Annotated in this window: 52 protein-coding genes and 1 pseudogene (1 of these 53 only partly in view); 18 read left to right on the forward strand and 35 right to left on the reverse strand. The window is 58.2% G+C overall.

What is annotated here, in order from left to right; all coding sequences use genetic code 11:
* Positions 1-22 precede the first annotated feature (22 nt).
* Together DJ564_RS15315 and chrA are read left to right on the forward strand one after the other, a co-directional pair.
* Complete coding sequence (locus DJ564_RS15315) at positions 23-514, forward strand: GNAT family N-acetyltransferase (protein WP_109636038.1); 492 nt, start codon at positions 23-25, stop codon at positions 512-514.
* Positions 515-520: 6 nt separating this feature from the next.
* Positions 521-1,729 (forward strand): chromate efflux transporter, encoded by a 1,209-nt coding sequence (gene chrA, locus DJ564_RS15320; protein WP_109630866.1) that lies wholly within the window; start codon positions 521-523, stop codon positions 1,727-1,729.
* Between the two features lie 56 nt (positions 1,730-1,785).
* Here chrA and DJ564_RS15325 read toward each other — a convergent pair whose 3' ends face one another.
* The 4 genes from DJ564_RS15325 to DJ564_RS15340 all read right to left on the reverse strand — a co-directional run bounded on the left by DJ564_RS15325 (position 1,786) and on the right by DJ564_RS15340 (position 6,667).
* Entirely contained in the window at positions 1,786-1,995 is a 210-nt protein-coding gene (locus tag DJ564_RS15325) for a hypothetical protein (RefSeq protein ID WP_109630869.1), read from the reverse strand.
* A gap of 97 nt (positions 1,996-2,092) precedes the next feature.
* Positions 2,093-4,330 (reverse strand): TonB-dependent siderophore receptor, encoded by a 2,238-nt coding sequence (locus tag DJ564_RS15330; RefSeq protein WP_109630872.1) that lies wholly within the window; start codon positions 4,328-4,330, stop codon positions 2,093-2,095.
* Between the two features lie 204 nt (positions 4,331-4,534).
* Complete coding sequence (locus DJ564_RS15335; RefSeq protein ID WP_109630875.1) at positions 4,535-6,280, reverse strand: phosphoethanolamine transferase CptA; 1,746 nt, start codon at positions 6,278-6,280, stop codon at positions 4,535-4,537.
* Between the two features lie 204 nt (positions 6,281-6,484).
* Positions 6,485-6,667 carry a DUF6026 family protein gene (locus tag DJ564_RS15340; RefSeq protein WP_109630878.1) on the reverse strand — a complete coding sequence of 61 codons (183 nt, stop codon included), beginning with the start codon at positions 6,665-6,667 and terminating at the stop codon, positions 6,485-6,487.
* Between the two features lie 270 nt (positions 6,668-6,937).
* Between DJ564_RS15340 and gnd the strand changes: the two genes are divergently transcribed.
* From gnd to DJ564_RS15355, 3 genes are read left to right on the forward strand one after another with little or no spacing between them, the layout of a single operon-like run.
* Positions 6,938-7,918, forward strand: coding sequence for a phosphogluconate dehydrogenase (NAD(+)-dependent, decarboxylating) (gene gnd, locus DJ564_RS15345; RefSeq protein WP_109630881.1), 981 nt, complete (start codon positions 6,938-6,940; stop codon positions 7,916-7,918).
* Positions 7,915-9,438 carry a glucose-6-phosphate dehydrogenase gene (gene zwf, locus DJ564_RS15350; protein WP_109630883.1) on the forward strand — a complete coding sequence of 508 codons (1,524 nt, stop codon included), beginning with the start codon at positions 7,915-7,917 and terminating at the stop codon, positions 9,436-9,438. The genes gnd and zwf overlap by 4 nt, the downstream gene beginning before the upstream one ends.
* A complete protein-coding gene (locus DJ564_RS15355; protein ID WP_109630886.1) occupies positions 9,435-10,256 on the forward strand; it encodes an HAD family hydrolase in 822 nt (273 codons plus the stop codon). Before zwf ends, DJ564_RS15355 begins: the two co-directional genes overlap by 4 nt.
* A 149-nt stretch (positions 10,257-10,405) precedes the next feature.
* Here the strand turns inward: DJ564_RS15355 and nhaB are convergent, their stop codons facing one another.
* The 3 genes from nhaB to DJ564_RS15370 all read right to left on the reverse strand — a co-directional run bounded on the left by nhaB (position 10,406) and on the right by DJ564_RS15370 (position 13,817).
* Positions 10,406-11,908: a sodium/proton antiporter NhaB gene (gene nhaB / locus DJ564_RS15360; protein ID WP_109630889.1), complete on the reverse strand. Its 1,503-nt coding sequence runs from the start codon at positions 11,906-11,908 to the stop codon at positions 10,406-10,408.
* 77 nt (positions 11,909-11,985) lie between these two features.
* Positions 11,986-13,275, reverse strand: coding sequence for a hypothetical protein (locus DJ564_RS15365; RefSeq protein WP_109630891.1), 1,290 nt, complete (start codon positions 13,273-13,275; stop codon positions 11,986-11,988).
* Between the two features lie 275 nt (positions 13,276-13,550).
* On the reverse strand, positions 13,551-13,817 hold the full coding sequence (locus DJ564_RS15370) for a hypothetical protein (protein WP_109630893.1): 267 nt from the start codon (positions 13,815-13,817) through the stop codon (positions 13,551-13,553).
* A gap of 343 nt (positions 13,818-14,160) precedes the next feature.
* Between DJ564_RS15370 and DJ564_RS15375 the strand changes: the two genes are divergently transcribed.
* Positions 14,161-15,486 carry a sigma-54 dependent transcriptional regulator gene (locus DJ564_RS15375; RefSeq protein ID WP_109630897.1) on the forward strand — a complete coding sequence of 442 codons (1,326 nt, stop codon included), beginning with the start codon at positions 14,161-14,163 and terminating at the stop codon, positions 15,484-15,486.
* A 75-nt stretch (positions 15,487-15,561) separates the two neighbouring features.
* Here DJ564_RS15375 and DJ564_RS15380 read toward each other — a convergent pair whose 3' ends face one another.
* The 9 genes from DJ564_RS15380 to DJ564_RS15420 form a co-directional block, all read right to left on the reverse strand.
* Positions 15,562-16,842 carry a hypothetical protein gene (locus DJ564_RS15380; RefSeq protein ID WP_109630899.1) on the reverse strand — a complete coding sequence of 427 codons (1,281 nt, stop codon included), beginning with the start codon at positions 16,840-16,842 and terminating at the stop codon, positions 15,562-15,564.
* Positions 16,843-16,888: 46 nt separating this feature from the next.
* Positions 16,889-17,635 carry a hypothetical protein gene (locus DJ564_RS15385; RefSeq protein WP_109630902.1) on the reverse strand — a complete coding sequence of 249 codons (747 nt, stop codon included), beginning with the start codon at positions 17,633-17,635 and terminating at the stop codon, positions 16,889-16,891.
* Positions 17,636-17,668: 33 nt separating this feature from the next.
* Positions 17,669-18,349 (reverse strand): C39 family peptidase, encoded by a 681-nt coding sequence (locus DJ564_RS15390; protein ID WP_109630905.1) that lies wholly within the window; start codon positions 18,347-18,349, stop codon positions 17,669-17,671.
* Positions 18,350-18,411: 62 nt separating this feature from the next.
* On the reverse strand, positions 18,412-19,842 hold the full coding sequence (locus DJ564_RS15395) for a heme utilization protein (RefSeq protein WP_109630907.1): 1,431 nt from the start codon (positions 19,840-19,842) through the stop codon (positions 18,412-18,414).
* Positions 19,843-19,893: 51 nt separating this feature from the next.
* Entirely contained in the window at positions 19,894-20,466 is a 573-nt protein-coding gene (locus DJ564_RS15400) for an adhesin (RefSeq protein ID WP_109630910.1), read from the reverse strand.
* A 1-nt stretch (position 20,467) separates the two neighbouring features.
* Positions 20,468-20,905 carry a hypothetical protein gene (locus DJ564_RS15405; protein WP_109630913.1) on the reverse strand — a complete coding sequence of 146 codons (438 nt, stop codon included), beginning with the start codon at positions 20,903-20,905 and terminating at the stop codon, positions 20,468-20,470.
* 331 nt (positions 20,906-21,236) lie between these two features.
* A complete protein-coding gene (locus DJ564_RS15410) occupies positions 21,237-21,761 on the reverse strand; it encodes an AAA family ATPase (protein WP_109630916.1) in 525 nt (174 codons plus the stop codon).
* The gene (gene pnuC / locus DJ564_RS15415; protein WP_109630919.1) at positions 21,758-22,321 is read right to left on the reverse strand and encodes a nicotinamide riboside transporter PnuC; all 564 of its coding nucleotides are present in this window, start codon (positions 22,319-22,321) and stop codon (positions 21,758-21,760) included. Before pnuC ends, DJ564_RS15410 begins: the two co-directional genes overlap by 4 nt.
* Before the next feature lie 249 nt (positions 22,322-22,570).
* The gene (locus DJ564_RS15420) at positions 22,571-24,205 is read right to left on the reverse strand and encodes a methyl-accepting chemotaxis protein (RefSeq protein WP_109630922.1); all 1,635 of its coding nucleotides are present in this window, start codon (positions 24,203-24,205) and stop codon (positions 22,571-22,573) included.
* 289 nt (positions 24,206-24,494) lie between these two features.
* On the opposite strand from DJ564_RS15420, the gene DJ564_RS15425 reads away from it, so the two are divergent.
* A complete protein-coding gene (locus DJ564_RS15425) occupies positions 24,495-25,325 on the forward strand; it encodes an undecaprenyl-diphosphate phosphatase (protein ID WP_109636040.1) in 831 nt (276 codons plus the stop codon).
* A complete protein-coding gene (locus tag DJ564_RS15430) occupies positions 25,322-25,753 on the forward strand; it encodes a DUF1294 domain-containing protein (RefSeq protein WP_109630925.1) in 432 nt (143 codons plus the stop codon). The genes DJ564_RS15425 and DJ564_RS15430 overlap by 4 nt, the downstream gene beginning before the upstream one ends.
* Before the next feature lie 11 nt (positions 25,754-25,764).
* On the opposite strand, the gene DJ564_RS15435 is transcribed toward DJ564_RS15430, so the two are convergent.
* Positions 25,765-26,124 carry an MmcQ/YjbR family DNA-binding protein gene (locus tag DJ564_RS15435; protein WP_109630928.1) on the reverse strand — a complete coding sequence of 120 codons (360 nt, stop codon included), beginning with the start codon at positions 26,122-26,124 and terminating at the stop codon, positions 25,765-25,767.
* On the reverse strand, positions 26,121-27,029 hold the full coding sequence (locus tag DJ564_RS15440) for a LysR substrate-binding domain-containing protein (protein ID WP_109630931.1): 909 nt from the start codon (positions 27,027-27,029) through the stop codon (positions 26,121-26,123). Before DJ564_RS15440 ends, DJ564_RS15435 begins: the two co-directional genes overlap by 4 nt.
* 130 nt (positions 27,030-27,159) lie before the next feature.
* On the opposite strand from DJ564_RS15440, the gene DJ564_RS15445 reads away from it, so the two are divergent.
* Both DJ564_RS15445 and DJ564_RS15450 read left to right on the forward strand, forming a co-directional pair.
* Positions 27,160-27,771: an FMN-dependent NADH-azoreductase gene (locus DJ564_RS15445; RefSeq protein ID WP_109630934.1), complete on the forward strand. Its 612-nt coding sequence runs from the start codon at positions 27,160-27,162 to the stop codon at positions 27,769-27,771.
* Between the two features lie 168 nt (positions 27,772-27,939).
* On the forward strand, positions 27,940-28,977 hold the full coding sequence (locus DJ564_RS15450; RefSeq protein ID WP_010460523.1) for a dienelactone hydrolase: 1,038 nt from the start codon (positions 27,940-27,942) through the stop codon (positions 28,975-28,977).
* Between the two features lie 119 nt (positions 28,978-29,096).
* Here the strand turns inward: DJ564_RS15450 and DJ564_RS15460 are convergent, their stop codons facing one another.
* Positions 29,097-30,284, reverse strand: coding sequence for an MFS transporter (locus tag DJ564_RS15460; RefSeq protein WP_109630937.1), 1,188 nt, complete (start codon positions 30,282-30,284; stop codon positions 29,097-29,099).
* 263 nt (positions 30,285-30,547) lie between these two features.
* The gene (locus DJ564_RS15465) at positions 30,548-32,137 is read right to left on the reverse strand and encodes an ABC-F family ATPase (protein ID WP_109630940.1); all 1,590 of its coding nucleotides are present in this window, start codon (positions 32,135-32,137) and stop codon (positions 30,548-30,550) included.
* A 495-nt stretch (positions 32,138-32,632) separates the two neighbouring features.
* On the opposite strand from DJ564_RS15465, the gene lpxO reads away from it, so the two are divergent.
* On the forward strand, positions 32,633-33,532 hold the full coding sequence (gene lpxO / locus DJ564_RS15470) for a lipid A hydroxylase LpxO (protein WP_109630942.1): 900 nt from the start codon (positions 32,633-32,635) through the stop codon (positions 33,530-33,532).
* 128 nt (positions 33,533-33,660) lie between these two features.
* On the opposite strand, the gene DJ564_RS15475 is transcribed toward lpxO, so the two are convergent.
* Positions 33,661-34,533, reverse strand: a complete 873-nt coding sequence (locus tag DJ564_RS15475; protein WP_109630945.1) for a Ku protein — start codon at positions 34,531-34,533, stop codon at positions 33,661-33,663.
* A gap of 193 nt (positions 34,534-34,726) precedes the next feature.
* Here DJ564_RS15475 and DJ564_RS15480 point away from each other — a divergent pair, with 193 nt between their 5' ends.
* Both DJ564_RS15480 and DJ564_RS15485 read left to right on the forward strand, forming a co-directional pair.
* Positions 34,727-35,074, forward strand: a complete 348-nt coding sequence (locus DJ564_RS15480) for a hypothetical protein (protein WP_109630949.1) — start codon at positions 34,727-34,729, stop codon at positions 35,072-35,074.
* A 51-nt stretch (positions 35,075-35,125) separates the two neighbouring features.
* A complete protein-coding gene (locus tag DJ564_RS15485) occupies positions 35,126-36,277 on the forward strand; it encodes a PQQ-dependent sugar dehydrogenase (RefSeq protein WP_109630951.1) in 1,152 nt (383 codons plus the stop codon).
* Between the two features lie 130 nt (positions 36,278-36,407).
* Here the strand turns inward: DJ564_RS15485 and DJ564_RS15495 are convergent, their stop codons facing one another.
* Positions 36,408-37,502, reverse strand: a complete 1,095-nt coding sequence (locus DJ564_RS15495; RefSeq protein WP_109630957.1) for a peptidase C39 family protein — start codon at positions 37,500-37,502, stop codon at positions 36,408-36,410.
* Between the two features lie 92 nt (positions 37,503-37,594).
* On the opposite strand from DJ564_RS15495, the gene DJ564_RS15500 reads away from it, so the two are divergent.
* A complete protein-coding gene (locus tag DJ564_RS15500) occupies positions 37,595-39,169 on the forward strand; it encodes a RimK family protein (protein ID WP_109630960.1) in 1,575 nt (524 codons plus the stop codon).
* A 7-nt stretch (positions 39,170-39,176) separates the two neighbouring features.
* Positions 39,177-40,100, forward strand: coding sequence for a magnesium transporter CorA family protein (locus tag DJ564_RS15505; protein ID WP_109630962.1), 924 nt, complete (start codon positions 39,177-39,179; stop codon positions 40,098-40,100).
* Between the two features lie 133 nt (positions 40,101-40,233).
* Here the strand turns inward: DJ564_RS15505 and DJ564_RS15510 are convergent, their stop codons facing one another.
* Complete coding sequence (locus DJ564_RS15510) at positions 40,234-40,569, reverse strand: DUF2834 domain-containing protein (protein WP_109630965.1); 336 nt, start codon at positions 40,567-40,569, stop codon at positions 40,234-40,236.
* Positions 40,570-40,817: 248 nt separating this feature from the next.
* Between DJ564_RS15510 and ilvA the strand changes: the two are divergent.
* Positions 40,818-41,813: pseudogene (gene ilvA, locus DJ564_RS15515) on the forward strand (threonine ammonia-lyase, biosynthetic); the annotation flags it as partial.
* Positions 41,814-41,846: 33 nt separating this feature from the next.
* On the opposite strand, the gene eco reads toward ilvA, so the two are convergent.
* Entirely contained in the window at positions 41,847-42,329 is a 483-nt protein-coding gene (eco, locus tag DJ564_RS15520) for a serine protease inhibitor ecotin (protein ID WP_109630970.1), read from the reverse strand.
* 383 nt (positions 42,330-42,712) lie between these two features.
* Between eco and DJ564_RS15525 the strand changes: the two genes are divergently transcribed.
* Complete coding sequence (locus DJ564_RS15525) at positions 42,713-42,982, forward strand: DUF1652 domain-containing protein (RefSeq protein WP_109630973.1); 270 nt, start codon at positions 42,713-42,715, stop codon at positions 42,980-42,982.
* Here the strand turns inward: DJ564_RS15525 and DJ564_RS15530 are convergent.
* Both DJ564_RS15530 and DJ564_RS15535 read right to left on the reverse strand, forming a co-directional pair.
* Entirely contained in the window at positions 42,979-43,374 is a 396-nt protein-coding gene (locus DJ564_RS15530) for a hypothetical protein (RefSeq protein WP_109630975.1), read from the reverse strand. The genes DJ564_RS15525 and DJ564_RS15530 overlap by 4 nt on opposite strands.
* A gap of 91 nt (positions 43,375-43,465) precedes the next feature.
* Positions 43,466-43,732, reverse strand: a complete 267-nt coding sequence (locus DJ564_RS15535) for a DUF2790 domain-containing protein (RefSeq protein ID WP_109630978.1) — start codon at positions 43,730-43,732, stop codon at positions 43,466-43,468.
* A gap of 511 nt (positions 43,733-44,243) precedes the next feature.
* Between DJ564_RS15535 and DJ564_RS15545 the strand changes: the two genes are divergently transcribed.
* Complete coding sequence (locus tag DJ564_RS15545; RefSeq protein ID WP_109630981.1) at positions 44,244-44,540, forward strand: hypothetical protein; 297 nt, start codon at positions 44,244-44,246, stop codon at positions 44,538-44,540.
* A gap of 82 nt (positions 44,541-44,622) precedes the next feature.
* On the opposite strand, the gene DJ564_RS15550 is transcribed toward DJ564_RS15545, so the two are convergent.
* The 9 genes from DJ564_RS15550 to DJ564_RS15590 form a co-directional block, all read right to left on the reverse strand.
* Positions 44,623-46,752 carry a lipase family protein gene (locus DJ564_RS15550; protein ID WP_178082302.1) on the reverse strand — a complete coding sequence of 710 codons (2,130 nt, stop codon included), beginning with the start codon at positions 46,750-46,752 and terminating at the stop codon, positions 44,623-44,625.
* Positions 46,753-46,763: 11 nt separating this feature from the next.
* Positions 46,764-47,591: a hypothetical protein gene (locus DJ564_RS15555; protein WP_256597508.1), complete on the reverse strand. Its 828-nt coding sequence runs from the start codon at positions 47,589-47,591 to the stop codon at positions 46,764-46,766.
* Positions 47,542-48,378, reverse strand: a complete 837-nt coding sequence (locus tag DJ564_RS15560) for a hypothetical protein (protein ID WP_256597509.1) — start codon at positions 48,376-48,378, stop codon at positions 47,542-47,544. Before DJ564_RS15560 ends, DJ564_RS15555 begins: the two co-directional genes overlap by 50 nt.
* Positions 48,371-49,222 (reverse strand): DUF4123 domain-containing protein, encoded by an 852-nt coding sequence (locus DJ564_RS15565; protein WP_109630986.1) that lies wholly within the window; start codon positions 49,220-49,222, stop codon positions 48,371-48,373. The genes DJ564_RS15560 and DJ564_RS15565 overlap by 8 nt, the downstream gene beginning before the upstream one ends.
* Entirely contained in the window at positions 49,219-51,291 is a 2,073-nt protein-coding gene (locus DJ564_RS15570; protein WP_109630990.1) for a type VI secretion system tip protein VgrG, read from the reverse strand. Before DJ564_RS15570 ends, DJ564_RS15565 begins: the two co-directional genes overlap by 4 nt.
* Before the next feature lie 371 nt (positions 51,292-51,662).
* Complete coding sequence (locus DJ564_RS15575) at positions 51,663-52,607, reverse strand: carbohydrate kinase (protein ID WP_109630993.1); 945 nt, start codon at positions 52,605-52,607, stop codon at positions 51,663-51,665.
* A 13-nt stretch (positions 52,608-52,620) separates the two neighbouring features.
* Positions 52,621-54,117, reverse strand: coding sequence for a xylulokinase (gene xylB, locus DJ564_RS15580; RefSeq protein ID WP_109636045.1), 1,497 nt, complete (start codon positions 54,115-54,117; stop codon positions 52,621-52,623).
* A gap of 168 nt (positions 54,118-54,285) precedes the next feature.
* Positions 54,286-55,758, reverse strand: coding sequence for a mannitol dehydrogenase family protein (locus DJ564_RS15585; RefSeq protein ID WP_109630996.1), 1,473 nt, complete (start codon positions 55,756-55,758; stop codon positions 54,286-54,288).
* A gap of 15 nt (positions 55,759-55,773) precedes the next feature.
* Positions 55,774-56,871, reverse strand: partial view of an ABC transporter ATP-binding protein gene (locus tag DJ564_RS15590; RefSeq protein WP_109630999.1) — the 3' portion only. Its footprint extends 6 nt past the window's final position; the window shows 1,098 of its 1,104 coding nt (coding positions 7-1,104); its start codon lies off the right edge, out of view; it ends in the stop codon at positions 55,774-55,776.

Below are 56,871 nucleotides of genomic sequence, written 5' to 3' on the forward strand. Positions count from 1 at the left end.
TGACGGGACGTTGACGATGGAAATGGAATCCGCAGAAATTCTGGTACTTCAAGCCAGCTACACCAATCCGCTGCATGCCGAGGCTATCGGTGTGGTGCTCAATGCGTACGCCGAAGACCCGATGGGCGGCGGTCAGCCACTGTCCGAAGACATTCTGCAACAACTGCCGGGAGAGCTGGCGAAGCGTCCCCATGCGTTCAGCGTACTGGCGTTTGTCCGTGGCGAACCGGCCGGGCTGGTCAATTGCTTCGAAGGTTTCTCGACGTTTGCCTGTCGGCCGCTGGTCAACGTGCACGATGTGTCGGTAGCGCCGAAGTTTCGCGGTCTGGGGCTGAGCCAAAGAATGCTGCAAAAGGTTGAAGACATCGCCCGCCAACGGGGTTGCTGCAAAATCACCCTGGAAGTGCTCGAAGGCAATGCCGTCGCGCAGGCGTCCTATGGCAAGTTCGGCTTTGCGCCCGGCATGTTCGACCCGGCCCATGGCCGCATGCTGTTCTGGACCAAGGAGCTTTAACGCCAAATGAACAGCCTCGATGGTGCGCAGGGCAGGGCTCCCGTGACAACAGACAAACCGTGGGCGATTTTCCTGATCTTTCTGCGTCTGGGGCTGACCTCGTTTGGCGGCCCTGTCGCGCATCTGGGCTATTTTCGCAGTGAGTTCGTGGCGCGTCGGCGCTGGCTGAGCGAAGCCGCGTACGCCGAATTGATCGCCCTGTGCCAGTTTCTGCCGGGCCCGGCGAGCAGTCAGGTGGGCATGGCGCTGGGTTTGTCCCGTGCCGGGTTTTCGGGGGCATTGGCGGCGTGGGCGGGTTTCACCTTGCCTTCGGCGTTGATACTTACGCTGTTGGCAGTCGGCATCACCCACGGTGGCTGGGCGTTGCCAGCGGGTTTGATTCACGGGCTGAAAATCGTCGCCGTCGCCGTGGTGGCCCAGGCCGTGTGGGGAATGGCTCGTACGTTATGCCGAGGTCCGGTGCGCGTGGGCATCATGCTGGTGGCGACGGTCGGGGTGCTGCTCTGGCCAACGACTGGCGGGCAGTTGACGGTGATGGCCGTGGCGGCGGTGATCGGCCTGGTCTTGCTGCACAACGCCAATGCGACGCCACGGGAGGGCTTGTCTATTCGGGTCAGTCGCGTGGCCAGCTGGCTGGCGATTGCTGTGTTCGTGACCTTGCTGCTGGGGTTGCCGCTGATCGCGCATCACTGGCCGGACTCGATGTTGAGCTTGTTCGACGGCTTCTACCGCACAGGCGCGCTGGTGTTTGGTGGCGGCCACGTCGTGTTGCCACTGTTGCAAAGTCAGGTGGTGAATACGGGGCTGCTGAGCAATGACGTGTTTCTCGCCGGGTATGCCGCTGCTCAAGCGGTGCCGGGGCCGCTGTTCACGTTCGCGGCGTTTCTGGGAGCCTCCATCAGTGGCTGGAGTGGGGCGCTGGTGTGCGTGCTGGCGATTTTCCTGCCGTCGCTGTTGTTGGTGATCGGCGTGTTGCCGTTCTGGCAGCGCTTGCGTGGCAATGGCCGGGTGCAAGCGGCGCTGGCCGGAGTGAATGCCGGGGTGGTCGGGTTATTGCTGGCCGCGTTGTATCAACCGTTGTGGACCAGCTCGATTTTCAGCCCGCTGGATGTCCTGTTGGCGGTGCTGGCGTTGATGGCGCTGCTGTTCTGGCGATGCCCGCCGTGGTTGCTGGTGCTGCTGGGTGGTTTATGCGGCGTGGTGCTGAGCGCTTGAAACCTTTCGATCGGGCATGAAAAAGGGCGTCCACCAGGACGCCCGTTAGTCATCGTTTATTTAGGCCGATAAGTTTCGGTCACTTGTGCGGTTTGATCGTTCGGAACCCTCAGTTCAATAGATCTGGTTTCGACGCCATTAGCTTGCTGTTGTTTGAGATGCAGGGTTTCGAAGTAATACCGCATGCGCTCGGCGCCGCCTTCGGCAAATGCGGTGGTCGAACCGAACATCATCAGACTGGCGAGGATCAACGCAGTACGTTTCATGGTTTGCCTCCCACTACGGATATCGGGTGCCTTTCATCCATGAACCAATGTTGCCGGGACATTATCCGCCGATTCCGGTATTTGGGAATCAACCGCGTTAAAGCTTCCAGTCCAGGCTCAAGGTGACTGTGCGCGGGTCGCCCCAATAGACGCCGTTGTAGAACCCGACGTTGTCGTAATACTTTTTGTCGAACAGGTTGTCGACGTTCAGCGAAGCGGACAGGTGCTTGTCGAACTCATACCGCGACATCAGCTTGACCACGGTGTAGGCCTCCTGGCGAATGTTGGCGCTGGCGGTGATGATCTCGCCATCAGCGCCACGACCGACCGGGCGTCTGGCGGCGCGGTAGACGTCGCTTTGCCAGTTCACCGCGCCGCCCACGGTCAGCGCCTGCCAGTCGCCGGGCAGGCGATAAGCGGTGGAGAAGCGGAACATGTTCAACGGCTGGTTGGTGTTGTTGCGCTGCTTCTCGCCATTGGCCGAGTGGGTGTAGGTGTAGCCGGCCGTCATGTTCCAGCCCGCCATCACCTCGCCGGAGATCTCGGCTTCAAAGCCCTGAACCTTGTTGCCTTTGCCGCCCGATCTGAAGAATTCCTCACCGGTGACCGGGTCTGGCGGTACGGAATCGTCGAGTTCGGCGACGTTGTCCTGCTTGCTCCAGAACACCGCAGTGGCGAGGTTGAGTCGCTCTTCCAGCAGGCTGCCCTTGAGCCCCAGTTCATAGTTGCTGCCGACCACCGGCTCGAGGTATGTGTGATTGCTGTCACGCTCGTCCTGCGGCTTGAAAATGTCGGTGTAGCTGACATACACCGTGTACTCGGGCGTTATGTCGTAGAGCAACCCGGCGTACGGCGTCCACATGTCGTTGTGTTGCTGGCGGGTGGTTTCGACACTGCTCAGTTGCAGATTGCCGTCGTACTTGTTGGCCGTTTTCGAGATTTCCCACGTTCCGTAGCGACTTCCGAGGACTGCGTGCAGGTCGTCGGTCAGGGTCAGGCGCGTGGCCAGGTAACCGGCCTTTTGCCGGGTGCTTTCATCCGAGCCTTTCAGTCCGGTGACGGTGTCCGGGAATTTGGGAATGCCGCCCATGTACTTCCAGTCGGGAACCCTCTCGTAATCCGCCGACCGTGGGCCGTCTACGGTGTAGGGGTTGTCTTCGCTACGCTCGGCTTCGCCATAGCCGATCATCATTTCGTGTTCACGACCGAACAGCGAATAAGGGCCGGACACGTTGAAGTCATAGGCCTTCATTTTCTGCGTGCCGACCATGTGGCTGACGTTGGCGAACATGCCGCTGCGATCCGCCTCGGGGAAACCGCCACCGCCGTAATAGATCTTGCCGTCGGTGTCACTCTCGCGATGGGTGTAGGCCGCCTTGAGGTGCCAACCGGCACCCAGTTGCTGGTCCAGCGTGGCAAACGCGGTCTTGTCCTTCAGCGGCCAGGAACTCCACGGCGTGGCCATGTTGGTGGAGCGTCCGAGGTTGGCTTTGCTGCCGTCAGCGTTCCAGTACGGCACGGTGCCCCAGGACGTGCCTTGCACCTGTTTGTCCTGATAGTCGTAACCCACGGCCAGCACGGTGTCGTCGGTCAAATCGGCTTCGAGAATCCCGTAGCCGACTTCCCGTTGCAGCGCGTACTTGTCACGGTAGGAACCGCTGTCGCGATAGGCCAGCACACTGCGACCGCGCAGGCGCCCGTCGAAGGCCAGCGGCCCGCCGACGTCCACATAGCTGTAGTAATCGTCATAGCTGCCGCCGCTGACACCGGTCTGGGCGGCCCATTGTGCGGTCGGCCGTTTGCGCACCATGTTGATAGTCGCGGAGGGATCGCCGGCGCCCGTGGTCAGGCCGGTCGCGCCGCGAACCACTTCGATGCGGTCGTAGATGATGGTGTCGGAATCGGATTTCATGTAGCTGAAGGTGTTGAGCATCCCGTCGATCTGGAAATTGTTGATCGAGTAACCGCGGGACGAATAGCTGACGCGGTCCGAGTCGTTGTGCTGAACCACCACACCGGTGGTCTGGCTCATGGCTTCGGACAATGTACCGAGTTTGAAATCGTCCATCTGCTGGCGCGTGACCACGGACACCGACTGCGGCGTTTCCTTGATCGACAGGTTCAGCCGCGTTGCGGTGCTCATGGCGCCGGTGGTGTACGACTCGGTGTTTTCGGTGGTAGTGCCCAGCCCCTGGGCGGTCACATTGGTGGCACCCAGTTCAAGGGTGCGGCTCGGCGCATGTTCCGGGGCGGTTTCAGCCAGCAAATCGGGGCTCAGGGCAGCACTGCACAGGCCCAGGGTAAAGGTCATGGAACGGGTGATAGGCGCGAACATCGCAGCCGACTCCTTGTCTTCGAGGGAAAAATTCCGTTTGTTCAAAGACGAAGGGGGGAGAGAGGATTTAGGTCTAAACGAGAATTATTGTTATTTTAAGGTGTTTCGGAGACGTTAAAGCGGGCGGCTGGTGTAAACCCTGTGGGAGCAAGCTCCCACAGGTTCCTCTACATATTGAAAGATCGGAGCCGATCCCTCAGGACATCATTTCTGCGCGACTGACGGATCGGACGGCGTGCTTTTCGGTTTCATCAGGCTGAAATCGATCAGCGGGCGCGACTGACGTTCATATGGATTGCCGATCATCAACGGCCGCGGCGTGAAGCTGTCGCTGACCAGGCTCTTGCTGCGGTCCAGTTCATCAAAACTCAAGCCCGCCAGATCGGCCCAGGTGTGGATCAGCTGCGAACTGCTGTAAGGCCGCCCCAGGTCAGCGGCAAAACTCCAGTCGTGGGTTTCACGCCATTTCGGCGAAGCCCAAGCCATGAACGGAATGGTGTACATCGGTGCCGTCGGCTTGGCTTCGTTGCGCCCCAGCGTACTGTGGCCCACGGAGTCGAAGACATCTTCGCCGTGGTCCGAGAGGTACATCAGGAAGCCGTTCGGGTCGGACTTGGCGTAATCCTTGATCAGGCTCGAGACGACGAAGTCGTTGTACAGCACCGCGTTGTCGTAGCTGTTGTACGTCGGCACCTGATCGTCACGCACGCCGTCCGGCACACCCTTGCGATCGGTGAACTTGTTGAAGGTCGGCGGATAACGGTACTGATAGCTCATGTGCGTGCCGAGCAAATGCACCACGATCAGCTTGCGCGGCGCGGCGTCCGCCAGGGCCTTGTTGAACGGCGCGATCACGTCGCCATCGTACTGCGCGGCATTCTGGTTGCGGTTGTTGTTCAGGTACACCTGCTCGTCGGCTTGTTCAGAGAACGTCGTGAGCATGGTGTTGCGCTTGGTCATGGTTTGCTGGTTGGTGATCCAGAAGGTCTTGTAACCCGCCTGTTTCATCATGCTGACCAGGGACGGCGTGGACAGGTACAGGTCCGGGTTTTCCTCGTCGGCGAAGGTCAACACCTGCTGCAACGCCTCGATGGTGTACGGGCGCGGGGTGATGACGTTGTCGAAGACCGCCATCTGATCCTTGAGCTTGTCCAGTTCCGGCGTGGTTTCACGCGGGTAACCGTAAAGGCTCATGCGCTGACGGTTGGTGGACTCGCCGATCACCAGCACCAGGGTCGCTGGCTGGTTGGCCATCGTGTCCTTGAGGTTTTTTAGCGGTGGAATCTTGCTCGCGCTGTCGAGCATGTCTTGCATGCCGGCCAGGGTGTCGAGGTAACGGTGATACGCCACCGCCATCTGCCAAGGCACCGCCGGCTCGATACGGGTTTCGAATTTCTCGAAGCCGCCGGCCAGGCTGCCGGTGCGCGCGGTTTGCTTGATCAGCGGGTAACCGACCACGGCCACCAGGATCGCGGTTGCGGCAACCAGTGCGCGGCCGCGAGGCATGTACACCGGACGCAAGCGGGTCCACAGGAAATACGCGAACAGCGTGTGGGCGAGGAACGCCGCCACCATCCACCAGGCGAAATACTGGGTCATGTATTCGCCCGCTTCAGAGATGTTCGATTCGAACATGATGAAGATGACGCTCTGGGAAAATTCCTGCTGATAGATGAAGAAGTAACCCAGGCTGGCCATCGAGCAGGCCCACAGCACCACGCCGATCAGCGCGGCCATTACCCGCGTCTGCTTAGGGAACATCAGCATCGGCGCGAGCCAGATGGCGCTCATCACAAAGGCCTGGCGGAACCCGGTAAAACCGGAGGTGCCCGTCAGTTGGATCAGCAGTTGGGTAATGCCGGAAAAATACCAGAAGAACAGGAACAACCAGAGAAATCCTGCCCAATCGAAACCTTTCGCAGTCGTAGTGCTGCGTTTGAACACACTCATTCAGCGCTCCAGCCAAGAAATCACGTCGACACGTCGGGAGCCTTCCATGTTGCCGACGAACGGAAGCCGCGCGGATACCGAGCGGCCATAATTCGCGGGAGTATCAACAAGTTGATGTGAAAACTTTGTGAGTCGCCGTAAACGGCAAGGCAGGGATGCGGTGTCGGAAACAGCAGAAGGCTGCTTCCGAATCAATCAAGGGAATCAGGCGTGTGGAGCACGCTGGGTGACGGGCAAGGGCTGAGCCGAAGAGCTTTGTGTGAGTAAGCGCAGCTGCGCGAGCTCCTGCTTCAACAGGTCGCGCTCTTCTTTCAACTGGCGCAATTCATCACGACGGATCGTGACGTAAAGGGTTTGTGCTGGCCGTGCTGCTTGTACTGTGCCCATTGCTCACCTCGCAAATGGCTGTCTCAACTGTAAATCCGCCCCGACATCGGTGCTTATTTACTATCGGCGCCAATTTTGATTTCTTTTGCCCCTGATGGGAACTTTTTTATTTTTCATGGTCGTTGTGTCTTCAGTTCGATTTCTGACGTTATCAGTCAGGATCGGGCACAATGCCCGGAAACTTCACGCCAGCGCTCTGGACTAACCCTCATTAGTCGCGTTGGGCTATAACCTTTGACACACTTTATTTGTAGTAGGGAGCATCAGCACATGCAACTCGGGATTATTGGACTGGGCCGCATGGGCGGAAATATTGCGCGTCGCCTGATGCTCAACGGGCATACCACCGTTGTTTACGACCGCAATACCGCCTTCGTCGACACCCTGGCCGCAGAGGGCGCCAAGGGCGTCATCGACCTGCCGGCGCTGGTCGCCGGCCTGGCCAAGCCACGTGCGATCTGGGTCATGCTGCCGGCCGGCGCACCGACCGAAGACACCATCGACACCCTGAGCACCTTGCTCGAAGCCGGCGATACCATCATCGACGGCGGCAACACCTTCTATAAGGACGACATCCGCCGGGCGAAAACCCTGTCGGAGAAAGGCCTGCACTACATCGACGTCGGCACGTCCGGCGGCGTCTGGGGCCTGGATCGCGGTTACTGCATGATGATCGGTGGTGAAGCCGAGGTGGTAAAACGCCTTGATCCGCTGTTCGACAGCCTGGCGCCGGGCATGGGTGACATCCCTCGCACCAAGGACCGCAAGTCGGAAGACGATCGCGCCGAGCGCGGTTACATCCACGCAGGTCCCGCAGGCTCTGGCCATTTCGTGAAGATGATCCACAACGGCATCGAGTACGGAATGATGCAGGCCTTCGCCGAAGGCTTCGACATCCTCAAGACCAAGGCCAGCGAAAACCTGCCGGAAGACCAGCGCTTCGACCTGAATGTGGCCGACATCGCCGAAGTCTGGCGCCGTGGCAGCGTCGTGTCGTCGTGGTTGCTCGACCTGACCGCCGACGCACTGGCCAGCGATCCTAAACTCGACGGTTACTCAGGCTCGGTGGCGGACAGCGGTGAAGGCCGCTGGACCATCGAAGCCGCCATGGAGCAATCGGTGCCCGTACCGGTGCTGTCGAACTCGCTGTTCTCCCGCTACCGTTCGCGCGGCCAAGGCACCTTTGGCGACAAGATTCTCTCGGCCCAGCGCTTCGGCTTCGGCGGCCATGTGGAGACTGCGAAAAAATGACGCGTCTGATCCGTAATAAATCCAAGGCAGAACCCGCACCACCGACCACGCTGTTTTTGTTCGGTGCCCATGGTGACCTGGTCAAGCGCTTGCTGATGCCGGCGCTGTACAACCTGAGTCGCGACGGTCTGCTTGGCGATGGACTGCGGATCATCGGCGTTGACCACAACGCCATCAGTGACGAAGCCTTTGCGCAGAAGCTCGAGGATTTCATCCGGACTGAAGCGGCCACCAAAGTCGGCAAGAGCGATGAAGCCCTTGACCCGGCGCTGTGGGCCAAACTGGCCAAAGGCATCAGCTACGTCCAGGGCGACTTCCTGGACGACAGCACTTATCAAGCGCTGGCGGCGAAAATCGCCGCCAGCGGCACGGGCAATGCGGTGTTCTACCTGGCCACCGCACCACGTTTCTTCAGTGAAGTGGTGCGCCGCCTCGGCGCCGCCGGCTTACTGCAAGAGACACCCGAAGCGTTCAGAAGGGTGGTGATCGAGAAACCGTTCGGCTCCGATCTGCACACCGCTGAAGCGTTGAACGCGTGTTTGCTCAAGGTAATGTCGGAAAACCAGATCTACCGGATCGACCACTACCTGGGCAAGGAAACCGTGCAGAACATTCTGATCAGCCGGTTCTCCAACAGCCTGTTCGAAGCGTTCTGGAACAACCATTACATCGACCACGTGCAGATCACCGCCGCCGAAACCGTCGGCGTGGAAACCCGTGGCAGTTTTTATGAACACACCGGCGCGTTGCGGGACATGGTGCCCAATCACCTGTTCCAGTTGCTGGCGATGGTGGCGATGGAACCGCCGGCAGCCTTTGGTGCCGATGCGGTCCGTGGCGAGAAGGCCAAAGTGGTCGGCGCGATACGTCCGTGGTCAACGGAAGAGGCGCGGGCCAACTCGGTGCGTGGCCAATACACGGCTGGCGAGCTCGATGGCAAACCCTTGGCCGGTTATCGCGAAGAAGCCAACGTCGCGCCGGACAGCAATACCGAAACCTACGTTGCGTTGAAAGTCATGATCGACAACTGGCGTTGGGTCGGCGTGCCGTTCTACCTGCGCACCGGCAAGCGCATGAGTGTGCGTGACACCGAGATCGTCATCTGCTTCAAGCCTGCGCCGTATGCGCAATTCCGTGATACCGAAGTCGATGAGCTGCAACCGACCTACCTGCGAATCCAGATTCAACCCAACGAAGGCATGTGGTTCGACCTGTTGGCCAAGCGGCCCGGGCCGGCCCTGAAAATGGCCAACATTGAGCTGGGTTTTGCCTACAAGGATTTCTTTGAAATGCAGCCGTCCACCGGCTACGAAACGCTGATCTACGATTGCCTGACTGGCGATCAGACGCTGTTCCAGCGCGCCGACAACATCGAGAACGGCTGGCGCGCCGTGCAGCCATTTCTTGATGCCTGGCAGCAGGACGCGAGCGTGCAGCGCTATCCGGCCGGCGAGAATGGCCCGAAGACGGCTGATGAACTGCTGGCCCGCGACGGTCGCGTCTGGCACGGCCTCGGATGAGTGAAGTCCTGCAACAGCCCATCCGTTTTCTGCTGAGCGACATGGACGGCACCTTGCTGCTGCCCGATCACAGCCTCAGTCAGCGCACCATTGAGGCCGTTCGTTCCTTGCGCGAGGCTGGTGTGCTGTTCAGCCTGGCCACCGGCCGTCCACCCAAAGCCATGCTGCAGCAGATCGAAGCCCTCGGCGTCGACCTGCCAACGGCGGCGTTCAATGGCGGCACGATCGTCCATCCGGACGGTAGTTTGCTGGTTGCGCATTATTTGCCGGCCACCGCTGCGCTGACGGCGCTGGCACTGTTTGCCGATCAGCCGGACGTTGAAGTCTGGGTGTTCAGTGGCGGTGACTGGTTGCTCAAGGACCCGAACGGGGTGATGGTCCCGCGCGAGCAGCACGGTCTCGGCTATCCGCCGGTGGTGGTCGAGAGTTTCGAGCCGTTTCTGACGCGCATCGACAAGATCGTGGCTACCAGCAACAACACGCAATTGTTGATCGAGCTGGAGGCGCAACTGTTGCCTAAAGTGGAAGGCCAGGCACAGGTCTCGCGGTCGCAACCGGTGTACCTGGACGTGACGGCGATGCAGGCCAACAAAGGCGCCGCATTGGCGACACTGGCCGAGTTTCTCGGCGTGCCGCTGGAGCAGACTGCCGCGATGGGCGATGGCGGCAATGACCCGGCGATGTTTTATTGTGCCGGGTTGTCGATTGCCATGGGGCAGGCGGAAGAAGCGGTGAAGCGCCAGGCCGATGTGGTGACAGGCGCCAACACCGAAGACGGCGCGGCACAGGCGATCGAGCGGTATATCCTCCCTCGCTAGTTCACTTAAATCCCACTGTGGGAGTTGGCCTTTGTGGCGAGGGGGCTTGCCCCCGTTGGACTGCGCAGCAGTCCCGTTTTTTAGGGCCGCTTCGCGACCCGACGGGGGCAAGCCCCCTCGCCACAATGCCCGCTCCCACAGGTTCAGTGTTACAGCCAGAAACTGACGGCGTACCAACCCAAAACACCCATCACCACCGTATACGGCAACGCCATCAACACCATCCGCCCATACGACAGCCGAATCAGCGGTGCAATCGCCGACGTCAGCAAAAACAGAAACGCCGCCTGACCATTAGGCGTCGCCACGCTCGGCAGGTTGGTGCCGGTATTGATCGCAATGGCCAGCGTTTCGAAGTGCTCACGGCTCATGTGCCCGGAGACGAATGCCTGCTTCACTTCAGTGATGTAAATGGTTGCCACAAACACGTTATCGCTGATGGCTGACAACAAGCCGTTGGCTATGAACAGCATGCCCGGTTGCTGATCGGCCGGCAGCGCCAGCACCCACTGGATCAACGGCGTAAACAGCTGCTGATCGTGGATCACCGCGACCACTGCGAAGAACACCACCAGCAATGCCGTGAACGGCATGGCGTCCTTGAACGCGTTGCCGATGCGGTGCTCGTCGGTGATGCCGGTGAAGGCGGTGATCAGCACGATTACCATCAAGCCGATCAGCCCCACTTCAGCCACGTGAAACGCCAGGCAGCCAATCAGAATCAGTGCCGCCAGCCCTTGAACGATCAGGGCTGCGCGTTGCCGCGAGGTACGCTGGGCGTTGTCTTCGGCCGCATAATTGGCCAGTACCGCGCGTACGTTGTCCGGCAGCAGCGTGCCGTAACCGAACCAGCGCAGTTTCTCCAGCAGCACGCAGGTCACCAGGCCGGCGACCAATACCGGCAATGAAACGGGCGCGACTTTCAGAAAGAACTCGGAAAAGTACCAACCCATCTCGTGACCAATCAACAGATTCTGCGGCTCGCCAACCAATGTGCAAACACCGCCCAATGCCGTGCCCACGGCGCCGTGCATCAGCAGGCTGCGCAGGAAAGAGCGGAACTGGTTGAGATCGTCATGATGCAGTTTGGGCAGGTGCTGGTCATCGCTGAACCCACTGTCCTGACGCGGATCGTTGCCCGAGGCGACGCGGTGATACACCGAATAGAACCCCACCGCAGCGCTGATGATCACCGCCGTCACCGTCAAGGCATCAAGGAACGCCGACAGGAACGCCGAGAGAAAGCAGAACATCAGGGCCAGCAGCGCCTTGGATCGAACCCCCAGCAGCAAGCGCGAGAACAGGAACAGCAGCAGGTCTTTCATGAAGTAGATGCCTGCCACCATGAACATCAGCAGCAGGATCACCGGAAAGTTGTGCACTAGCTCGTCGTAGAGCGCCTGGGGCGTGGTCATTTTCAGCAGCAGCGCTTCGACCAGCAGCAACCCGCCGGGTATCAGCGGATAACACTTGAGCGCCATGGCCAGGGTGAAGATGAATTCCAGCACCAGCAACCATCCGGCTGCCACCGGACCGACCGTCCACAACACCAGTACGTTAAGTATCAGGAAGCCGACAATGCTCGCCTTGTACCAGCGGGGGGAGTGGCCGAGAAAGTTGTGCGCGAAGGCGTGGGCCATTGAACCGGACATCGGCTACTCCTTGTATTAAGAAGCGCGCAACTTGCCGTAAGCCGAAGGGAAGATCAAGGGTGGGAAAATTCGTTGGCCTAACCGAGATAGCGCGCCACGATCGCCCGGTAGTTACCGTCCAGCGAATAACCCGCTACGACGATGCCTCCATCCGCTTGAACAGCCACCGACGTGGCGGTATCCAGGCTGCGGCCCAGGCGGGTGCGAACCCAGCAGGTGCCCTCGGCAAAGCCAGGATCCAGCTGTCCGCCCGGTAAATACCGGGCCAACAGAAAGTCGGCTTCAACTCCGCCAATCGTGGCGCCCACCGCCAGCACGCGACCGTCTGGCTGGAGCTGGGCGGCGTTCCACTGGCAGCCGCTGCGCCCGATCTTCAGCAAGTGTGGCTGGCCACTGTTGCAATGAACGTCCGGGCGACCGTTGCTGTGCAGTTTCAGCGCCAGGCTATGCATCGGGTCGCGGCTGCTGCCAAAACACTGCAAATCGCCATTTTCCTGCTGGACGATCTGACTGACCTGAGCGCTGTGCCCCTCAACACTGAAGGTCATGAAACCATCCACGGCGAAGTGGTCATCCAGGCTGCCGTCGGGGAGGTAGCGCGCCAGCAAGCCTTCTTCAGGGAAATTGATCGAGCCGCCGACCATGATCCGACCGTCCCGCTGCACCATCAGGCTGCTGAGCCAGGAGTTCATCAGCAAATGCCGGACCATGACAAAGCCGCGACCGTTGAAGGAGCTATCGAGCTCACCCGTGTCGGTGAGGCGAATCAGCAGGCCTACGTGGTCGGCCAGTTCGAAGGGGTGATTGGCCAGCAGCAGGATGCGACCGTCAGCCTGAACCTGGACGTCGCAGGCTTCGGCTCCCGGTACGCCAGGAGGAAGCCAGGCGTCGCGCACGCCCCGTGACAGATTTCCCGGCAGGCGTATGACGCAGCATCCATCGTCGCCAAAGTCTCTGAGTGGTTGACCTTGCGAGTCAAACATCGCCAGAGCCGGCAGTGTCTGGTGAGCGTCTTCATAGTGCAGGCCGGCGACCAGGATGTTGCCGTCTCCCAAGACCAGGACCTTGCCCGCCATGGCCTCATAACCGCGCTGGAATTGCCCGATGACACTGCCGCGAGTACCAAATGCCAGGTCCGCGGAACCGTCTTCAAGCAAGCGAGCCAGGCCAAAGCAATGGCCGCCCCGAGTGCCGACTTTCGCCGCTACCAGAATGCGACCGCTGGAATCGATCGCCACGCTGTTGGCGATGCTCGACGTACTGGCGGCGAAATACACCTGGGTTTTGCCATTGGAGGCAAAATTTTTATCGAGGTGACCGGCCGTGTATTGCGCCGCAGGTTGGGCAAAAGCAGTCTGGTCTGGCATGCGCGCGTCTCCTTGCGAGCTGACCGAAACCCGGGGAACGGGAGGGCAACTGCGTGTGCAAAACATTCAATCCCTGAACGCTCGATTGCACAACCGTAACAACTAACAGGTGGAGGGTCGCTTTGTGCCAGAACAGTGTCTTTTCGAACCACTGACAAGCCTGCCAAGTAATTCGAGGCGAGTAGGCAGGATGAAGAGGTGCAGTGACTACCGGAAGTAGTCCGCTAAAGGAAGGTGAGGGGGCGGATCACATTTAAGTCATCCGCCAAAGCACCTTAGTGCGGCATGGACCATGATTGCAGTGTGTAACCTTCTTCGCTCAATTCGGCGCGAGCTTCTTCCAGCAGGTGTTCAAGTTGCGCTGGGTCAGAATACGTACTGCATGGGATTTGCGTGCGGCCGATGTGGGCATTGGTGCGGTCGATAATGGTCAGGCTGAGTTCGCCATTGCCGTCTTGTGGGGCCCAGGCCACGCATTGAAAAGGTTGGAATGCGCGGTTGGCAATCAAAAGAGCTTCGTTGATACGGAGCGGGGCGGTCATGGGATCTTCTCTCTATTATGCCCAATCAAGTGACAGGCCGTCGGTTGGGCTTACCGTTCGGCTGGTTACTTGTACTGATGCATTCAACCGGGGGTCAGGTCACACCCAAATCAAAAGAAATTTCAACTTTCTTTCATATACTCAACGCAGGGCGGTTTTTGAAAGCTGAATGAAAGGTTGAACTCGTTAGGTAACTAACAAACCCGTTCTTATAACTAATAAAGCAATATCCCTATAGTCAAACGGTACAAGGTAGTGTCAAATTCTTGCTAATGTTACAGCCAGATCCGCCAAACGACTGTTTTTAATAATATTTCCTAAAGTTTGGCGTCAAGGAACAGTCATGATCGAAACGCCTGCGTTACGACGTCTGTTAGTAGTAGATCCCTGCGACGACTGCCATCGTCTGTTGCCGGGTCTGCGCTCTGTGGGCTGGGATGTTGACAGCTGTTCCTTGGAGAACGCCGGCGACCGAACGTGCGATGTCGGTCTGTTGCGATTACAACCCTTTCATCTGGAACGCCCCGAAGCCGTCAAAGAACTGATCAGCCGCAGCGGTACCGAGTGGATTGCCGTTCTCAACCAAGAAGTCCTGCGCCTGCAAAACGTCGGTGACTTCGTCTGCGAATGGTTTTTTGACTTCCATACCTTGCCGTTTGATGTCTCCCGGGTGCAAGTCACGCTGGGCCGGGCGTTCGGCATGGCGCGCCTGCGCGGGCAGGGCACGATTCATATCGATCAGCCAGAGCACGAACTGCTTGGCGACAGCAAACCGATTCGCGAACTGCGCAAATTACTCAGCAAACTGGCACCCACCGAGTCTCCGGTATTGATTCGTGGTGAAAGCGGTACCGGCAAGGAACTGGTGGCCCGCACGCTTCATCGACAATCCCAGCGTCACAACAGACCTTTCGTTGCAATCAATTGTGGGGCAATTCCCGAACACTTGATCCAGTCCGAACTGTTCGGGCATGAGAAAGGCGCCTTTACCGGCGCCCACCAACGCAAGGTTGGTCGTATCGAAGCGGCGAATGGCGGCACTTTGTTCCTTGATGAGATCGGTGACCTGCCACTGGAATTGCAAGCCAATCTGCTGCGCTTCCTGCAGGAAAAACACATCGAGCATGTCGGCGGCAGCCAGCCGATTCCAGTGGATGTGCGGGTATTGGCGGCGACGCATGTCGACCTTGAGGCCGCGGTCGAGAAAAAAACCTTTCGTGAGGATTTGTACTACCGCCTGAACGTGCTGCAAGTCGTCACTGCGCCATTGCGTGAACGCCATGGTGACTTAGCGATGCTGGCCAACCACTTCTCCCATTTCTACAGCCATGAAACCGGCCGCCGCCCCCGCAGCTTCAGCGACGACGCCTTGATTGCCATGGGCAAGCATGACTGGCCGGGCAATGTCCGCGAGCTGGCCAACCGGGTACGTCGCGGGTTGGTGCTCGCCGAAGGCCGGCAGATCGAAGCGCGAGACTTGGGGCTGCTCAGCCAGCATACGATTCCTGCGCCGATGGGCACGCTGGAAGACTACAAGACCCGCGCTGAACGCCAGGCCTTGTGCGATGTACTTAATCGCCACAGCGATAATCTGAGTATTGCCGCCAAGGTGCTGGGGATCTCCAGGCCTACCTTCTACCGTTTGTTGCACAAACATCAGATCCGTTAGACGCAAGATAAAAAGCTTACAAACACAAAAAAGCCCCGCCGGGATTGAAGTCGCAGCGGGGCTTTTTGTTGTGGATCAGAAGTAGTACGGGAATTTCAGGCTGAAGGAAAAGTCAGGCGAGTCATCGGTCAAGCCGATGGCCAGGTTGGGTACGATCGTCAAGTTGTCGGAGGCGGCCAGGGTCATGCCGATGTTGAAGTTGGCCGAGTTGTAATCGCTGTTGGAAATCGACTGCCAATCACCACCGTCCGGCCTGATCTTGCTCTTGCGGGCGAACTGATCGGTGAACGAGAACGACATACTCATCTTCTCGTTCAAGGCGAATGCAATGCCGGCGCCGATCTGCCAGGAATCGCCCAGCTTCACGTCCCCTTTCACCTTGGAGCCGACTTGAGGACTGATGTCGCTGAAAGAGTCCTGCACGTTGTAGGTGTAGGACAGGCTGCCGAACAGCACGGCAGGGTCGAAGGTCTTGACCAGCGAGATACCCGGGGTGATCGCCCAGACACCGTTGCCGGTCGGCAAATCCTCGGGGACGGAGAGGTTATCGTTGGTCGGGTCGCTGACCAGCTTGATGCCGTAAGGGTCTTTGCCGGTCGGTGCCTTGACGCGCAGTGTAGCGACCGCGTCGGGCAGGCTTGCCGACTCATCCAGAAACTTGTAGGCAACGCCAACGTTCACATCGCCGATGGTCGGGTCGCGAGTAACGGTTGCGTCAGACGTCACCGGGCCTGCGCCACCAGCCCCACCGGAGGAGTACGTCGATTCGCGATAAACCACGGGAACGTTAATGTCGAACTGCCAGCGCTGTGCCACGTTGTAGCGGGCGGTCAGGTCCAGGGTCCAGTTGTCGGCCTTGATGCGGTCGAGGTTGATGTTGCCGAGGAAAATCGAGTCCAGTGCCAGGAAGCCGTTGAGCGTTAATGCACGGGTATCGTAGTGCGTGTAGGTCAGGCCTGTTTCGACACTGAACTTGCCGCCACCGAAGAAGCCGCTGGCTTCGTCATACAGGTTGGAAACGCTTTGCGCAGGCTCCGAATCCTCCTTGAGCGACTGGCCGTATGAACTGCCGGTGGTTCCCGGCGCTCCGGCGGCCACCGCCTGGCCACCCCTGGTGCCTTCGGCGGGGGATTTGGTCAGGCGTTTGGGAGCCGGTGTTGCCGGTGCTTCTTCGACTTGGCGAACGCGTTGCTCGAGTACCATCAACGCGTTCTGTTGTGCTTCGTAACGCTGTTTCAACTCCATGAGTTCTTGTTTTAGGATTTCGACCTGGGGGTCCGGTGCTGCGTATAGCATTGAGGCCGGGGCCAGGCTACTCAAACATACCAAAGCTCTGAACGTAAAAGATCGTTGCATGGGTTAGCCGTCCCTTCTGACTACATCTGATGAGACTGAGCGTAGATCAGAATCCGAGAGTGCGAAGGCCTTTGAGCTGGTCCAGATTGCCGCTCACCGATCCGGCTGATGGCACGTTGTCACGCAGCACCACATTGAAGGACGTGAGGTTACGGACCTGGTTGCTGCTGCCGAGCAAAGTCGTGTTCTGCATCAGTCCACCCTGGGCCAGGCGTTGTACGGTACTGCCCTGGTTGTTGTTGGCCACGATGTTGAATTGCACACCCGTACCGGTCGAGGAAACGCTCATTGAGCCCGCGCCATTGTTGCCGACCAATGTCATGCCTGCCGCCAGTGCCTGGCCTTGCTGTTGGGTGACTGGCGCCTGGTTAGCCTTAGTGACGCTGATATCGACGTTGTTGTAGGCCGTATTATTGTCGCCGGCCGCCCGCACGACCTGGGTGACACCTTCGGTGGTGTTGAGGCCGCTGCCGCCCGTGACGGCGCCGGTGCCGGTACTTTGCGAGCGCGCGGAGCCATTACCTTTTTCATCGATCATCGACACATAGAACTGTGGCTTGATGGTCGATTGTTGAATTTGCATCGTGGAAGTCGCGCCGATCACTTCACCGTTGGCATTTTGCCAAGTGCTCGTCATCGCAATGCCGAAACTGATGATCCGTCCCGGCATGACATAGCGGCCTCGCAGCGTCGCCAGTTCCTGATCTTTGAGTTCAATGGGTTTGAACGTCTGTGCCTGGGTCGGCAGGCTGGCGGCCAGGCAAACCACGGCCAGCCAGAATGGAGTCTTCATTGGATGCTCCCGGAGCGTCATGCTCGCTTGTTATTAGAAGAAGTCGCTTTGGATAAATCCAAAATCCATCAACTCTGCGTCCTGCACCGGGCTGAAGGCGTTGATGCGGTTCCTGGCGGTCAGTGGCATGGGCGGGTCGAGCAGCGCGTTGTTTTTGTCGTAACCCTGGCCAATGACGGCAAAGATGATGCCGTTCCAGCCTTTTATGAAGTCGTCTACTTTGTAACGTTTATGTCCGAGTACCGGATCGCCGATATAGACCCAGCCCTGATGGACTCTTTGCATGACCACAAAATGTTTGTAGCCACGGATATCCATGAGTACCACCACCGGAATCCGGATATCGCTCAACGTTTCCGGCGCTACCCGATAGCCACGGGCCCGCATGCCGATACTTTCCACGTAACGCTTCATGTCGAGCATGGAGAAGCCCTGGACGCGGACAAGGTCTTGATCGGAGTGAGCCAGCATGCCTTCGATGATCTGTTCTTCATCCACGTCGAGCCAATAGGCTTGGCGCAAGATGGTTGCCAACGCCGCTGCGCCGCAACTGAAGTCGGTTTTCTGTTGCACCAGGTCGGCAAATTTACGCTCGCGTACGCTCTGGATCGGCTTGTACACAACAGCGCCGCCCGGCAGGATGGACAGCGGCATTTGTGCGGCCTCGATCACGGTGGCCACGCAAAGCAAAATTGCCAAGGCGATTATGCGCATGGTGGGACGCCCCCTGATGGTGTTGAAAGAGGCCCCCGTAAGGGGGCCTCCAGAGACAGCATTTAGAACGATTGGTTGGAAATGGCCAACGAGTTGCTTTGTTGGTTGCCCACACCAGCCGCCACGTTGACGCCCAGGTTGCCGCTGCCGCCGTTCACCGAACCGCTCAGGGTTGCAGTGTTGGTCACAGGGTTGGCCCAGCCAGTTGGAGTCAGCACTTGATAAGAGTAGGTGTTGCTCAAATCATAAGAGCTGCTTTCACTGTAGGCTTTCGCTTTTGCGTACTCAGACTCGGACGATTTGCTGCCCGATTTTTCGTACGAGGAGTCAGACGACTTCGTGTACGACTTGTCGTACGATTTTTCGAACGACGAATCGCGAGATCTGTCGTACGAGGAATCGCGCGATTTGTCGTACGAGGATTCGTGCGACCTGTCATACGATTTGTCTATCGAAGCATCAAGCGTTGCGTCGAGCGATGCGTTAAACGATGCGTCGGACGAACTGCTGCGAGTGCGATCGCCCCAGCCATTGTTGACGGTAGAGGAGCTGGAAGCCGCCGCAGTAGCATCCAGCGTAGCGTTCAACGAAGCATTCAACGAAGCACTCGAAGAACCGCTAGCACTGCTGCTGTTAGAACCGCTCGCATTGCTGCTGTTCGAGCCGCTCGCATTACTGCTATGAGAACCGCTTATATCAACGCTTTTTGAACCGCTGGCGTCATAGCTTTTGGAACCGGCTTTGTTCCAGCTGGAAGAAGCGCTTTGACTGCCGCTTGCCTCAAACGACTTATCTTTGGAGAAACTGCCGCTCGCCGTATTGGTAACGGTGATCGTATCAACGCGGTAGGTCCGATCAGCGTTGTTGTTCACGATCAGGCCGGGACCGTTTTGAACGGCGGACGCGGTGGCGGTTGCATTACCCAGTGGAGCATTGGCGTTGGCAATTGCCATGGTGTTTTTCTGCTGGTTCAGATCGCCGCCAGCAATGTTGATACCCATGTTGCCGCTGCTGCCGCCGCCAGATCCGCTCATTACGGCAGAGTTGGTGGAGCCAAAGTTATCGACGCGGTTATTGTTGCTGACTTGCCTCACGTCAGCGGTGGCAGTGGCCGTGCCGAACACAAAGCTGTTATCGATCGCGGCGTTGTCGGAGGCTGCGTTGGCGATGGCGGCGGCGTTGTCTTGCTGGTTGCCGGCACCGGCCGCCACGTTGACGCCGACGTTGCCGCTCGCGCCTGCGGCCGAACTGCTCATCTCGGCCGAGTTTTCTGTCCCTTCATTCCAGATGCTATTGCCGGTACTGTTCTGCCGGTCCGTCGCATTGGCAGTCGCATTGATTGGGACCATTCTTGCAGGAGGGGTTTGTTGTTGGCCACCGTTGTGATGACCATGATGGTTGCCACGCCGATCATTTTGCCCAGCTTGTACAGCAACAGCCATGACCGCAGCAATTGCGAAAACCAGAGGCTTTAGTGCCATCGAAGGTTTCATGGTGATTCTCCGTACTTATTTTAGGTTAAGTGTTGTTTCTTACCTTTTGGGTCAATCCACGACCCGTACGCTCAGGGTGTTGGCCATGCGGTTTCCCACCCCGGCGCTCTGATTCAACTGGATCACCCCACGGCTACCGGTGAATGCCTGGTCACTGGTAGTGACCTGGCGATAGCCGGGTGCAGAGTCAGTTGGATCGGAGTTGTTGAGCAGCGCCACGTTCTGTTGCATGAGGACGCTGTCGTCGATACTTTGCGGCTGTTTACTGATGCTTATCCGCAGTGCGTTGGCTTGCTGGTTACTGGCACCTGCGCTCTGGTTGACACCCAGTACGCCGTTGCCGTGGCTGAAGGAGTCACCCTGAATGTTGGACTGGGCATCAATTCTGGGGTCGACAACGGTGCGCAAACGCTGGCGAATCTGCGTGGTCGCACTGGCATTGGTACCAATGGCGATGGCCCGGGCGTTGGCCTGTTGCTGAAGATCGCCCGCCGCCTGGTTGACGGTGAGGTTGCCTTGGTACTGCATACCCGAACCGTCGATGTCGGCGTTATTGATGACGGGAGGTTGGGCAAAGGTCGATGCACTGCAAAACATGGCGATCATCAGCAGCGTACGATTCATCTTAACGGTCTCCCGTTATGATTTTCAGAGCACCCAGGCCTTGCTGGATGTTGGAATTGACCATGTTGGCAATACCATTGCCCGAATTTCCCGAACGTCCGGCAGGGAGGTTGGAAAGTTGGGTCTGGTTGCTGATATTGCCGCCCAGGTTGTTGGTGTTTTGAGTGACCAGGCGGTTGATGCCTGCACCACTGGCGACGTTGGCAAAGTCGCCGTCGCTCAACTCGTTCGTTTGCTGGAGGATTTGTCTGGACGGGTTGGCATTGACGGTCGTGGGGTTAGGGTCGGGGATGACCGGCGGGATGGTTGCATTGCGGGTCTGCACATCACGTTTGATCGTAATAATGCCGTTGTCAGCCTGTACCGGCAGGCAGATACCAGATCCCAATACGCATCCAATCATCAATAGGCTGTAGATGCTTCTATCAAATTTCCCCACGGCGGCAATTCCTTCTGTAAATGAAACGCTGGCCCTTATCAGCGTTGCGAGGTAGAGAGCAGAAGGTGTGCCGCTTTCTGTTTTTCTTTCAAAAACAGGTGGTTGACTTAAATTGTCGGGGTGGTCAAAAAAATTATGTAACGCCACTGAGACAGAGCCACGCAAAAACGCCGTCCATGCGGGCGGCGGTGCTCGCTGGGGGCATTGAACGAAGGTTGTATCACTGGCTTAACATTTTCTTGCGGGAACGCTCGAGCCGCTTTAGATCGCGGGTTTGCGCAGGAATGGGTGTTTCAGGGATGGACAGTTTCGGCGGGGTGGGGCCCCCAGGTCAGGCCTTGAGCAAGCGCGTCACAGCTTCGAATGCCGCGTCCTTGCGCTGTTGCCAGTCCCCTTGCAATACCTGGCAAGGCTGGCGGTGCAGGTCAAGCCATTCGCGGCTGGCCTGGAAAAACGTTTGGCGTTCTGCCAATTGCGGTTGGCAACGCTGCCCGTCGTCATGCCAGGCCACGGTTTCAGGGCTTAGCAGTAAATGCAGGTCGTAGTGCCGCGCCAGCAATGCGTGCTCGATCCATGCCGGGCAAGCGCCAAACAACGTGCGGCTCCAAAGGATATTGCTGAGTAGATGCGTATCGAGAATCAGCAGTGACGGTTGCCGGGCTCGTGCTTCGTCCTCCCACGTAAGCTGGCCATGAGCTATCGATGTAATGTCATCGTAGCGGGTTTCTCGAGCTTCGCTTTCGATAAAGTGCCGAACGTACTCTTCGACCAATATGCCGCCAAAGTTGGCGTGTATCTCGCCCGAAAGCCAGCTCTTGCCGCTCGATTCCGGGCCAGTGAGTACCAACACTTTCATGCGTGCAAGGCCGGGTCAGCGCGCCATTCACGCCAGCCTTGTACGGCAAGCAACAGGAACAACGCATAGAGGGCAGCAGTCAGGTACATGCCTTTATAAAGAAACAGCCCGACGAAAATCACATCAAGGGCGACCCACAACGGCCAGCACTGCACGCGTTTTTGCGCCATCCATAACTGTGCCACCAGGCTAAAGCCGGTCAGTGCAGCGTCGAGCCACGGCTGCGCGGCATCAGTCCAGTGCGCCATGGCGGCACCCAGCAACAGACTGCCGATGGCGCCGGCTGCAAGGCTCGTTGCGATCGACTTTCCATCGAGCAGGCTGACCTGCCGACCGGTATTCGCCTCACCCGCGCGGGTCCATTGCCACCAGCCGTAAATCTGCAGCGCGGCGTAGATCACTTGCAGGAGCATGTCCGAATACAGCTTCACTTCAAAAAAGATCCAGCTATAAAGCAGCACCATGACCAGACCGATCGGCCAGCACCAAGGGTTCTGTTTGACCGTCAACCAGACGGCAATCACGCCGAGGGAGGCGGCAAACAGTTCAAGCCCGGACATGGGGATTCCTTGGGGAAAACGAAATAGGGGGGCGGATTGTACCGGCAGGCGTCGCCAAGTAGAACCGGCTCTCGCGGTCTGTAGCAGCTGCCCTGTGGCGAGGGGGCTTGCCCCCGCTCGGCTGCGAAGCAGTCGTAAAACCTGAACGCACGGACTATCTGATGCACCGCGATGTCTGAATTCACGACTGCTCCGCAGCCGAACGGGGGCAAGCCCCCTCGCCACAGGGCAGCTGCTACAAGGGCGTTGTTACACCCGGAACTGTTTGAGAAGGCTGTTCACCTGCTCGCTCAAGTCCTTGAGCCGAACGCTGGCCACACTCGATTGCTCGGCTGCCAGCGCAGTGCTGTGGGACAAGCCTGCCGCCTGGGTGACGTTCTGATTGATGTCTTCCACCACATGGGCTTGCTGCAGGGTCGCGCTGGCGATCGAGGCGTTCAGTCCGTTGAGGTTGCGCAACGCCTGGCCGATTGCATTCAGGCTGGCGCCTGCCAGACCGGCCTGTTCGATGGTCAATTGCGACGCCCGGCTGCTGTCGCCGATCACTTTGACCGCCGCTTCGGAGTGAGTTTGCAGGCGTTCGATCATCGACTGGATCTCCGCCGTGGATTTCTGCGTACGCTGGGCCAACAGGCGCACTTCATCGGCCACCACCGCAAAGCCTCGACCTTGTTCACCGGCCCGGGCGGCTTCGATGGCTGCGTTGAGGGCCAACAGGTTGGTTTGCTCGGCAATGGAGCGGATCACCTCCAGCACGCTGCCTATCTGGGTACTTTCAGCCGCCAGGGTACGAATCACTTCAACCGCTTGATCAATGGTGCCGGACAGTTTGTCGATCTGCTGCAAGCTGCCATCAATGTTGATCTGGCCCTGCTGCGCCTGGGATTCGGCATCGCGCATTTCGCTGGCCGCATGTTCGGCATTCTTGGCCACGTCCTGCACGCCGTAAGTCACTTCATTGATCGCAGTCGCCACCAGTTCCATTTGCTGGGACTGTTGCTGGCTGCGCTGCTGAGCCTGTGCGGCGTCGTTGCCCAATTCGCTGGAGGACTGGCCCAAGGCACTGGCGGACACTTGCAGCTCGCTGATCACCCCTCGCAGTTTGGCGGTGAAGGCATTGAAGTGCCGGGCCAACTGAGTGACTTCATCCTGGCCATGGGTGTCGAGGCTGCGGGTCAGGTCGCTTTCACCGCTGGCAATATTGGCCATGGCGTTCACCGTGGCCTGAAGCGGACGCACGATGCTGCGAGCAATCATGATCACCAGCAACGCCATGATCAGCGCAATCACCAGGCCGACGAAAGAAGCCTTCCAGACCTGGGCATGGAACTCCGTCTGCATGTCATCGATATACACGCCGGAGCCAATTACCCAACCCCACGGCTCGAACAGTTTGACGTAAGAGGTTTTTTCAACCGGATCGCTGGCACCCGGTTTAGGCCAGCGGTAGTTGACCGTGCCGGCGCCCTTGGCCTTGGCCACGGCGACCATTTCGTTGAACAGTGCAAACCCGTCGGGGTCGCGGATCGCCGAGAGGTTCTGGCCATCGAGTTTGGGGTTGGCCGGGTGCATCACCATCACCGGCGTCAGATCGTTGATCCAGAAATAGTCGTTCTGGTCATAACGCAGCCCGCGCACGGCGGTCAGTGCCTGTTTCTGCGCGGCATCGCGGGTGAGCGTGCCGGCGGTTTCCAGGCCATGGTAGTAAGTCAGAATGCCGCTGGCGGTCTGCACCACGTGCTGGGTTTTCTGGGCCTTGGCCTGATACAGGTCGTCATGGATCTGCTTGAGCATCAACACGCCCAAGGTTAATAACATCACCACCGACACGATCAAGATGAGCCACAAGCGTCGGCTGATCGACACACTGCGCAAGCTGTTCATAACGCTGTCACTCCGATTTCTTTTTCTTGTAATAAACGATTGCCAGCATCCAACCACGCTTTGCCGGTCGGGCATATGCGACCCAAGTCTCATTACGCGGCAGCGTTATCGAGGCTTGTCTGATAGGATTTCGGCCCCGCGCGGAAAAACCTGAATCCAAGTTGATTTTTCACGGAATTTTTACGGTTTCGTCTGGATCCTTTGTGCGCGGGACTTCGGCTACGCTTGGCGCAGTGAACGATTAAAAAACTAACGGGGCATGCCTTGGCGCATCGCCTTTGGGGGATTGATGGATCTTTGGACCGCCTTTCAGGCATTGATTCTCGGGGTTGTAGAGGGGCTGACGGAGTTTTTGCCCATTTCGAGTACAGGCCACCAGATCATTGTGGCTGACCTGCTCAACTTCGGTGGCGAGCGCGCCATCGCTTTCAACATCATTATCCAGCTGGGGGCGATCCTGGCCGTGGTGTGGGAGTTTCGCCGCAAGATCTTCGATGTGGTCACCGGCTTGCGCACTCAGCCGAGCGCTCGACGCTTTACCGCGAACCTGCTGATCGCCTTCATGCCGGCCGTGGTGCTGGGGGTGATTTTTTCCGATTTGATTCACCACTACCTGTTTAACCCGATCACGGTGGCCACGGCATTGGTCGTGGGCGGTATCGTCATGCTCTGGGCTGAACGGCGCCAGCACGAAGTGCACGCCCACACCGTCGACGAAATCACCTGGAAAGATGCCCTGAAAGTCGGTTTTGCCCAATGCCTGGCCATGATTCCCGGGACTTCACGGTCCGGCTCGACCATCATTGGCGGTCTGCTGTTCGGGTTGTCGCGCAAGACTGCCACGGAGTTCTCGTTCTTCCTGGCGATGCCGACCATGGTCGCGGCAGCGGTGTATTCAGGCTACAAGTACCGCGACCTGTTCGTGCCGTCTGACTTCCCGGTATTTGCGCTCGGCTTCGTCACGGCGTTCATCTTCGCGATGATTGCCGTCAGGGCCTTGCTGGTCTTCATCGGCAGTCACAGCTACGCGGCATTCGCCTGGTATCGCATCGCGTTCGGCCTGGTGATCCTGGCTACTTGGCAGTTTGGCTGGGTCGACTGGACCGCGGTCAATCCATGAGTGACGCCAGCGCGCGCAACAACCCCGGACGCCGGTCCGGGGGCGAGCGGTTCCAGCATCCACGGCTGAAACTGCTGGTGTTGGCGGTCCTGTGCGCGCTGCCGCTGACGGGCTCGGTGTCGCTGTGGCTGCACGGGGTTTCGCTGATTCCCCTGGCGGCCTATGGCATCGTCAGCGTGCTGGCGTTCTTTCTGTACTGGAGCGACAAGCGCAAGGCGCGCGCCGACAGCTGGCGGACCCCGGAAAACGTGTTGCACGCGGTGGAACTGGCGGGCGGTTGGCCGGGTGCCCTGCTGGCTCAGCAGGTGTTTCGGCACAAGACCCGCAAGGTTTCGTACCAGCTGGTGTTCTGGCTGATTGTGCTCATGCACCAGGTGTTCTGGATCGATCAGCTGTTTCTTGGCGCCCATCTGTTTGCATTGTTCTAAAAGAAAGAACACTAAAGCAGCAGGCTGACCTGGGTACGCTTGGGCAGCTTGCTCACCACCAGTTGGTGCGAACGTTTCAACAATTCCTGCAGTTCCTCGGCACCCAGCGGGTAGGGCGTTTGCATGATGATCCATTGCGCCCGCGCCAGATACGGCGCCGGGTGGATGCCCGGACGGTCGCAATGCCCGAGGAACAGGTCCTTGTCGACCTTGAACGCCAGGGAATCGCCGCGCAGGTTCTGCAAGGCGAACATCTTGTTCCCGGCAATCGAAAACACCCGAACGCCTCCCCATTTGTAGTCTTCCCGCGCGCCGGGCAGCGCGAGACAGAATTGCGCGACGTCCTCTTCGCTCATGCGTCCAGCCTTCATATCAATCGGTCCCCGCAGGCATTGAATGATTCGATCAGATGGTCGATCCAGGCCCGCACGGCCGGCATCACGCCGCGCCTATGAGGGTAGACCGCTTGCAGCCAGCCGCCAGGCAATGACCAGTCGGGCAGCAACTGCACCAGCGAACCATTTTCCAGTTCCTGTTCGCAATACATCATCGGCAGCATGGTGAAACCCTGGCCGGCGAGCGTGCAGGCCTTGCGCACGATGAAATCGTCGATGCCCAATCGCGCTTCCAGGCTCAAGTCATAGCTTTTGCCCTGTTGATCGAGCATGCGGATGTGCACCATGCGGTCGGCTTCCAGCGCGCCGAGCACCGGCAAGGTTTTCAGGTCTTCGGGGTGGTTGATCTCACGGCCGTGCAGGAAGGCCGGGCTGGCGACCATCGCCATCTGAGCCTGGCGTAAGCGACGAGTCACCAGTAACGGATCCTCATCGCCCAACTCACGGACGCGCAGCGCGACATCGACGCCCTCGGTCACCAGATCGACCCGGCGATTGAGCAGCATGACTTCCAGCTGCACCTGGGGGTGTTTTTCCAGGAATCTGCTGATCACCGTCGGCAGCATTTCGTGGGCCAGGCCGACGGGGCAGGACACCCGCAAGCGTCCCCGGGGTTCGCTGGACATGCTCGCAACGGCCTCATCGGCCATCTCGGCTTCCAGCAGCATCGCCTGACAATGCCGCAGGTAGCGTTCGCCCACCGCCGTCAACTTGAGCTGGCGGGTGGTGCGTTGCAGCAGGCGCGCGCCGAGGCGTTCTTCCAGCTCGGCGATGCGTCGCGACAGCCGGGACTTGGGAATCCCCAGCAAACGCCCGGCCGCTGCGAAGCCGCCGGCTTCGACCACCTTGGCGAAATAGTAGAGATCATTGAGGTCTTGCATGACTGGACATCCGATTGTTCTATCAGTGGGACGAACTATCGCATTGTTGCGGGCTAATCAGCTATTGGTTTCATCTGTAGGATCCTCCCCATCAGATCGCCCGGTGGCGATCCTCACCTGGAGATCCCTTATGAAACTGTTGCATATCGATTCGAGCATTCTTGGTGACAACTCGGCTTCCCGTCTGCTGAGCAGCGAAGTCGTCAAAGCCTGGCAAGCCGCCGAGCCATCCGCCGTGGTGACCTACCGCGACCTGGCCGCTGATGCCATCAGCCATTTCTCCGCCACCACCCTGGTTGCCGCCGGCACCACCGCTGAGCTGCGCAACGCCGCACAACAGCACGAAGCCGATTTGAGCGCCACCACCCTGGCCGAATTCCTCGCGGCTGATGCTGTTGTCATTGCAGCGCCAATGTACAACTTCACCATCCCGACCCAGCTCAAGGCCTGGATCGACCGCATTGCCGTTGCCGGTCAGACCTTCCGCTACACCGAAGCCGGTCCTGAAGGCCTGTGCGGTGGCAAGAAAGTGGTGATCGTTTCGACATCCGGCGGTCTGCATGCAGGTCAGGCGACTGGCGTTGCCCACGAAGAGTACTTGAAGGTGCTGTTCGGCTTCATCGGCATCACCGACATCGAGTTTGTTCGTGCCCACGGCCTGGCCTATGGCGACGAAGTGCGCACCAAAGCCATGAGCGACGCTCACACGCAGATCAGCGAGCAATTGTTCGCCGCTGCGTAAGACTTGCGTAAAGCGCTTAAACAGCTCAGGCACCACCCAAAAAACTCTGTATTCTGATCACGCAAGTGCCAGATACGGAGTTTTTTGTTTCTGGCTATTACAGATTGTGGCCCGGGTTATGCAGTCTGGGGTTACCGACTCCGGTCCAGTAATAAGGTGGGGCATCCCATGGTGCGTCTTTGTGCAACGTTTCTGATTTGCCTGCTCAGCAGCCTGAATTCAGTGCACGCCGCGCCTGCGCCGCATCCTCACTGGAGCGTCGGCTTTCATGAAATGAGTTTTCTCGACCCGCTGGATTTGCAGCCGATGCGCGCCATTGCGTTCTATCCCTCCAGCGACCGGGAGCACACCAGCAAAATCGAGGGTTACACGGTCGAAGCCGGCGAAGACACCCGCGTTGCCATGGGTCGCTTCCCGATGTTGATGCTGTCTCACGGCAACACCGGAACCCCGCTGGCATTGCACGACCTTGCCACCTCGCTGGCGCGCAAAGGGTTTGTGGTGGTGGCGGTGATCCATCCCGGTGACAACTCCAAAGACCACAGCCGCCTCGGTACGTTGAGTAACCTTTACGGCCGGCCCATCCAGATTTCCGAAGCCATTACCGCAACCCTGGGTGATCGCATGCTCGCGCCGTTCGTCAATGCCGATCAGGTTGGTGTGATCGGTTATTCGGCGGGAGGTGAGACGGCGCTGATCCTCTCTGGAGCGACGCCTGATCTGGATCGTCTGCGCCGCTATTGCCAGGAACGTCCTGACGACCATGATGCCTGCAACACCCAAGGCGAACTGATTGTCGACCGCGACGACTTGCAACCCGTGGCGGATCCCCGCGTGCATGCGTTGCTGCTGATGGCGCCGCTGAGCCTGAAGTTCGGCCGCCACACCTTGGCTGACGTGCATGTGCCGGTGCTGCTCTACAGCGGCGATGGCGACAAACTGGTGGCATTTGACAAAAACGCCGCCGCCCTGGCGCGCAAACTGCCGATCGCGCCGGACTTCAAACTGCTGGCCGGGGCAGGGCACTTCGTGTTCATGGCGCCCTGCAATGAAGAGCAAATCGCCGCCATGCCGGCGCTGTGCACCGATGCCGACGGCGTCGATCGCGAAGACATTCATCGCAACATGGTGTCCGAAGCCGGGCGGTTTTTTTCGCATGCGCTGGGCAAGCCTACCCGGGCCGGGATGCAGACCGCGGATCAGTGATTTTCCCCGAACTCCTGTGGGAGCGGGCTTGCTCGCGAAGGCGGTGTATCAGACAACATTTATGTCGACTGACACTCCTTCTTCGCGAGCAAGCCCGCTCCCACAAGGGATCACAGGTGTCAGGCCATTGAGCGGCGTTTCAACAGTAAGGTCAGTCCGAGTCCGGTCACCGACAACATCGCCGCACTGAAGAAAATCCACGAATACCCCAGGTTCAACGCCACCGCGCCCATCAACGGTCCGGCAATCGCCAGTGCCAGATCGAAAAACACGGCATAGGCACTCAAACCCGCGCCGCGACTGGCGTTGGGCACTTGCTTGATCGCTTCAACCCCCAGCGCCGGGTACACCAGCGACAGACCGAACCCGGCCAGCCCCGCGCCGATCAGCGTATAAGCGGTCGAGGGCGCGAGCCACAGCAGCACCAGGCCCACGGTTTCAATGCTCATGCAGGCAATCGCCGAGGTGAAACCGCCGAAGCGGCTGATCGCGGAGATAAACAGCAACCGCGACAAAATAAAGCAGATGCCGAAGACCGTCAGGCAATAGGCCGCACCGGTCCAGCCACGACTGACGTAGTAGAGGGTAATAAAGGTCGTCAAGGTGCCGTAACCGATCGAGGCCAGGCTCAAACTCGCACCAAACGGTGCAATGCGCCCGAACACCGCCCAGAACGGCAGGCGTTCGCCGCGAATCACCGGTACCGAAGGCTTGTTGCGGATCAGCACCAGCGCGGCCAACGCCAACAGCGACAGCACGATCCCAAGGCTTGCAAAGCCGTACTCGGCGACCATCACCACACCCAGCGGCGCCCCGATCGCAATGGCGCCGTAAGACGCAATGCCGTTCCACGAAATCGAGCGCGCGGTGTGCTCCGCACCGACCTGGCCCATGCACCAACTGATCGTGCCCACGCCAATCAAGCCCTGGGCGATGCCAAGCAACAAGCGGCCGGCAATCAGGATCAACAGGCTCAGCAACGGAAAGCTTTGCAGCAGCGTTGAAATCAACGTCAATACGCCGCTCAACACGATCCCAGACAGACCGTAGACAATCGCCCGTTTGGTGCCAATGGTGTCCGACATGCGCCCGGCCATGGGCCGGCTGAGCAGGGTGGCCAGGTATTGGGAACCGATGGTCAACCCGGCGACGATTGCGCTGAATCCCAGTTGCTCATGGACATAGCCCGGCAACACCGCAATCGGCAGGCCGATGCAGAGGAAGGCAATAAAGGTATAGAAAACGATGGAGACGATCTGCAGGGTGATCGCCATTGAGCTTTGCGGTGGCAGTTGCTGCACAGACATGACGGCTCGTTCGCGGGCGGCGGCGGGAGAGCTGCATCATGGCTTGGGTAGGGAATAAAAGGAAGCAGGCTAACTATATCGGGCCTCGAATTTTGCGGTGCTATTGAGGGCCTCTTCGCGAGCAAGCCTGCTCCTACAGGGGGAACGCATTCAGAATGTGGGAGCGGGCTTGCTCGCGAAGGTTTCAGCACCAACGGATTTTTGGGCCCTGAAACGCAAAAAGCCCCGTCACAAGGACAGGGCTTTTCATTTATAGCGAACGCTTAGAACACAACGCCCTGGCTACGCAGGTAGTCATCATAAGTCCCGCTGAAATCGATCACGCCGCTAGGGCTGAGTTCGATAATGCGGGTGGCCAACGACGATACGAATTCACGGTCGTGGCTGACGAAAATCAGCGTGCCCGGGTAGTTCTCCAGCGCCAGGTTCAGCGCTTCGATGGATTCCATGTCCAAGTGGTTGGTCGGTTCGTCCATGATCAGCACGTTCGGCTTTTGCAGGATCAGTTTGCCGAACAGCATGCGACCTTGCTCACCACCGGAGATGACCTTGACCGACTTGAGGATCTCATCGTTAGAGAACAGCATCCGGCCGAGGGTGCCGCGAACGATTTGCTCGCCGCCCTGGGTCCATTGGCCCATCCAGTCGAACAGGTTGCAGTCGTCTTCGAAGTCGTGTGCGTGATCCTGAGCGTAGTAGCCCAGTTCCGCAGCGTCGGTCCACTTCACAGTACCGGCATCCGGGGTCAGTTCGTTGACCAGGGTGCGCAGCAGGGTGGTTTTACCGATACCGTTCGGGCCGATGATCGCCACGCGCTCGCCGGCTTCAACGACAAAGCTGAAGTCCTTGAACAGCGGCTTGCCGTCGAAGCCTTTGGCCATGCGCTCGACGATGACCGCCTGACGGTGCAGCTTCTTGGTTTGTTCGAAGCGGATGAACGGGCTCACACGACTCGAAGGCTTGACTTCGGCCAACTGGATCTTGTCGATCGCCTTGGCGCGCGACGTGGCCTGTTTGGCTTTCGAGGCGTTGGCCGAGAAGCGGCTGACGAACGATTGCAACTCGGAAATCTGCGCTTTCTTCTTGGCGTTGTCCGACAGCAGCTGCTCGCGGGACTGGGTCGCCACAGTCATGTACTCGTCGTAGTTGCCCGGGAACAGGCGCAGCTCGCCGTAGTCCAGGTCAGCCATGTGGGTGCACACGCTGTTCAGGAAGTGACGGTCGTGAGAGATGATGATCATCAGGCTGGAGCGCTGGGTCAGGATGTTTTCCAGCCAGCGGATGGTGTTGATATCCAGGTGGTTGGTCGGTTCGTCGAGCAACAGTACTTCAGGATCGGAGAACAGCGCCTGTGCCAGCAATACACGCAGTTTCCAGCCTGGGGAAACCTCGCTCATCGGGCCGAAGTGCTGTTCGATGCCGATACCCAGGCCCAGCAGCAATTCACCGGCACGGGATTCGGCGGTGTAGCCGTCCATTTCGGCGAATTCGGTTTCCAGCTCGGCCACAGCCATGCCGTCTTCTTCGGTCATTTCCGGCAGCGAGTAGATGCGGTCGCGCTCGGCTTTAACCTTCCACAGCTCTTCGTGACCCATGATCACGGTGTCGATGACGGTGAATTCTTCGTAGGCGAACTGGTCCTGGCGCAATTTACCCAGACGCACGTTCGGCTCGAGCATGACCTGGCCGCCGGACGGCTCGAGGTCACCGCCGAGGATTTTCATGAAAGTCGACTTGCCGCAACCGTTGGCGCCGATCAGGCCATAGCGGTTGCCCGCGCCGAACTTGACCGAAACGTTTTCGAATAGCGGCTTGGCGCCGAATTGCATCGTGATGTTAGCTGTAGAGATCAAAGGTTTTTCCTGCGAAGCATTCAGAGTAGCTAGGGTTGCGGCAGTACCGATTCAGTACCCGTTTCCGGTTTTCAAACCACGGGAAATGCATCCCGGTCAGAAGCGGAAGGTCCATCTGGCAATAAGTGGACAGCAGCAGTTGGAGCGCTTGGCCCGAGTCGAAGTGCGCTGAGACGGGGTTCATTCCCGTCATCAACCAAGGGGGGCGCGTAATGTTTGGCGGCGATTGTACTGGTCTGGCTCTTTAAACGATAGGGCGTTAAGGCCGCACGGGCGCTTTGGCGGCACCAGCGGACAGATTTTCACATTTGAAGGTTAACTATTGGTTACAAAATGAGACTAAAATGCCACTTTCCACCAGGCGCCGACCGTCGGCGCAGGCTCAAGGACGTGCCACCGGGACCGCTGTTTCGTATTCAGACGCTGCACAAGTCCCCTGTGCCGCTAGGTTGGCCGGGGAAGCAGTTTGTTCACCTCTGACGTGTGACGATTTCTGTGAAACTGATCATTGCCGCTATCTATGTAGTATCCATTGCCTATGTCCACCTGCGCGGTCGGGTGCGCCACAAGCTGGGTCGCCAACTGAGCGATCACTCGTCGTTTCTCGCGCCGATCAATTGCTTCCTTTATCTGTTCTCGAAAATCCCCAACAAGCCTTACCTCAATCCGGCCGATTTTCCGGACCTGAGCCCGTTGCAGGAGCATTGGGAAGAAATACGCGCCGAAGGCCAGAACCTGCTCAGGGCCGGGGAGATCAAGCGTTCGAACCAATACGACGACGTCGGTTTCAACTCATTCTTCAAGACCGGCTGGAAGCGTTTCTACTTGAAGTGGTATGGCGACAGCCATCCTTCGGCGACGAAACTCTGCCCACGTACCACCGAGCTGGTGCAAAGCATCGGGTCGATCAAAGCCGCGATGTTCGCCGAGTTGCCGCCGGGGTCCAAACTGGTCCGCCACCGCGATCCCTACGCCGGCTCGTACCGTTATCACCTGGGCCTGGAAACGCCCAACGATGCCGGTTGTTACATCAATGTCGATGGCGAGAACTACCACTGGCGCGACGGTGAAGCAGTAATGTTCGACGAGACCTTCATTCACTACGCCGAAAACACCACCCAGCAGAACCGTATCATTCTGTTCTGTGACGTCGAGCGTCCGATGAAGTATCGCTGGGCGGCGGCGTTCAATGGCTGGTTCAGCCGTAACGTGATGTCGGCGGCGGGCGCGCCGAATGATGCGGGGGACAAGACCGGTGGCATCAACCGTCTGTTCGCCAAGATTTACAAGATTCGCCTGCGGGGCAAGGCGCTGAAGAAGAGTAATCGCAAACTTTACTACCTTGAGAAGTGGGCGATTTTTGGTGGGTTGCTTGCATTCTTTGTACTGATCTGAACTCTGCGTCGCCGCTTATTACGCCATCGCCAGCAGGCTGGCTACCAAATGCATTCCAACTGTGGGAGCTAGCCTGCTGGCGATGGGGCCGGTAGATTCTCCGAAAAACGCTCAGACACTCCGTACGATCAACCACTCGACCGCTTCGTGGTTTTTTTCGCTGCTGCCGATTTCTCCGCAGCCTTCGGTTTCGCAACCGTCTTCCCGCCAGCCTTGCCCCCCAAACTGCGTTTAAGCAACTCGGTCAAATCGATAACATCCGCCGTTTTACGTTCCTCTTCACCCGTCGCCGTTTCCACATCCTCGATCTTCCCTTCATTGGCCTTCTTCTCGACCAACGCCATGATCTTGTCTTCAAAACTGTCGCGGTAATCCTCAGGTTTCCAGTCCGCGCTCATGTCTTGCACCAGACGCTTGGCCATGTCGAGCTCGCCCTTGGCCAGTTCGGGCTTGGTCACTTCAGTGCCCAACTCCAGCGTATCCAGGCTGCGCACTTCAGCGGGCCAACGCAGCATCACCAACACCATCGCCGATTCCAGCGGCATCAACGCCGCCAGGTGCTGACGGGTATGCAGGACAACGTGGGCGAGGGCGACCTTATTGGTCTTGCTGAGAGTTTCGCGCAATAACGCATACACCTTGCCGCCGCGTTTATCCGGCGCCAGGTAGTAGGGCGTGTCGATGTTTTGCAGGGGGATCTGTTCGGCGTCGACAAAGGAAAAGATGTCGATGGTCTGCGTGGATAACGGGTGCGCCGACTTGATCTCGTCCTCGCTGAGCACCACGTAGCGGCCCTTTTCGTATTGCACACCTTTGACGATATTTTCCTTGGTGACTTCCTTGCCTGTGACCTTGTTGACGCGCTTGTAACCCACCGGCTCCATGCTGCGGCTGTCGAGCCAGTCGAAATCCACCCCTTGCGAAGACGTCGCCGAGACCAGCGCCACAGGGATATGCACCAGCCCGAAACTGATTGCGCCTTTCCAGATTGCCCGTGCCATGGTCGTCTACTCGCAAGTGATGTGTTCAGGTGACCCGCAGCGCGGCGCAAAAGTTTCAGCGGGCTGCGGCCCGGTCCTGCTGGGCCGTCAACTGGTGTTACATCTTGTGAAAGAGGTTTTAGTTAACAAATCCGAACCCCGGGCGTAGCGTGCTATCGAAGATCCTATCCGCGCTGCCGTCCAGAGGCCTTCCATGAACCGATTCGTGCTCGCCTGCACCGTACTGGCATTCAGTGGCCTGTTGAGCAATCTGGCCCGGGCCGACGTTCCTTCTTTACAGCTGGCCCAAAGTCCGACGGGCGCCGGCAATAACAACCCTTACAACAGCCCGATCCGCCGGGCCAATCCCAATAGCATGCAAGGCACGCAGCCGAGTGCCCCGGTCATTCGCGGGCCGAACACCGTGCCCGTGCCGCGGCCACCCACGTTGGATAACGGCGGTATCGGCAATCGCTATCCCCAGAACCGAACGGCGCCCGCCAGCCCTCCCAAATTCATTCCCAATCCGCCTCATCGAGACGCAGACACCAGCAACCGTTGAACGGCAGGACAGCGTTCTTGCCAGCCATTCGAACGACAAAAGGAATCGTGCATGTTGCGTAAAACCCTCTTGGCCACCTTCTGCGCCAGCGTACTGATCACCGCCACGCCCCCCGTTCTTGCGGCGCCGTCCCAGGAAATGAAAAGCGAACAGGGCACTCTTGAGGTCACGCAAGTCGCCAAAGGACTTGAACATCCATGGGCCCTGGCGTTCCTGCCTGATCGCAAGGGCATGCTGGTCACGGAACGGCCCGGCGACCTGCGGGTGGTCGGTTACGACGGCAAGCTGTCGGCACCGATCGATGGCGTGCCCAAGGTCTGGGCCAAGGGGCAGGGCGGCTTGCTGGATGTGGTGCTGTCACCCGACTTCAAACAGGACCGCACCGTGTATCTGTCCTACGCCGAAGGTGGCGGCGCGGGCGACAAGGCCGGCACGGCGGTAGGGCGGGGGCAATTGTCCGAAGATTTGAACACCCTCAAGGATTTCAAAGTGATTTTCCGCCAGGAACCCAAGCTGTCAGTCGGCAATCACTTCGGCTCGCGATTGGTGTTTGATCGCGACGGTTATCTGTTCATCACCTTGGGTGAAAACAACGATCGGCCAACCGCCCAGGACCTCGACAAGCTGCAAGGCAAGGTCGTGCGGATCTACCCGGACGGCAAGGTGCCGGACGACAACCCCTTTGTCGGCCAGGCCGGGGTGCGTCCGGAAATCTGGTCCTATGGCCAACGCAATCCGCAAGGCGCGGCGCTCAATCCGTGGACCGGCGTCCTCTGGGAGAACGAGCATGGCCCGCAGGGTGGTGATGAAATCAACATCATCGAACGCGGCAAGAACTACGGCTGGCCGCTGGCGACCCACGGCATCAACTATTCCGGCCAGCCGATTCCGGAAGCCGAAGGCAAGACCGCTGAAGGCACCGTGGGGCCTCACCATGTCTGGGAAAAGTCGCCGGGCATCAGCGGCATGGCGTTCTATGACGCTGATCGCTTCAAGGCCTGGCAGCACAACGTGTTCATCGGTGCGCTGGTGAGCCAGGAGTTGATTCGCTTGCAGTTTGATGGGGACAAAGTGGTTCACGAAGAACGCTTGCTCGGTGAGCTCAACAAGCGCATTCGCGATGTTCGGCAGGGGCCGGATGGGTATTTGTATGTGCTGACCGATGAGGACGATGGCGGGCTGTACAAAATCGGCCTGAAGTAACTGGTTCCTGAAACCACCACTTACCCTGTGGGAGCGAGCTTGCTCGCGATAGCGGCGTATCAGTCACCAACAGTGTCGGATGTGAAACCGCCATCGCGAGCAAGCTCGCTCCCACAATGGATGGGTGGCGTCACCGGGCATACAAGATAACTGCCGCCCGAAGCTTGCCCCGGCCAAAGCTGCACATCTTCTCGAACTCTCCATGGCTGACGGGCAAATGCTGGCAGTCCATCGGTTGACGATGCTGGCTGTGGTCCACATCCGGGTCGTGCAGGTAGACGAATTCGTCATCGCAATCGGTGACGATCACCCAATGCGGCGCTTTGGAGCGGGTCAGCCGATAGCTGCTGATCAGCACCAGCGGTTGACCGCCATCGTTCAGTAACCGAGGAAGGTCCAGCGGACCACCGATCACTCGCTCCACATCAGTTTCTTCCAACTGTGTGGTGAATTCGTCGTGCACCAAACGCATTACGTCTTTTTTATGCTCATCGCGCACGCCATCGAGGAACAACGGTCCCGCCATGCTCAGTTGCAGCCGCACCCGAAAACCCCGACGCCAGGCCGCCAGCGCCAAGCCTTGAGGGCTGCAGCCGCCATGACCTGAGGTCATGAACACCGTCGTCGCCTCGCGCCAGATTTGCAGTTCCTCGCGACGTTCCAGCCATCGATCACCTTGCAGCGCCCCCATGGCCATCAGCAGGCAAGCCGGTCCACAGGTGAAATCGGTGGTTTGCCGGTACCAGGGCACCTTGATGTTGCGCGAATCGCGGTGCTCAAGAATGCGTTTTTCCAGGCGCAGCGCATCGGCATGGTCCTGGTAATAGTCATGGATCAGCGCGAAACGCCGGTAACCGTTGCGCTCATACAAGGCAATCGCCGCGGGGTTGTCGATGCGCACTTCTAGCCGCAAGTAGGCACAATCATGTTCTAGGGCGCAGGATTCGATGCGTTCGAGCAACTGCTTGCCCAGCCCACTGCCGCGCGCCCCGGTCGCGATGGCAATCGAGTAAAGCCGCGCCAGCGAAGTGCCTCGGTGAAACAGCACCACCGCGTAGCCGACCAATTGCTCGCCACGCTGGGCCACCAGTAACTGGCCATGCGCCCGGGTGATCATCCACAGAAAGCTGCGACCGTTGAGCCGATCCGTGGTGAAACATTGTTGTTCGAGTTCCAGCAGTGCGGGTAAGTCTTCAACCACCGCCAAGCGAAAGACAGTATTCATATGACCGCCGTAAAAGTTGCGTAACGAAACGGGACTTTCGAAAAAGTTCGTGCTTAATAGGAAAGGTCTTGTTCTCCAACGGATCAATCACTATGTCAGCGGTACAAGGTCATTGGCGCGAAGTATCCGAGCAAACTTTGCCGGCAGCAACTTATTTAAATGACGCAGGCAGAACTTCCAGTCAGTTGATTATCATCGTCGAACGCAAGGAAGACTGGGCCTCGTATTTTCCCAGCGAGGATATTGTCAGCGCCCAGGAATACCTCGAGCAGACGCGGGACAACGAACAGGGCAAACGGGTCCAGGTGATCAACCTGTGCCGCAGCTACAAGTATCTGGGCCACGGTTATTACTGCTCGTTGCTTGCCGAAGCGCGGGGGCACAAGGTCATTCCGTCGGTGCGGACCATCAGCGAATTGACCAGAAAATCCCTGTACGGCCTGGCGCTGGACGACCTGGACAAACCCCTGGAAAAAGCCCTCAGCAATCACCTTTACAGCGACACCGAAGGCTTTACCCTGACGTTGTACTTTGGCAAAACCAACATCGAGCCGTTGCAGGATTTGGCGCGTCAGTTGTTTGAAGTGTTTCCGTGTCCAATATTATTAGTTGAGTTTCGCCGAACTAACGGCTGGCACATCGAAGGTATAAAGTCCGGCGCCTTGCATAGGTTGCGCGAAGACCAGGAAGATCAATTCGCTAACTCTCTGGACAGTTTCAGTCGCAAGATCTGGCGCGTGCCGCGTTCACGACGACTGGCCCGTTATGACCTGGCCATCCTGCATGATCCGCAGGAAGCCTTGCCGCCCTCCAACGCGAAGGCGCTGGATAATTTCATACGCGTCGGCAAGACCTTGGGCATCGATGTGGAGTTGATCGAGCGCAAAGACTACGCGCGCATCGCCGAATACGACGGCTTGCTGATCCGCGAGACTACCAGCGTCGACAACCACACCTATCGCTTCGCGAAAAAAGCCGAGAGCGAGGGGCTGGTGGTGATGGACGACCCGACGTCGATCCTGCGCTGCACCAACAAGGTCTACCTGACCGATCTGCTCAAGAGCCATCAACTCGGCATGCCGGCCACCGAAATCCTCTACAAGGATCGACCGGAAGATTTCGAAAGGGTCGGCGAACGCCTGGGTTTTCCCTTGGTGCTGAAGATCCCCGACGGCTGCTTCTCCAGGGGCGTGATCAAGGTCGAAAGCCAGCAAGCCTTGCTCGAAGCCACCGCCGAATTGTTCGAACACTCGGTGCTGTTGCTGGCCCAGGAATTCTTCTACACCGAATACGACTGGCGCATCGGCGTGCTCAACCGCAAACCGATCTTCGCCTGCCAATACTTCATGTCCAAGGGCCATTGGCAAATCTACAACCACAAGGCCAAGGGCCAGGACATCAACGGCGAATGCCGCACGCTCGCGGTCCACGAAGCCCCGCGCGCCGTGGTCGACCTGGCTGTGAAAACCGCCAACCTGATCGGCGACGGCCTTTACGGCGTCGACCTCAAGCAATCCGGCGACAAGGTGGTGGTGATCGAAGTCAACGACAACCCCAACATGGACGCCGGAATCGAAGACGCGTACCTGCAGGACGATCTGTACTCGCTGGTGCTGGAGGAGTTCGTCCGTCGGCTGGAACTGAAGCGTCGCGGCCAGGCCTGGTGATCGGCCGATGATCAGAAGCTTTCAACTGGTCGGCGGCGCCTTGCAATCGGTCGAGCGACTAGACGCTGAGGTGATGTTGTTCAGCAATCCCGATGCCGCCGAACGGGATCTGTTGCACAGCCATTTCAAGCTCGATGAGCACGCGCTGGCCTCGGCCCTGGACCCTGACGAGGTGTCGCGCATCGAGTTCCACCCCGACAACCTGTTCCTGATCTGGAAGCGCCCGGAGAATTACTCCGGCGCCGGCAGCCTGGCCTTTGAAGTGTCGTCCTGTGGCCTGTTGTTTTCAGCGCAGCGATTGCTGGTGATTGCCACCGACGATGCGCCGCTGCACGGGCTCGGCACCCGGCAGCGGTTGAATACGCCGCTGGATGTGCTGCTCGATCTGCTGTTCAACAACATCCATCACTATTTGGGTCATCTGAAGGTGATCAAGCTGGTTGCCCGGGAGTTGCAGCAGAAATTCAACGCCTCCATGCAGAACCAGCACCTGATCCAGATGTTCAACCTCAGCGAAAGCCTGATCTATTACATCAACGCGATTCACAGCAACGGCGCGGTCCTGACGCGGCTGCGCAATCACGCGGCCAAGGAACACTTCAGCGCCGAAGCCATCGGCCTGATCGACGACCTGATCATCGAAAACAACCAGTGCTACAAACAGGCGGAAATCTATTCCACGGTGTTCTCCGGGCTGATCGATGCCCGGGGTAACCTGATGAACAACAGCATGAACAACCTGCTGCGCAAGCTGACATTAATTAACGTGGTGTTTCTGCCGTTGAACCTGATTGCGAGCATTGGCGGTATGTCCGAGTTCAGCATGATGACCCGGGACACGCCGTGGTGGGTGTCGTATCCGTTGTTTCTGACGGCGATGATGGTTGGAGCGGGGGCGATGGTGTTTGGGCTCAGGCGGTTGGCGAAATGACGGTGTTGGCAGTCAGGCCGCAATCGCGGGCAAGCCCGCTCCCACAGGTTAGGTGTCGTCTGTAAGAACACCGATAACCTGTGGGAGCGGGCTTGCCCGCGATTGCTTTAGCAGCATCAAAACAACTTCCGAATCAGGCTTGCTGGCTCGCATCGACGCAATTCCTGCGGTTCTTAAGCCCCCGAACCACGAGGTACAACAACGGCCCGACAGACACGAAAACCGCCGTGATCAACAAATACGGAATCACCGACAACCCCGACTGCCCACGCTTGCGCGCATCGTGATATATCCAGATCCCGGCCAGAATCGCCAACAGATAAAGATCAATCACCACCTGCGCAGTATCCGGGCGTGACATCAGGCTGATGCCGAAGTCGATCAGCGACTGCTCCGCCTGGAGCATCACTGAAACGGTGTAACCGGCAAAGGCGATCAGGGCAATCAGGGGCAGGGCGACAGACTTCATGGTTTCCTTCCTTGGGACAATGAGCGGTGGCGCCAGCCTACAGAGGCCGAAGAAAATTGGCCATTGACTTGCCTGCAACGCCCGGCTAATTTCCAGCCATGACTTCCACCGTATTGCGCTGCCAGCCAAGCATTATTACCGCCATTCCTTATTTGGCGGGCTAGCTCACGACTGCAGCACCCAACCCGCCCTAGAGGCGGGTTTTTACTTTCTGTCTCCTGGGGCCCGATCAATGTCAGGAGACGACCATGAGCAGCACCCCCGCCCAGCAGGCCTTGCTTGAGCACTACGTGAAAAAGATCCTCGCCGCGCCGGTGTATGAACTGGCCGTGCGCACACCATTGCAACCGGCACCGGCGCTGTCTGAGGCCTTGGGTAACCGGATTTTGCTCAAGCGCGAAGACCTGCAACCGACCTTTTCATTCAAGATTCGTGGCGCTTACAACAAGTTGGTGCAACTGAGCGATGAGCAAAAGGCTTGCGGTGTGATCACGGCTTCAGCGGGCAATCACGCCCAAGGCGTGGCGTTGGCGGCGCGTGAGCTGGGGATCGCCGCCACCATTGTCATGCCCCGCACGACGCCAGAATTGAAAGTGCTTGGGGTACGCAGTCGTGGTGCCGACGCCGTGCTGCATGGCGAAAGCTTTCCGTTCGCCCTCGAATACGCCCTGAGCCTGGCCGAGCAAGCCGGTTGCACCTTCGTCTCGCCGTTCGACGACCCGGACGTGATCGCGGGGCAGGGCACGGTCGCCATGGAGATCCTGCGCCAACATCAAGGCCCGCTGGACGCGATCTTCGTCCCGGTGGGCGGCGGAGGTCTGATCGCCGGCATCGCGGCGTACGTCAAATACCTGCGCCCTGAAGTCCGCATCATTGGCGTCGAGTCAGAGCATTCCGCGTGTTTGAACGCCGCATTGCAGGTCGGTGAGCGGGTTGTATTGCCCAACGTAGGAACGTTCGCCGATGGCGTGGCAGTGGCGCAAATCGGCGCTTATGGATTTGAAGTGTGTCGGTTTTGCGTTGATGAGGTATTGACCGTCAGCAACGACGAACTCTGCGCCGCGATCAAGAATATCTACGACGATACCCGCTCGATCACCGAACCTTCTGGCGCTTTGGCCGTGGCCGGCATCAAAAAGTACATCGCTCGCAGTGGTGCACGCGGTCAAACGCTGGTCGCGATCGACTCAGGCGCCAATATCAATTTCGACAGTTTGCGGCATGTTGCCGAGCGCGCCGCGTTAAGCGGCGCTTCAGCATGACGAGGGGCGGCGGCCTTATTCCTGGACGGCGTTCTCGACCTTGCTCGACGCCGACCAGATCCGATAGCGGACTACGACGTCCTTGGGCACGTAGAGCACGATCGGCAACTTGCTGTTGTAGCGAAGCATGAAGCCGTCACCGACCACAGGTACGAACTCCTTTTTACTCTTGCCGTCGGGGCAGGCCATCATCGTGCTCATCGGGCCGATGACTTTTTCCAGGCGGTAAAAGGGGTAACCCCAGCCTTCAAGATTCTTTTCTTCAAGGATACCGCCCAGGCGTTGGCGATTGCAGTCTACGGTCAGGGTCTTGCCGGCCAGCACCTCAACCTGGAAGTTTTCTTCCTGGGGCTGCGGCGCTACATGAATGACCTGGCGGGTTAATCCGCTCTCGGCTTTGGGAAACGGCGCGACCGCTTCGAGCTTGGCGGCATGGGCCGCGCCGGACAATCCGGCCACAATCAGCCCGACGGTAGTGATACAGGTCAATGAACCCATAATGCCTCCTTGCGTGTGAGTAGGGTCAGCGGATACTGGATTAACTGGTGCATTTTTACCGCCGTCCATCACCAATGCAAATACGTGTGGGAATGTATGCAAATTGCAGGGCTCAAGCAGCCCTTTCTTGCAGATTGCATGAGCCATTTATAGGCAAATCCGCTAAATCATTGATTTGCCGATGAGCTGCACGGCGAAATTTGCGGCATGTTTTATGCTCAAGCAGATCTTAGGTTGACCGGGACATTATTGAGTCAGCTCTGGAACGAGAAAACGGCCCGTTGTTGAGGCGTAGAAACCCCGCAAAGGAAGTAAAGCGGGAGATCTCAGCACCGCCGACGTTGGATATTAATTGGCAATCTCACAATTAGGAGAGGGTCGCCATGTTTCTTTCTGCCTTGGAGTTACGCAATATCGTTGAAAGCAGTTTTTTGCCGAAACGCTGTCAGTGCACGCTGTCGCCGGACCTGTCGATGACCGTCAAGGTGTATTCCGACCGTGAAACCGATCACCTCGATCTGATGGTGACCGGGATAAATGCCAAACACCTGAACGGTTGCCGTGAAATCAACGACCTGATTGCAGGGCTACGCTCTGAGATGCAGCATCGGGAAGCGAATCGACCATTGCATCCCGACAGGAAGGCGCTTTAACCTGCAGTTTCGAGTTCTGCTGACACGCGCCGGGTCTGGATAAACCCCAAGCCCAGCGCCGACTCGACCACCACAGCCAGCAATATGCCCGGCCCGGCATGGCCATTGAGCCATTCGCCGAAACCCAGCACTGCCAGGCCAAAACAGCCGACGGTAAACCCGGTGCTCAGCGCATTACGGGTAACAGACGGCGCCTCGTTTCGAACCAGATAAAACATCACGCCCAATGCCGCGAACAGCACCGCACTGCGCCGCGCGACAAACCCTGCCGCCGATGAAAATTCAATACTCCAGATCGCCAGCAGCCAATCCGGCATCAAGCCCCAGACCAGGGCCAGCAGAAAACACAGAAGGGAAGTGAGGGTCGACAGGGTGCGAAACGATAACTGCATGGCGAATCCTTGCGGCAGTGAGGGGGGGCGCCAAAGCATAGCGCCAGATCCCTCACAGGAGTACCGCAAAGTGCAAAATCAGACCTTTCAGTCAGTTCTGATAACTGCACGCGTCAGAAAGCTTCCGGTAGCTGATTTCTTCGGGTTTGCCTGACGTGTCGACGTACTTCATGTCGGCCGTGATCACTTTGCATTCCAGTGTGTTCGGTTCAGTCAGGGCGACCACTTTGCCGATGTTCAACGGCATGCCGTAGTGATAGGGGGTGGCTTGCGAGGACGACGTGTCATTGGCCTGCGCAAGACCGGTAAATGCGGTGCAGGCGAGGGCGGAAGTCATCAGCAGCGTACGGATGTTCATGGGGCGATCTCCAGTGCAGACGTTGAGTCAGCTCGACGGATTGAGCGTCGAACCTGCCGCACTGGGCGTCAGAGGAACCTGAGGGCGTGCGGTCCAGTAAAGTCTTGGACCGCGCGGTTAACGGATGGTTAACCCGGCTGAACGCCGCCTGTCGCGAGGTTTTTTTCTGTCGGATGATTCGTTAGGAAAGCGTCTACGAAGTCTTCGGCTTGGTCCTACAAGGGCAGGCGCCTTGTCGACTTTCGCCGGATGGGTTGAAGCGATTACTGTTTGGGCTCGCTGCAAAATCAGCGGACAGGTTTGGTCACCTGTGAGAACAGTGCACATATGTGTGCCATGATTCGCCAAGCGGACATCTACGTCCTTATAGCGCATCGTTGTGGCGGCTGTGTGCAGGACGCCTTCGGGCGAGCTGAGTTACTGTTCTCGGTTGACCAAGCCTGTATACAGTCCGCCTCCCATCGTTTGGTCACGGTGGGGCGGTTACTTCAAAACAGATGAGTAACTTTCTATGACAACGCTAAACGCATTTCCCGATCGCTACCGTTCAATCAACAGCAGCGTTACCGACTCAAGTCCCTTGGTGATCGACACCGAAGCCAATCCCCAAGACATCCTCGAAGCCGCTCTACAGCGGGTCCGGGCCTCCAGTCAGCTGCTTGAAACGCTCCACTGCCAATGCTTCAAGCACGGCGATGTTCAGGATATCCCCCACATCACTCATGCGGTTTACCTTCTGACTCAGGATGGTTGTGATCTGTTGCAGGTTGCCCAGCAGCGGATGATGGGGTGGAAGGCGCCGGTCTGACGCCACTGCGGTACATAACAAGCCAGTCTCCTGCGGACACTGGCTTGTTTACACGCGTACCGAGTTAAAGCATTCCTGAAAACTACGCTGTCCTCAGGTCACTGCTGCTTGCATCAGGAATCATCGCGAGCTGGACCTCGACACTGTTTTCTTTTTTTGCCATCCAGCGATCTACGTTGATTTTATGTTCCGGCGCTTGAGTGGCGGAGCCGTAGATGTCCTCAGGCACTAGTTTGAGGAAGCTAAGGGTGTGAATCCGTTGTCTTGATGTATCAAGCCGTCCAATTTCTGCTCTCAACACATTTGCCTCTTGCTGGTACTGCCGACGGTCAGATTGGTAAGCGAACCTCAGTTCAGCTTCTTTCGCCTTCAGCCGCTCCTGCATCTCTTGCAATTGGTAGTAAACCTGGTCGTACTCTGTTTTGGTAACCACGGTAGTCCCGCTTTCCTGGGTTTGCTGCCAGCGGCGCAATGTTGCCCAAGCGTACGGAATGTAGGAGGGCACCATGTAGTGATCGCTCATCTGGAACAGTTGCATCACAAAAGCATCACGGTCGGGCATATCGCCGAACTTTTTCAATGCCTTGGTGCAAGCCGCCTCTTCGATAGAGTCGCAACCTGGGTCCCAGAGAACCGCGGATTGCTCGCGCCCTTTAAAATGAACGGGCATGAAATGGTGCAGATTACCCTGGTGTTCGTATGGAGCACCGCCAGTTCGCGACAGGCCTATAGCGAAAATAAGTGCGCCTAAAGGGGCGGTGACAAAACTGAGGACCACGCCGGGCATCCAGATACTTTTGCGAGTGTTCATCCAGGGCGCGGGAACACTTGGAATAGGGTCGTTGCTGTTGACCATGCGGTGATGGGCCAAGTCTGCCGCGCCGTTGACGAAGTCGGCGTCACCGGCTCGTGGCGAGCCGTAGGTATAAAGCAATATGTCGTACGCATTTGGACTGCGTCGTAATGCTTCTGCGAGTAACGTCGCGATTGCCCCGCCTAGGCTATGTCCGCAAATAATGATCTTTTGCCCAGTATAAAACTGCTCAAGATAGACTTGAATGAAGGTGCTCATCGCCTTATAGGCTGTGTAGAAACCTTGGTGCGTTTTGCCAACACCTTCTTCAAACGGTACTTGCTCCGCATCGGTGTCTCGCACAAAGTCTACGAGCTCCAGAGTTCCGCGAATGGATATTAGAATGACTGCGTCATGGTGAGTTATGAATGCCTGTGTATTAGTACCACCTTCTATTTCACTATCATCAAAAAAATGCCATTTTGCTGGATGTTCCTGAGCTAAGCCCAATCCAGTTTTGTTTTGATCATAGAGTGTTGGATCGAACGGCAAAATCTCGAAGCGCTTTGAGTAAGGCACATCTTCATAAAGCGGGTAGTAGCGGGTAGTTTGGGCTGCGTTGATCTTCCAAGCCTCTCGGAAACTAGCCAGTTCATTACCAAAAAGATTTCCGACGCTAGGGTTGAGAGGGAATTTTATAGTGTCAGTTGGCTGTTCAGGCGGCTCTTGACCAAAGTTGGCATAGCTCAAGCTGGCGAACAGTGAAAGTTGATATAAATTTAAGGCGCTGAATTCTTTGTCTTTCGATAACATGGGGCGAAAAGCGCGGAGTGGACGGACTTCAAGCACTGTGTGTTTATTGGGTAATAGCGCCACGCCAAATAGTTCGGACTCCTCGGGCCCGAAACCGATATCGCCCATGACTTTTAACAAATTGTAATTCGGTGGATATTTTTTTTCGGACCTAGGAGGGAGGTGAGCACTTTTTTTCACTAGGTCTCGAACTTCAACGTGGAAGAACTGATCAGCACCGGCCTTTGCTGGGTTGTTTTCGACACGTAAGCCATCTTTTCGAACAAAACGGGTTTGTTCAGCGTTGACTTGGAACTGAGTGATGGGTAATGGATATTTTTTCCGTTGCGAAAGAGCTTTGTAATATTCGTCAGCTCCTGAACATGGCGCATTCAGAGTCAGAACCACCGGTCCTTGGTAATGATTGAAAATCTTGGCAGATCCGTTGCCATCCAATACACCTGGGTATTCTTGGCGCGCACTGTCCACTAATACATAGGCAAGACCAGCATAGGGTTTGCCGCTGCCTGTCTCGTCCACCACTTGGAAACTGATCCAATCGCCTCTCAGTGGGCAGGCTTGTGATTTTTCACCCAATAAAGGCTTGCATGATGCCTTCGGCTCCATAGTAAATATCCTTATTCAGTACAGTTGGGATAAACAGTGCAGTCACGTCCATCCGGCATCTTAAATGGTTTAAATTTGGTCGTGTTTCCGTTACAGAATCCGTAGGGGTCCTCAATGCTTTTTCCTAAGCATCGCTTCCAACCTTCGGGAAATTTGATCCAGGTGTCTCCCATATAGGGAAGCTCTTCTTGTGCTAATGAGAATACGACTGTTAAAGACTTTCCCGAGAGCTCGTCGCGCTGTATGGCTTCGGGTGAAGCAGGGGCTGCGACTGCCTTGCAACTAAGTATCTTACTGATATTATTTTTTGGTCCTACTGTTCGAAACAGCCATTGGCAATCTTTTTGAAGGGTGTCTGGGGGTGTTATTTTTGAGGTGTTAGTTGCTTTGTCTTCAAAAGAAATCCCAGTATAGTCTCTTCCGATGTTTAGGCGGGCTGGGCCGTACTTTGCGTCTACTTCATAACCAAAACTTTTAAGTACTAAAGGGCAGCCTCCTTCGTCGCTTATAAGTGGGACTGTGAAGTGTGCTGTTTGCGCTTTGTTGTTAAGATCTTGTTTGAAAAATTTTTTGCCTGGGTGGTTTTTCCCTTGGCGAGATGGGACTGTACAACTCTCTCCCGTACGAGGCACATAGGATGCTTCGCCTTTAATACTGAATCCGGGTGGCAGTTCAGTGATCAGCGTGAAGCTATCCTGTTGTGCGACGGAGCAAGCTGTAGCCCCAAACGTTCCCAAACCGATAGCCGCTGCTCGAACAAGTCCAGTGTAAAAGTCTCGATAAAACATTTTATAGTCCTTGTTCGGTGCAGTTGGGGTAGACAGAACAATCACGTCCATCCGGCATCTTGAAAGGTTTGAAATCGGTAGTATTACCATTACAGAATGCATAAGGGTCTTCCAGGCTCTCACCCATACAGCGTCTCCAGCCATCTGGGAATTTCACCCAGTTATCACCTACAGCGGGTCTTTCCTCGCTTAAAATTTTGAGTTCTACTTTTATTGTCTTTCCCGCAAACTGAGCACGAGGCATTGGACCCTTTGCTACTGAATCTCTTGTCAGTTCGGGCGTTGCTACAGATTTACATTTCAGAATCTTAACGATGTAACGATCAGGTCCAGCGGTGCGAAAAAACCATTGGCACTGCTTCTGCAATACCAAGACTGGGGGAGGGCTCGGACTTTCTGCGCTTCCATCCCGAAACGAAACGCTTGTATGGGCCCGACCTACATTTCGAAAGTCAGCACCATATTTGGCGTCAACCTGATATCCGAAGTTATCAAGCACCAAAAGGCAGCCACCTTCATTGCTGGTCAGTGGCACTTCGAAATTCGCTGTCTGAGCTGCGTTATTAAGCTTTTGCTCAAAGAATTTTAAACCTGGGTAGTTTCTTCCTTCGCGAGCCGGGACTGTGCAGCTTTCCCCCGTACGCGGCACATAAGACGCTTCACCTTTAATGCTGAACCCAGGCGGCAGTTCCGTCAGCAACGTAAAACTATCGGCAGGCTTGATGGCCGAACAGCCAGAAGCCGCCACCACGCCCGCCGCAGCGAGGAACAAAGGCAAACGTCCAGAAAAGTGTTCAGCCGCAAACGCTGTTGCGCCAGCCGCCACAGACTTATTCACGCTCTGGTTTGCCCAAACTCGCATCAAACACCCGCTGACACCGCGCAAAATGCTGCTCTGGGGTTTCACTCGGTAATGGCTGCCAAGCCACGTCGTCCGCGCATTTGGGATCAAGTCTGAGACTGAGCATGAATTCGCGTTGTTCTGGCGTGTTCCATTGCCAGGTTTCAAGCAGGTCCATCTGTTCTTCCAGCCATTCGCGGACATTGCGGGTTTCGGAGAGTTTGGCGGCGGCTTCGGTGTGGTACACCAGCAGCCAACGTTTCAGGTTTTCGCGCAAGATGCTGCGGGTACGCTCCGGCGCGTTTGGAATTCGCAACCACGGCGCGGGGTTGGGCACCGGGTATATTCCGGGCTTGGGGTTGTCCGCACTTTTCCATTGCTCCTCGTCCCAATACAGCACGCTGCTGATCGGGCCTAACAGCAACGGCCATTCGGTTTCGCTCAAGTTAGCGAGGCATCGAGCAATCACCCGATTGTCCTGAAAACGGAACAACGATCGTTCGCCGTCTTCCTCAATGACCATCCGCGCCTGCCAGTGTTGGGTCAGGCCGTCGAGGTCGGCTTTTTCCATGCTGCCGATCCAACCCCAGTTGCGCTGCGGGTCGTCCAGCAGTTTGCGGAAGGCATCGGCGTTGGGTTCGTGCAATTCGGTCAGCCACGGGCTGATGGCGGCGAAATCGGCATATTGGGTGCGTCGATAGAGCTGCACCGAGCGCTTCATCAATCCGGCGCTGTAGAGCGAAGTGACCGGGTTCGGCTCAGCGAGGCTGTCCAGGGCCAGGATCAGCACGCGATTGAGTTTTGCCTGTTCGCCGAGCCAGTTGTTCAGTGCGTCGCTCATGCAGCAGTCCCCAGATCGCACTTGCCTTCACGGCAGGCTTCGCAAATCGGGCAGCGTATGTCGCCCGACGCACGGGCGGCTTTGGCCATGGCCATTTGTACGGCGGCCGGGACGAGCAGGGCGCCGGCTTTGTCCTGAGCGGCGGCCCACGGGATGACGGGCGGCAAAATCTGAATCCCTGTCCCCACCCCAGGCGACCCCCCGGTGTTCACTTTCACCTCAGCCCCACTGATCGTCACACCCCCCGCATCAACCTTGACGAAACTCCCGCCAGCCTTGGCCGTCAGTTCCATTCCGCCTTCAACCACCACCTTCTCGCCAGCGTGGTAATGAATCTCCTGACCCGCCTCGACAAACTGCGCCGTCCCGACCTTCACATGCTGGGTCGCCGCCACGGTCAGGTGATCATCCGCCCGCGCTTCGGTCTTGCGGTCCAGATGGGTAATCCGGTGTTCTTCAACCTTGAACTCGCTGAAAACATTGGACTCGACCGTGTCATGGCGTTCATTGCCGATGCGGATTTTCTGGTCGTGTTCGATGTTTTCATCCCAGTCGCGCTGGGCGTGCAAGTAGATTTGTTCCGCGCCTTTCTTGTCTTCGATGCGGAACTCGTTGTAACCCTTGCCGCCCGGTGAGCTGAGGGTTTTGAAGGTGCTGCGGGTCTTGTTCGCCGGCAGGTCGTAGGGGACGACGTTTTCCTTGTGGAACAGGCAGCCGGTTATCAGCGGTTGGTCGGGGTCGCCTTCGAGGAAGGTGACGAGGACTTCCATGCCGACCCGCGGGATGGCGATGCCGCCGTAGGCACTGCCGGCCCAGCCGGTGGCGACGCGTAACCAGCAACTGGTCTTGTCGTTGGCCTGGCCGTCGCGGTCCCAGTGGAATTGCACTTTGACGCGGCCGTATTCGTCGCAGTGGATTTCTTCGCCGGGCGGACCGGTGACGATGGCGGTCTGGCTGCCGAGGACTTTCGGTTTCGGGTGTTCGAGGGCAGGGCGGAAGTGCGCGTCCCACGGGGTGGCGAGGAAGCGGTTGCGGTAGCCCTGATGGAAATCGTCTTTGTTGTGGGTGACGTCGCTGGTGACGTTTTTGCCGAGCACTTGCGGCTGCTTGCCTTCGTGCACGACTTCGAGCAACAGCCAGAGGTCGTTCCACTCGGCGCGCGGGTGTTCGCTGAGGGCCATGAAGTGGCCGCTGACCAGGGTGGGCTCGTCGCCTTTGCCTTCGGCGAGTTTGTAGTCGCTGCGATGGCGTTCCAGCGCGCGGGTCGCCAGTTGTTTGCCGCGTGCGCGGTCGGTGAAACGGCCAGGATAGTCGTAGTCTTCGAGGTCTGGAGCGAAGGTACTCTTGGCGGCGCCTTCGGGCAGGATGCGTGGTTTTTCGAAATCGTAGTCGCGGCGGCTGACGCGGGAGGTGCGGGTTTCCAGGCGCAGGTTGAAGCGCTTGATCACCGGTTTCGTGGCGGCCATGCCGGAGTCTTGCTGGTAGGCCACGGGCGCGAGTTTGCGGAACACCGTCTGGTCATCGCCGAAGACGAGTTTGTGGCCGCTGGCGCTGTGTTGGAAGTGGAAGTGAATGCCTTCCTCTTCACACAGACGCTGGATGAAATGCAGGTCGGATTCGTCGTACTGCACGCAGTAATCGCGCTCGGGGTAGATCGCGCCGAGCTGGAAACTGTAGGCGTCAGACAGGATGCCGCGCGCCTCAAGTACCTGGGCGATGACTTTCGGCACACTTAAATGCTGGAAGATCTGCTGGTCATGGTTGTGGCGCAGGTAAGCGAGTTGCGGGACCAGGCTGATGCTGTAGCGCGTCAGGCTTTTGCCGGAGTCGCCTTGCTCGATGCGATAGACCAGACCGTGAATGATGCCTTCGCCGGTTGCGCCGAAGGTCAGGCAGCCAGGCTTGTGCAGCAACTCTTCGAGCTTCAGGTCGGGACGGGCGCTGACCAGTTCGATGTCGAAACAGAATGGCTGATTGAGGGTTTCGCGACCGACGAAGCTGAGCACTTGCAGGTCAACGGAAACGCCTTCCAGCGTCAGGGAAATATGGGTTGCGTTCGCGTCCAGCATGCCTTTAATTCCGTCCTTTGAATAAGCTGGTGCGGATGGTGCAGCATTAAACCGCCTCGTTCAAGGCGCAAATGCCGTAGGCGTGGATGCCTTGGGCTATCAGGAAAACCCCTAGGTACACGGTTTGGGCCAATGAATGCTGGACTTAGTTCGTCATCCGTTCCTGAACATGACAGCGTCACACCTTTGCGGCGATCCCGAATTGACAGTCATTTCAGGCTTTCGATGGTGTGACCGTTGGATTGGCGGCGTGTGTTACATCGCCATCGCGAGCAGGCTCGCTCCCACATTGGATCGTTGCCGGGCACACAACCTGTGTTCACTGAAGATCTACTGTGGGAGCGAGCCTGCTCGCGATGAGGGCCTTACATTCAGCGCATTTCCAACTGCTGCCGATACGGCAAATCCGGCCCGGTCTTGCTGCAGGTCAGCGCCGCGGCACTCACCGCAAACCTCAACATCCCGTCGATTTGCCCGCGCTCAAGCGATTGCACACCCTCAACTGAATCCAGTTGCTGCTCCGTCAACCAGGTAATCAACGCCGCCTGGAACGTATCGCCCGCGCCCACGGTATCAGCGATTTTCACTGCGCTCGCCGGCACTGACCATGAACCATGCTTGCGGCTGAACACCGTCGCACCTTCGCCACCGCGGGTCAAAAACACCAACTGACAGCGATGCTGCAGCCAGCCTTCAATCACCCTTTGCGGATCCTGTTCGGGATACAGCAGGCCCAAATCCTCATCGCTGACTTTGATCAAGTCGGCCAACTCAACCAGCGTCGCAATCCGCGAGCGCCACAGGTCGATGTTGGGCTCGGGATTGAGTCGCACGTTTGGATCAAGGCTGATCAGGCGTTTACCGCTTTCACGCTGCACCAACGCCAGCAGCGTGTCGGCAATCGGCTGCACCACCAGGGAAAACGAGCCGATGTGTAAACCGCGCACGTCAGGCCCCAGCTCCGGCAGGTGCTCGGATTTAAGCTGACGATCTGCGCAACCTTCACCGCGAAAGCTGTAGTGCGGCGAGCCATTGGCGCCGACCGCGACCATTGCCAGCGTGGTCGGTGCGGCGAAGTCCACCAGGTAATCGGGACGCACGCCTTCATTCTGCAAAACCTGCTGCAAGCGTCGGCCCAAGTAATCGGTCGACAACCCGGCCAACAGCGCCGCGTCCACACCCAATCGCCGAAGTCCGACCGCCACGTTAAACGGCGAGCCACCGGCAATTGCCTTGAAATTCACTTTTGAAGCAAGCCCGCTAGCGTCGTCTTCACTGAAGAAATCGAACAGCGCTTCGCCACACACCAGATACATAATTATTCGCTCGTTAAAGGGTTGCAACATGCTGTTGATAGCGTTCATAGGCCTGCTGACAGGCCGCCACATTTTGCGCAATCGGCAAGGTTTCACTGGCTGGATCGAGCTTCACGCAACGCTCGCAAAGGTCCGCCAGACTGTCCTCGTGGCCGTTTGCCCAAGACTTGCACCACGCCGCCTGAATCGCCGCGCCGAGGGCGGCGGCTTCGCTTTGTTCGGTGCAGATGACCGGGGTGTTCATGATGTCGGCGACGATCTGGCGCCACACCGGGCTTTTCGAGCCGCCGCCGATCAGGCAAATGCTGCGGCTTTGTAAGCCATTCTGGCGCAGCAGGTCCAGTCCATAACGCAAACCGAAGGTCGTGCCTTCCACCACGGCACGGCACAGGTTGGCTTGGGTCAGGTTGGTCATGGTCAGGCCGAGCAGGCTGCCGGTGGCATGGGGCAGGGCGGGGACGCGTTCACCGTTGAGGAACGGCAACATGCACACGCCGTCGGCACCGATGGGTGCTTTTGCCACCAGATCATTGAATTGCTCGATATCGAGCTCGAACAGCTCACGAATGACCCCGGTGGTGTTGGTCAGGTTCATGGTGCAGATCAGCGGCAGCCAGCCACCGCTGGAAGAACAGAACGTCGCAACCGATGCATCCGGGCTGACTTTCGGCTGGTCGGAATAGGCGTACACCGTGCCCGAAGACCCGAGGCTCATGGTGATCGCGCCGGGCTTGATGTTGCCGGTGCCGATCGCGCCCATCATGTTATCGCCGCCCCCGCTGGACACCAGCGCCAGGGGGTTGATGCCCAGGTGTTCGGCGATGCGCGGCAGGATCGTGCCGACCGCTTGATGCGCGTCGATCAACTCAGGCAGCGCGGCTTGCAGGCGGCCGGTCGGGTCGATGTCGCGCAGCAATTGCAAATCCCATTGACGGGTCCGCACGTTGAAATAGCCGGTGCCGGAGGCGTCACCGTACTCGCTGCAACTGCGGCCGGTGAGCCAGTGGTTGAGGTAATCGTGGGGCAGGAGGATGCGGGCGATTCGGGCGAAAATGTCCGGGTGCTGTTCTTTGCTCCACAGCAGTTTGGACACGGTGTAGCCCGGCGCGATGACCACGCCGAGGCGTTCCAGTGAGCCCTTTTCTCCGCCGAGGTGAGTCAGCAGACGGTCATTCTCCGGGGTGGATTCGGTGTCGCACCAGAGCTTGGCCGGACGCAACACCTGGCCCTGTTCGTCGAGCAGCACCAGGCCGTGTTGCTGGCCGGAGACACCGATCCCGAGGATGTCCTGACCGTCGACATTCGCCGCGAGTAACGCGCGGCGGGTGGCCAGGGTGAACGCTTCCAGCCACTGGCTGGTGTCTTGCTCGCGACGACCGTTGGCACCGCTGATCAAGCTGTGCACGGCGGCGCCCTGACCGAGGACTTGCCCGCTGTGGGCGTCGAGGATCACGGCTTTGGTGCCTTGGGTGCCGCAGTCGATGCCGAGGAATAATTGTTGGTTTGCCATCGAAGGTCCTTGGATCGTCAGGTTCAACATATGGGCTGCCTGTCAGTCCGTCATCGCGGGCAAGCCCGCTCCCACAGGGATCAACGTCGTTCACAAATCTGTGTTCCACCACAGACCACTGTGGGAGCGGGCTTGCTCGCGAAGACGGCAGTGGTTTCACCGCCGCACTTACGCCAACACCCGCTCCAACGTCCGCGTCACACCCACCTCCCGCAAGCTGTTGCAGCACCATTCAAACGCCGCCACAAACTCGGGTGAATTCGGAATCGCCGTACCGAAAATCTCCTCAACCTCCAGCAACCGCTGCGTGATCAACGCATCATCCGCCACCAACGCCTGGCAGAACGTCGCCCGTGGATCGGGTATCGAGTAGGTATCGCCATTCTCATCCACCCCCTTCAAATACAACGCCCAGGCTGCCACCACCAACGCGGCGCGCTTGGTCTCCTGGCCATCGGCAATCAGGCGATTGATCGTCGGCACGGTGAACTTGGGAAACTTCGACGACCCGTCCGAACACACCCGCTCCAGCTGATCGGCAATCGCCTGATTGGAGAAACGCGCCACCAGCGTGTTCTTGTAGTCCGTCAGATCAATCCCCGGTACGGGCGACAGTTGCGGTGTGACATCCAGGTCCATGTAGGCACGCATGTAGCGCACGAACAGCGGGTCATTCATGGTCTCGTGAACGAAGCGATAACCCTTCAAAAACCCCAGGTACGTCAGGGCCAGATGACTGCCGTTGAGCAGTTTGATTTTCATCTCTTCATAGGGCGTGACGTCGTCGGTGAATTGCACGCCGACCTTTTCCCAGGCCGGACGCCCGTTGACGAATTTGTCTTCCAGCACCCACTGCACAAACGGTTCGCAGACCACCGGCCAGGCATCGTCCAGCGCATGTTTGTCGGCCAGTTGCAGGCGATGTTCGGTGCTGGTCATCGGGGTAATGCGATCGACCATGGCGTTGGGGAAGCTGACGTTGCTCTCGATCCAGTCGCGCAGATCGGCGTCGCGTAAAGCGGCGAACGCCAATAAAGCTTTGCGGGTGACCGCGCCGTTGTGCGGCAGGTTATCGCAAGACATCAAAGTGAACGCCGGCGTGCCGGCAGCGCGGCGTTTGGCCAGCGCGGCACAAAGAAAGCCGAACACGGTTTTCGGTGCGTTCGGGTTCGCCAGGTCGTGCTGGATTTGCGGCAGGTGCGCCATGAACTCGCCGTTGCTGTCGTCGATGCAATAACCGCCTTCGGTGATGGTCAGCGAGACGATGCGGATCTCTGGGCTGGCGAGTTTGTCGATCAACACCTGCGCACCGTCTTCGGCCAACAGCATGTCGCGAATCGCGCCGATGACCCGGACCTCTGTGTCATCGGTATCGCCCAGTTCGAACAGAGTGAAGAGGTAATCCTGCTCCTTCAGATCGTCCCGGGCGCGGCGGTCTTCGGCGCGCAGGCCGACCCCGCAAATTGCCCAGTCCAGGCCTTCGCCGGTATTCATCAGCGCGTCGGTGTAATACGCCTGATGGGCACGGTGAAAGCCGCCGACGCCGATGTGGGCGATGCCCTGGCGCGTATCGCTCAGGGTGTAGGCGGGCAGGACCACCTCGGGGGCGAGGCGGTTCAGGTTGTGTTTGTTGAGTTTCATCACAGGCTCTCTAAATCAGGCCGCTGCGCGCAACGGGCGGGTCAGCGCCACGCCGTCGGCATCGAATAAATGGCAGTGTTCGGCGTCCAGGTGCAGGCTCAAGGCTTCGCCGTAGCGGCTGGCCAGGTCGCCGCGAACGCGCATGGTCAGCGCTTCGCCGGAAGCGGTCACGACGTGGCAGAAGGTGTCGCTGCCCAGGCGTTCGCTGACGTCGGCAGTGACTTGCAAGGTGCAATCGCCGGTTTGCGCGAGGTTGAGGTGCTCCGGACGAATGCCCAGGGTAACGGCGCCGCCGACGTTCAGATTGGCGCCAGTCAGCGGCAGTGTGATGCGGGTACCGGCGTCCAGCAGGACTTCACAGCTTTGGCTTTCGACGCGGGTAACTTTACCCTTGAGGAAACCCATTTTCGGCGTGCCCAAAAACCCGGCCACGAACAGATTGGCTGGCTGGTGATACAGATCCAGCGGCGAGCCGACTTGCTCGATTTTTCCGCCATTGAGGACGACTACTTTGTCAGCCATGGTCATCGCTTCGACCTGGTCGTGGGTCACGTAGATCATCGTGGCCTTCAGGTCTTTGTGCAGACGCAACAGTTCCAGACGCATCTGCACCCGCAGAGCGGCGTCGAGGTTCGACAGCGGTTCGTCGAACAGGAAGATTTTCGGGTTGCGCACGATGGCGCGGCCGATGGCGACCCGTTGACGCTGGCCGCCGGAGAGTTGCTTCGGCTTGCGCTCCAGCATCGGCCCCAGCTCAAGGATGCGCGCCGCTTCGCCGACTTTCTTTTCCACTTCGGCTTTCGGCACGCCGGCCAGGTCGAGGGCAAAGGACATGTTTTTGCGCACGCTCATGTGCGGGTACAAGGCGTAGGTCTGGAACACCATCGCCAGGTCGCGCTTGGCCGGGCTGACTTCGGTGATGTCGCGGCCATCGAGTTCGATGGTGCCGCCGCTGACTTCTTCCAGCCCGGCGATCAGGCGCAGCAAGGTGGATTTACCGCAGCCCGACGGGCCGACGAAGACCACGAATTCCTTGTCGTTCACTTCCAGGTCGATGCCCTTGATGATGGAAAAGCCTTCGAAGCCTTTTTGCAGATTCTTGATTTTCAGGTT

Origin of the sequence: Pseudomonas sp. 31-12 (assembly GCF_003151075.1) — a bacterium.
In the GTDB taxonomy this organism is placed as follows: domain Bacteria; phylum Pseudomonadota; class Gammaproteobacteria; order Pseudomonadales; family Pseudomonadaceae; genus Aquipseudomonas.

Excerpts from the sequence above, each read along its gene's own strand:
- DJ564_RS15315 (WP_109636038.1), top strand. The coding sequence starts at position 23 with ATGGAATCCGCAGAAATTCTGGTACTTCAAGCCAGCTACACCAATCCG.
- chrA (WP_109630866.1), top strand. The coding sequence starts at position 521 with ATGAACAGCCTCGATGGTGCGCAGGGCAGGGCTCCCGTGACAACAGAC.
- DJ564_RS15325 (WP_109630869.1), bottom strand. The coding sequence starts at position 1,995 with ATGAAACGTACTGCGTTGATCCTCGCCAGTCTGATGATGTTCGGTTCG.
- DJ564_RS15330 (WP_109630872.1), bottom strand. The coding sequence starts at position 4,330 with ATGTTCGCGCCTATCACCCGTTCCATGACCTTTACCCTGGGCCTGTGC.
- DJ564_RS15335 (WP_109630875.1), bottom strand. The coding sequence starts at position 6,280 with ATGAGTGTGTTCAAACGCAGCACTACGACTGCGAAAGGTTTCGATTGG.
- DJ564_RS15340 (WP_109630878.1), bottom strand. The coding sequence starts at position 6,667 with ATGGGCACAGTACAAGCAGCACGGCCAGCACAAACCCTTTACGTCACG.
- gnd (WP_109630881.1), top strand. The coding sequence starts at position 6,938 with ATGCAACTCGGGATTATTGGACTGGGCCGCATGGGCGGAAATATTGCG.
- zwf (WP_109630883.1), top strand. The coding sequence starts at position 7,915 with ATGACGCGTCTGATCCGTAATAAATCCAAGGCAGAACCCGCACCACCG.
- DJ564_RS15355 (WP_109630886.1), top strand. The coding sequence starts at position 9,435 with ATGAGTGAAGTCCTGCAACAGCCCATCCGTTTTCTGCTGAGCGACATG.
- nhaB (WP_109630889.1), bottom strand. The coding sequence starts at position 11,908 with ATGTCCGGTTCAATGGCCCACGCCTTCGCGCACAACTTTCTCGGCCAC.
- DJ564_RS15365 (WP_109630891.1), bottom strand. The coding sequence starts at position 13,275 with ATGCCAGACCAGACTGCTTTTGCCCAACCTGCGGCGCAATACACGGCC.
- DJ564_RS15370 (WP_109630893.1), bottom strand. The coding sequence starts at position 13,817 with ATGACCGCCCCGCTCCGTATCAACGAAGCTCTTTTGATTGCCAACCGC.
- DJ564_RS15375 (WP_109630897.1), top strand. The coding sequence starts at position 14,161 with ATGATCGAAACGCCTGCGTTACGACGTCTGTTAGTAGTAGATCCCTGC.
- DJ564_RS15380 (WP_109630899.1), bottom strand. The coding sequence starts at position 16,842 with ATGCAACGATCTTTTACGTTCAGAGCTTTGGTATGTTTGAGTAGCCTG.
- DJ564_RS15385 (WP_109630902.1), bottom strand. The coding sequence starts at position 17,635 with ATGAAGACTCCATTCTGGCTGGCCGTGGTTTGCCTGGCCGCCAGCCTG.
- DJ564_RS15390 (WP_109630905.1), bottom strand. The coding sequence starts at position 18,349 with ATGCGCATAATCGCCTTGGCAATTTTGCTTTGCGTGGCCACCGTGATC.
- DJ564_RS15395 (WP_109630907.1), bottom strand. The coding sequence starts at position 19,842 with ATGAAACCTTCGATGGCACTAAAGCCTCTGGTTTTCGCAATTGCTGCG.
- DJ564_RS15400 (WP_109630910.1), bottom strand. The coding sequence starts at position 20,466 with ATGAATCGTACGCTGCTGATGATCGCCATGTTTTGCAGTGCATCGACC.
- DJ564_RS15410 (WP_109630916.1), bottom strand. The coding sequence starts at position 21,761 with ATGAAAGTGTTGGTACTCACTGGCCCGGAATCGAGCGGCAAGAGCTGG.
- pnuC (WP_109630919.1), bottom strand. The coding sequence starts at position 22,321 with ATGTCCGGGCTTGAACTGTTTGCCGCCTCCCTCGGCGTGATTGCCGTC.
- DJ564_RS15420 (WP_109630922.1), bottom strand. The coding sequence starts at position 24,205 with ATGAACAGCTTGCGCAGTGTGTCGATCAGCCGACGCTTGTGGCTCATC.
- DJ564_RS15425 (WP_109636040.1), top strand. The coding sequence starts at position 24,495 with ATGGATCTTTGGACCGCCTTTCAGGCATTGATTCTCGGGGTTGTAGAG.
- DJ564_RS15430 (WP_109630925.1), top strand. The coding sequence starts at position 25,322 with ATGAGTGACGCCAGCGCGCGCAACAACCCCGGACGCCGGTCCGGGGGC.
- DJ564_RS15435 (WP_109630928.1), bottom strand. The coding sequence starts at position 26,124 with ATGAAGGCTGGACGCATGAGCGAAGAGGACGTCGCGCAATTCTGTCTC.
- DJ564_RS15440 (WP_109630931.1), bottom strand. The coding sequence starts at position 27,029 with ATGCAAGACCTCAATGATCTCTACTATTTCGCCAAGGTGGTCGAAGCC.
- DJ564_RS15445 (WP_109630934.1), top strand. The coding sequence starts at position 27,160 with ATGAAACTGTTGCATATCGATTCGAGCATTCTTGGTGACAACTCGGCT.
- DJ564_RS15450 (WP_010460523.1), top strand. The coding sequence starts at position 27,940 with ATGGTGCGTCTTTGTGCAACGTTTCTGATTTGCCTGCTCAGCAGCCTG.
- DJ564_RS15460 (WP_109630937.1), bottom strand. The coding sequence starts at position 30,284 with ATGTCTGTGCAGCAACTGCCACCGCAAAGCTCAATGGCGATCACCCTG.
- DJ564_RS15475 (WP_109630945.1), bottom strand. The coding sequence starts at position 34,533 with ATGGCACGGGCAATCTGGAAAGGCGCAATCAGTTTCGGGCTGGTGCAT.
- DJ564_RS15480 (WP_109630949.1), top strand. The coding sequence starts at position 34,727 with ATGAACCGATTCGTGCTCGCCTGCACCGTACTGGCATTCAGTGGCCTG.
- DJ564_RS15485 (WP_109630951.1), top strand. The coding sequence starts at position 35,126 with ATGTTGCGTAAAACCCTCTTGGCCACCTTCTGCGCCAGCGTACTGATC.
- DJ564_RS15495 (WP_109630957.1), bottom strand. The coding sequence starts at position 37,502 with ATGAATACTGTCTTTCGCTTGGCGGTGGTTGAAGACTTACCCGCACTG.
- DJ564_RS15500 (WP_109630960.1), top strand. The coding sequence starts at position 37,595 with ATGTCAGCGGTACAAGGTCATTGGCGCGAAGTATCCGAGCAAACTTTG.
- DJ564_RS15505 (WP_109630962.1), top strand. The coding sequence starts at position 39,177 with ATGATCAGAAGCTTTCAACTGGTCGGCGGCGCCTTGCAATCGGTCGAG.
- DJ564_RS15510 (WP_109630965.1), bottom strand. The coding sequence starts at position 40,569 with ATGAAGTCTGTCGCCCTGCCCCTGATTGCCCTGATCGCCTTTGCCGGT.
- eco (WP_109630970.1), bottom strand. The coding sequence starts at position 42,329 with ATGGGTTCATTGACCTGTATCACTACCGTCGGGCTGATTGTGGCCGGA.
- DJ564_RS15525 (WP_109630973.1), top strand. The coding sequence starts at position 42,713 with ATGTTTCTTTCTGCCTTGGAGTTACGCAATATCGTTGAAAGCAGTTTT.
- DJ564_RS15530 (WP_109630975.1), bottom strand. The coding sequence starts at position 43,374 with ATGCAGTTATCGTTTCGCACCCTGTCGACCCTCACTTCCCTTCTGTGT.
- DJ564_RS15535 (WP_109630978.1), bottom strand. The coding sequence starts at position 43,732 with ATGAACATCCGTACGCTGCTGATGACTTCCGCCCTCGCCTGCACCGCA.
- DJ564_RS15545 (WP_109630981.1), top strand. The coding sequence starts at position 44,244 with ATGACAACGCTAAACGCATTTCCCGATCGCTACCGTTCAATCAACAGC.
- DJ564_RS15550 (WP_178082302.1), bottom strand. The coding sequence starts at position 46,752 with ATGGAGCCGAAGGCATCATGCAAGCCTTTATTGGGTGAAAAATCACAA.
- DJ564_RS15555 (WP_256597508.1), bottom strand. The coding sequence starts at position 47,591 with ATGGACGTGATTGTTCTGTCTACCCCAACTGCACCGAACAAGGACTAT.
- DJ564_RS15565 (WP_109630986.1), bottom strand. The coding sequence starts at position 49,222 with ATGAGCGACGCACTGAACAACTGGCTCGGCGAACAGGCAAAACTCAAT.
- DJ564_RS15570 (WP_109630990.1), bottom strand. The coding sequence starts at position 51,291 with ATGCTGGACGCGAACGCAACCCATATTTCCCTGACGCTGGAAGGCGTT.
- DJ564_RS15575 (WP_109630993.1), bottom strand. The coding sequence starts at position 52,607 with ATGTATCTGGTGTGTGGCGAAGCGCTGTTCGATTTCTTCAGTGAAGAC.
- xylB (WP_109636045.1), bottom strand. The coding sequence starts at position 54,117 with ATGGCAAACCAACAATTATTCCTCGGCATCGACTGCGGCACCCAAGGC.
- DJ564_RS15585 (WP_109630996.1), bottom strand. The coding sequence starts at position 55,758 with ATGAAACTCAACAAACACAACCTGAACCGCCTCGCCCCCGAGGTGGTC.